Source organism: Halopelagius fulvigenes, assembly GCF_055398025.1.
Genome location: NZ_AP043846.1, coordinates 2,586,718 through 2,638,997, shown reverse-complemented (window position 1 = coordinate 2,638,997; position 52,280 = coordinate 2,586,718). Strand labels below are relative to the sequence as shown.

Annotated in this window: 59 protein-coding genes; 31 read left to right on the top strand and 28 right to left on the bottom strand. The window is 66.8% G+C overall.

What is annotated here, in order from left to right; translation table 11 throughout:
* Window positions 1-104 precede the first annotated feature (104 nt).
* The 10 genes from ACZ522_RS18500 to ACZ522_RS18455 all read right to left on the bottom strand — a co-directional run bounded on the left by ACZ522_RS18500 (window position 105) and on the right by ACZ522_RS18455 (window position 5,679).
* Window positions 105-455 carry a hypothetical protein gene (locus tag ACZ522_RS18500; protein WP_379696176.1) on the bottom strand — a complete coding sequence of 117 codons (351 nt, stop codon included), beginning with the start codon at window positions 453-455 and terminating at the stop codon, window positions 105-107.
* Window positions 456-458: 3 nt separating this feature from the next.
* Complete coding sequence (locus ACZ522_RS18495; RefSeq protein ID WP_379696178.1) at window positions 459-710, bottom strand: hypothetical protein; 252 nt, start codon at window positions 708-710, stop codon at window positions 459-461.
* The gene (locus ACZ522_RS18490) at window positions 710-835 is read right to left on the bottom strand and encodes a hypothetical protein (protein ID WP_379696180.1); all 126 of its coding nucleotides are present in this window, start codon (window positions 833-835) and stop codon (window positions 710-712) included. The genes ACZ522_RS18495 and ACZ522_RS18490 overlap by 1 nt, the downstream gene beginning before the upstream one ends.
* Window positions 828-1,022, bottom strand: coding sequence for a hypothetical protein (locus tag ACZ522_RS18485; protein WP_379696182.1), 195 nt, complete (start codon window positions 1,020-1,022; stop codon window positions 828-830). Before ACZ522_RS18485 ends, ACZ522_RS18490 begins: the two co-directional genes overlap by 8 nt.
* Before the next feature lie 90 nt (window positions 1,023-1,112).
* Window positions 1,113-1,595, bottom strand: a complete 483-nt coding sequence (locus ACZ522_RS18480; RefSeq protein WP_379696184.1) for a hypothetical protein — start codon at window positions 1,593-1,595, stop codon at window positions 1,113-1,115.
* Between the two features lie 234 nt (window positions 1,596-1,829).
* Entirely contained in the window at window positions 1,830-2,069 is a 240-nt protein-coding gene (locus ACZ522_RS18475) for a MarR family transcriptional regulator (RefSeq protein WP_379696186.1), read from the bottom strand.
* Window positions 2,070-2,253: 184 nt separating this feature from the next.
* The gene (locus ACZ522_RS18470; protein ID WP_379696188.1) at window positions 2,254-2,445 is read right to left on the bottom strand and encodes a hypothetical protein; all 192 of its coding nucleotides are present in this window, start codon (window positions 2,443-2,445) and stop codon (window positions 2,254-2,256) included.
* Complete coding sequence (locus tag ACZ522_RS18465) at window positions 2,438-2,701, bottom strand: hypothetical protein (RefSeq protein WP_379696189.1); 264 nt, start codon at window positions 2,699-2,701, stop codon at window positions 2,438-2,440. The genes ACZ522_RS18470 and ACZ522_RS18465 overlap by 8 nt, the downstream gene beginning before the upstream one ends.
* 108 nt (window positions 2,702-2,809) lie before the next feature.
* Complete coding sequence (locus ACZ522_RS18460; protein ID WP_379696191.1) at window positions 2,810-4,933, bottom strand: minichromosome maintenance protein MCM; 2,124 nt, start codon at window positions 4,931-4,933, stop codon at window positions 2,810-2,812.
* Between the two features lie 242 nt (window positions 4,934-5,175).
* On the bottom strand, window positions 5,176-5,679 hold the full coding sequence (locus ACZ522_RS18455; protein ID WP_379696193.1) for a coiled-coil domain-containing protein: 504 nt from the start codon (window positions 5,677-5,679) through the stop codon (window positions 5,176-5,178).
* Between the two features lie 160 nt (window positions 5,680-5,839).
* On the opposite strand from ACZ522_RS18455, the gene ACZ522_RS18450 reads away from it, so the two are divergent.
* A complete protein-coding gene (locus tag ACZ522_RS18450) occupies window positions 5,840-6,022 on the top strand; it encodes a hypothetical protein (protein WP_379696195.1) in 183 nt (60 codons plus the stop codon).
* A gap of 9 nt (window positions 6,023-6,031) precedes the next feature.
* Here ACZ522_RS18450 and ACZ522_RS18445 read toward each other — a convergent pair whose 3' ends face one another.
* Entirely contained in the window at window positions 6,032-6,976 is a 945-nt protein-coding gene (locus ACZ522_RS18445) for a DUF5131 family protein (protein WP_379696197.1), read from the bottom strand.
* A 181-nt stretch (window positions 6,977-7,157) separates the two neighbouring features.
* Between ACZ522_RS18445 and ACZ522_RS18440 the strand changes: the two genes are divergently transcribed.
* Window positions 7,158-8,531, top strand: coding sequence for a geranylgeranyl reductase family protein (locus ACZ522_RS18440; RefSeq protein WP_379696199.1), 1,374 nt, complete (start codon window positions 7,158-7,160; stop codon window positions 8,529-8,531).
* Window positions 8,532-8,564: 33 nt separating this feature from the next.
* Here the strand turns inward: ACZ522_RS18440 and ACZ522_RS18435 are convergent, their stop codons facing one another.
* Entirely contained in the window at window positions 8,565-10,274 is a 1,710-nt protein-coding gene (locus ACZ522_RS18435; protein ID WP_379696201.1) for a hypothetical protein, read from the bottom strand.
* 219 nt (window positions 10,275-10,493) lie between these two features.
* Complete coding sequence (locus ACZ522_RS18430; RefSeq protein WP_379696203.1) at window positions 10,494-11,765, bottom strand: amidohydrolase; 1,272 nt, start codon at window positions 11,763-11,765, stop codon at window positions 10,494-10,496.
* Between the two features lie 159 nt (window positions 11,766-11,924).
* Between ACZ522_RS18430 and ACZ522_RS18425 the strand changes: the two genes are divergently transcribed.
* Window positions 11,925-13,442: a Na+/H+ antiporter NhaC family protein gene (locus ACZ522_RS18425; RefSeq protein ID WP_379696205.1), complete on the top strand. Its 1,518-nt coding sequence runs from the start codon at window positions 11,925-11,927 to the stop codon at window positions 13,440-13,442.
* Window positions 13,439-13,702: a DUF7513 family protein gene (locus ACZ522_RS18420; RefSeq protein ID WP_379696207.1), complete on the top strand. Its 264-nt coding sequence runs from the start codon at window positions 13,439-13,441 to the stop codon at window positions 13,700-13,702. The genes ACZ522_RS18425 and ACZ522_RS18420 overlap by 4 nt, the downstream gene beginning before the upstream one ends.
* 88 nt (window positions 13,703-13,790) lie before the next feature.
* On the opposite strand, the gene ACZ522_RS18415 is transcribed toward ACZ522_RS18420, so the two are convergent.
* Entirely contained in the window at window positions 13,791-14,123 is a 333-nt protein-coding gene (locus ACZ522_RS18415) for a 30S ribosomal protein S10 (RefSeq protein ID WP_379696209.1), read from the bottom strand.
* 176 nt (window positions 14,124-14,299) lie between these two features.
* Between ACZ522_RS18415 and ACZ522_RS18410 the strand changes: the two genes are divergently transcribed.
* Window positions 14,300-14,758 carry a bis(5'-nucleosyl)-tetraphosphatase gene (locus ACZ522_RS18410; RefSeq protein ID WP_379696210.1) on the top strand — a complete coding sequence of 153 codons (459 nt, stop codon included), beginning with the start codon at window positions 14,300-14,302 and terminating at the stop codon, window positions 14,756-14,758.
* Window positions 14,759-14,903: 145 nt separating this feature from the next.
* Window positions 14,904-15,947: a DUF5787 family protein gene (locus tag ACZ522_RS18405; protein WP_379696212.1), complete on the top strand. Its 1,044-nt coding sequence runs from the start codon at window positions 14,904-14,906 to the stop codon at window positions 15,945-15,947.
* Here the strand turns inward: ACZ522_RS18405 and ACZ522_RS18400 are convergent.
* Complete coding sequence (locus tag ACZ522_RS18400; protein WP_379696214.1) at window positions 15,944-16,450, bottom strand: DUF5797 family protein; 507 nt, start codon at window positions 16,448-16,450, stop codon at window positions 15,944-15,946. The genes ACZ522_RS18405 and ACZ522_RS18400 overlap by 4 nt on opposite strands.
* Window positions 16,451-16,619: 169 nt before the next feature.
* Here ACZ522_RS18400 and ACZ522_RS18395 point away from each other — a divergent pair, with 169 nt between their 5' ends.
* Entirely contained in the window at window positions 16,620-17,393 is a 774-nt protein-coding gene (locus ACZ522_RS18395; RefSeq protein ID WP_379696217.1) for an enoyl-CoA hydratase/isomerase family protein, read from the top strand.
* On the opposite strand, the gene ACZ522_RS18390 is transcribed toward ACZ522_RS18395, so the two are convergent.
* On the bottom strand, window positions 17,394-18,878 hold the full coding sequence (locus ACZ522_RS18390; RefSeq protein ID WP_379696220.1) for a methyl-accepting chemotaxis protein: 1,485 nt from the start codon (window positions 18,876-18,878) through the stop codon (window positions 17,394-17,396).
* Window positions 18,879-19,067: 189 nt separating this feature from the next.
* On the opposite strand from ACZ522_RS18390, the gene ACZ522_RS18385 reads away from it, so the two are divergent.
* The 3 genes from ACZ522_RS18385 (at window position 19,068) to ACZ522_RS18375 (ending at window position 20,404) form a co-directional block, all read left to right on the top strand.
* On the top strand, window positions 19,068-19,325 hold the full coding sequence (locus tag ACZ522_RS18385) for a DUF5789 family protein (RefSeq protein ID WP_379696223.1): 258 nt from the start codon (window positions 19,068-19,070) through the stop codon (window positions 19,323-19,325).
* Window positions 19,326-19,402: 77 nt separating this feature from the next.
* A complete protein-coding gene (locus ACZ522_RS18380) occupies window positions 19,403-19,726 on the top strand; it encodes a transcription factor S (protein WP_379696226.1) in 324 nt (107 codons plus the stop codon).
* A 57-nt stretch (window positions 19,727-19,783) separates the two neighbouring features.
* Complete coding sequence (locus tag ACZ522_RS18375; protein WP_379696229.1) at window positions 19,784-20,404, top strand: DUF6517 family protein; 621 nt, start codon at window positions 19,784-19,786, stop codon at window positions 20,402-20,404.
* A 2-nt stretch (window positions 20,405-20,406) separates the two neighbouring features.
* Here ACZ522_RS18375 and ACZ522_RS18370 read toward each other — a convergent pair whose 3' ends face one another.
* The 3 genes from ACZ522_RS18370 to ACZ522_RS18360 all read right to left on the bottom strand — a co-directional run bounded on the left by ACZ522_RS18370 (window position 20,407) and on the right by ACZ522_RS18360 (window position 22,332).
* Window positions 20,407-21,129 carry a tRNA (adenine-N1)-methyltransferase gene (locus tag ACZ522_RS18370; RefSeq protein ID WP_379696232.1) on the bottom strand — a complete coding sequence of 241 codons (723 nt, stop codon included), beginning with the start codon at window positions 21,127-21,129 and terminating at the stop codon, window positions 20,407-20,409.
* Complete coding sequence (locus ACZ522_RS18365) at window positions 21,130-21,543, bottom strand: nascent polypeptide-associated complex protein (RefSeq protein WP_379696234.1); 414 nt, start codon at window positions 21,541-21,543, stop codon at window positions 21,130-21,132.
* A 108-nt stretch (window positions 21,544-21,651) separates the two neighbouring features.
* Window positions 21,652-22,332, bottom strand: a complete 681-nt coding sequence (locus ACZ522_RS18360) for a class I SAM-dependent methyltransferase (protein WP_379696237.1) — start codon at window positions 22,330-22,332, stop codon at window positions 21,652-21,654.
* A gap of 190 nt (window positions 22,333-22,522) precedes the next feature.
* On the opposite strand from ACZ522_RS18360, the gene ACZ522_RS18355 reads away from it, so the two are divergent.
* The 11 genes from ACZ522_RS18355 (at window position 22,523) to ACZ522_RS18305 (ending at window position 33,304) form a co-directional block, all read left to right on the top strand.
* Window positions 22,523-24,202, top strand: coding sequence for an acyl-CoA mutase large subunit family protein (locus tag ACZ522_RS18355; protein WP_379696239.1), 1,680 nt, complete (start codon window positions 22,523-22,525; stop codon window positions 24,200-24,202).
* Between the two features lie 213 nt (window positions 24,203-24,415).
* Entirely contained in the window at window positions 24,416-24,727 is a 312-nt protein-coding gene (locus ACZ522_RS18350; RefSeq protein ID WP_379696242.1) for a hypothetical protein, read from the top strand.
* A 93-nt stretch (window positions 24,728-24,820) separates the two neighbouring features.
* Entirely contained in the window at window positions 24,821-25,204 is a 384-nt protein-coding gene (gene mce, locus ACZ522_RS18345; protein ID WP_379696245.1) for a methylmalonyl-CoA epimerase, read from the top strand.
* 168 nt (window positions 25,205-25,372) lie between these two features.
* The gene (menE, locus tag ACZ522_RS18340) at window positions 25,373-27,142 is read left to right on the top strand and encodes an o-succinylbenzoate--CoA ligase (RefSeq protein ID WP_379696248.1); all 1,770 of its coding nucleotides are present in this window, start codon (window positions 25,373-25,375) and stop codon (window positions 27,140-27,142) included.
* A 69-nt stretch (window positions 27,143-27,211) separates the two neighbouring features.
* Window positions 27,212-28,873: a long-chain fatty acid--CoA ligase gene (locus ACZ522_RS18335; RefSeq protein WP_379696250.1), complete on the top strand. Its 1,662-nt coding sequence runs from the start codon at window positions 27,212-27,214 to the stop codon at window positions 28,871-28,873.
* 122 nt (window positions 28,874-28,995) lie between these two features.
* Window positions 28,996-30,144 carry an acyl-CoA dehydrogenase family protein gene (locus ACZ522_RS18330; protein WP_379696252.1) on the top strand — a complete coding sequence of 383 codons (1,149 nt, stop codon included), beginning with the start codon at window positions 28,996-28,998 and terminating at the stop codon, window positions 30,142-30,144.
* A 129-nt stretch (window positions 30,145-30,273) separates the two neighbouring features.
* On the top strand, window positions 30,274-31,089 hold the full coding sequence (locus ACZ522_RS18325; protein WP_379696255.1) for an SDR family NAD(P)-dependent oxidoreductase: 816 nt from the start codon (window positions 30,274-30,276) through the stop codon (window positions 31,087-31,089).
* A 43-nt stretch (window positions 31,090-31,132) separates the two neighbouring features.
* Window positions 31,133-31,939 carry an N-acyl homoserine lactonase family protein gene (locus ACZ522_RS18320; RefSeq protein ID WP_379696257.1) on the top strand — a complete coding sequence of 269 codons (807 nt, stop codon included), beginning with the start codon at window positions 31,133-31,135 and terminating at the stop codon, window positions 31,937-31,939.
* A 120-nt stretch (window positions 31,940-32,059) separates the two neighbouring features.
* The gene (locus ACZ522_RS18315; protein WP_379696260.1) at window positions 32,060-32,464 is read left to right on the top strand and encodes a helix-turn-helix domain-containing protein; all 405 of its coding nucleotides are present in this window, start codon (window positions 32,060-32,062) and stop codon (window positions 32,462-32,464) included.
* A gap of 97 nt (window positions 32,465-32,561) precedes the next feature.
* Complete coding sequence (locus tag ACZ522_RS18310; RefSeq protein WP_379696263.1) at window positions 32,562-32,762, top strand: DUF7835 family putative zinc beta-ribbon protein; 201 nt, start codon at window positions 32,562-32,564, stop codon at window positions 32,760-32,762.
* 134 nt (window positions 32,763-32,896) lie between these two features.
* Window positions 32,897-33,304 carry a response regulator transcription factor gene (locus tag ACZ522_RS18305; protein WP_379696266.1) on the top strand — a complete coding sequence of 136 codons (408 nt, stop codon included), beginning with the start codon at window positions 32,897-32,899 and terminating at the stop codon, window positions 33,302-33,304.
* A 6-nt stretch (window positions 33,305-33,310) separates the two neighbouring features.
* Here the strand turns inward: ACZ522_RS18305 and ACZ522_RS18300 are convergent, their stop codons facing one another.
* Window positions 33,311-35,098 carry a bacterio-opsin activator domain-containing protein gene (locus tag ACZ522_RS18300; protein ID WP_379696269.1) on the bottom strand — a complete coding sequence of 596 codons (1,788 nt, stop codon included), beginning with the start codon at window positions 35,096-35,098 and terminating at the stop codon, window positions 33,311-33,313.
* 163 nt (window positions 35,099-35,261) lie between these two features.
* Window positions 35,262-37,607, bottom strand: coding sequence for a sensor histidine kinase (locus ACZ522_RS18295; protein ID WP_379696272.1), 2,346 nt, complete (start codon window positions 37,605-37,607; stop codon window positions 35,262-35,264).
* Window positions 37,608-37,831: 224 nt separating this feature from the next.
* On the opposite strand from ACZ522_RS18295, the gene ACZ522_RS18290 reads away from it, so the two are divergent.
* The 3 genes from ACZ522_RS18290 (at window position 37,832) to ACZ522_RS18280 (ending at window position 40,299) form a co-directional block, all read left to right on the top strand.
* The gene (locus ACZ522_RS18290) at window positions 37,832-37,990 is read left to right on the top strand and encodes a DUF7563 family protein (protein ID WP_175454408.1); all 159 of its coding nucleotides are present in this window, start codon (window positions 37,832-37,834) and stop codon (window positions 37,988-37,990) included.
* A 162-nt stretch (window positions 37,991-38,152) separates the two neighbouring features.
* Window positions 38,153-38,422 carry a UPF0058 family protein gene (locus ACZ522_RS18285; protein ID WP_379696276.1) on the top strand — a complete coding sequence of 90 codons (270 nt, stop codon included), beginning with the start codon at window positions 38,153-38,155 and terminating at the stop codon, window positions 38,420-38,422.
* Between the two features lie 107 nt (window positions 38,423-38,529).
* Window positions 38,530-40,299 (top strand): MutS-related protein, encoded by a 1,770-nt coding sequence (locus ACZ522_RS18280; protein WP_379696279.1) that lies wholly within the window; start codon window positions 38,530-38,532, stop codon window positions 40,297-40,299.
* Between the two features lie 36 nt (window positions 40,300-40,335).
* On the opposite strand, the gene ACZ522_RS18275 is transcribed toward ACZ522_RS18280, so the two are convergent.
* A complete protein-coding gene (locus tag ACZ522_RS18275) occupies window positions 40,336-40,572 on the bottom strand; it encodes a DUF7511 domain-containing protein (protein WP_379696282.1) in 237 nt (78 codons plus the stop codon).
* Between the two features lie 228 nt (window positions 40,573-40,800).
* On the opposite strand from ACZ522_RS18275, the gene ACZ522_RS18270 reads away from it, so the two are divergent.
* A complete protein-coding gene (locus tag ACZ522_RS18270; protein ID WP_379696283.1) occupies window positions 40,801-41,016 on the top strand; it encodes a DUF7576 family protein in 216 nt (71 codons plus the stop codon).
* A 7-nt stretch (window positions 41,017-41,023) separates the two neighbouring features.
* Here the strand turns inward: ACZ522_RS18270 and ACZ522_RS18265 are convergent, their stop codons facing one another.
* The 3 genes from ACZ522_RS18265 to ACZ522_RS18255 all read right to left on the bottom strand — a co-directional run bounded on the left by ACZ522_RS18265 (window position 41,024) and on the right by ACZ522_RS18255 (window position 45,228).
* A complete protein-coding gene (locus ACZ522_RS18265; RefSeq protein ID WP_379696286.1) occupies window positions 41,024-43,417 on the bottom strand; it encodes an ATP-dependent DNA helicase in 2,394 nt (797 codons plus the stop codon).
* A gap of 56 nt (window positions 43,418-43,473) precedes the next feature.
* Window positions 43,474-43,923 (bottom strand): ArsR/SmtB family transcription factor, encoded by a 450-nt coding sequence (locus ACZ522_RS18260; RefSeq protein ID WP_379696290.1) that lies wholly within the window; start codon window positions 43,921-43,923, stop codon window positions 43,474-43,476.
* Between the two features lie 129 nt (window positions 43,924-44,052).
* Complete coding sequence (locus tag ACZ522_RS18255; RefSeq protein ID WP_379696293.1) at window positions 44,053-45,228, bottom strand: MFS transporter; 1,176 nt, start codon at window positions 45,226-45,228, stop codon at window positions 44,053-44,055.
* Between the two features lie 108 nt (window positions 45,229-45,336).
* Between ACZ522_RS18255 and ACZ522_RS18250 the strand changes: the two genes are divergently transcribed.
* The gene (locus ACZ522_RS18250) at window positions 45,337-45,537 is read left to right on the top strand and encodes a hypothetical protein (protein ID WP_379696296.1); all 201 of its coding nucleotides are present in this window, start codon (window positions 45,337-45,339) and stop codon (window positions 45,535-45,537) included.
* A gap of 38 nt (window positions 45,538-45,575) precedes the next feature.
* Here the strand turns inward: ACZ522_RS18250 and ACZ522_RS18245 are convergent, their stop codons facing one another.
* Entirely contained in the window at window positions 45,576-45,821 is a 246-nt protein-coding gene (locus tag ACZ522_RS18245) for a hypothetical protein (protein WP_379696298.1), read from the bottom strand.
* 158 nt (window positions 45,822-45,979) lie between these two features.
* Here ACZ522_RS18245 and ACZ522_RS18240 point away from each other — a divergent pair, with 158 nt between their 5' ends.
* Both ACZ522_RS18240 and moaC read left to right on the top strand, forming a co-directional pair.
* Window positions 45,980-47,413, top strand: a complete 1,434-nt coding sequence (locus ACZ522_RS18240; RefSeq protein ID WP_379696301.1) for an NAD(P)H-hydrate dehydratase — start codon at window positions 45,980-45,982, stop codon at window positions 47,411-47,413.
* A 23-nt stretch (window positions 47,414-47,436) separates the two neighbouring features.
* Window positions 47,437-47,943, top strand: a complete 507-nt coding sequence (gene moaC, locus ACZ522_RS18235; RefSeq protein ID WP_379699846.1) for a cyclic pyranopterin monophosphate synthase MoaC — start codon at window positions 47,437-47,439, stop codon at window positions 47,941-47,943.
* 24 nt (window positions 47,944-47,967) lie between these two features.
* Here the strand turns inward: moaC and hflX are convergent, their stop codons facing one another.
* Window positions 47,968-49,296: a GTPase HflX gene (gene hflX, locus ACZ522_RS18230; RefSeq protein WP_379696303.1), complete on the bottom strand. Its 1,329-nt coding sequence runs from the start codon at window positions 49,294-49,296 to the stop codon at window positions 47,968-47,970.
* A gap of 304 nt (window positions 49,297-49,600) precedes the next feature.
* Between hflX and ACZ522_RS18225 the strand changes: the two genes are divergently transcribed.
* Window positions 49,601-49,933 carry an FUN14 domain-containing protein gene (locus ACZ522_RS18225; protein WP_379696306.1) on the top strand — a complete coding sequence of 111 codons (333 nt, stop codon included), beginning with the start codon at window positions 49,601-49,603 and terminating at the stop codon, window positions 49,931-49,933.
* Window positions 49,934-50,035: 102 nt separating this feature from the next.
* Here the strand turns inward: ACZ522_RS18225 and ACZ522_RS18220 are convergent, their stop codons facing one another.
* Window positions 50,036-50,761 (bottom strand): ribosome assembly factor SBDS, encoded by a 726-nt coding sequence (locus tag ACZ522_RS18220; protein WP_379696309.1) that lies wholly within the window; start codon window positions 50,759-50,761, stop codon window positions 50,036-50,038.
* Between the two features lie 118 nt (window positions 50,762-50,879).
* Here ACZ522_RS18220 and ACZ522_RS18215 point away from each other — a divergent pair, with 118 nt between their 5' ends.
* Both ACZ522_RS18215 and ACZ522_RS18210 read left to right on the top strand, forming a co-directional pair.
* Entirely contained in the window at window positions 50,880-51,215 is a 336-nt protein-coding gene (locus ACZ522_RS18215; protein ID WP_379696312.1) for a NifU family protein, read from the top strand.
* Window positions 51,216-51,371: 156 nt separating this feature from the next.
* Window positions 51,372-52,196, top strand: coding sequence for a hypothetical protein (locus ACZ522_RS18210; RefSeq protein WP_379696315.1), 825 nt, complete (start codon window positions 51,372-51,374; stop codon window positions 52,194-52,196).
* Window positions 52,197-52,280: the final 84 nt, after the last annotated feature.

Genomic DNA, 52,280 nt, shown 5'->3' with positions numbered 1-52,280 from the left:
TGACCACACTTGAACCTGTCCAGTAATAATACTGACACTTTGTCGGATGAAATGGTTCGGCCGAAATGCAGTTTTGATTAATAAAATGACACAATCAACTGCTATCACCGTGGGTCAGTCGCGATGAAGTGCCGAATCTCCTCGATCTGCTGGGCCGACCACCGCCCGGACTCCCGCGCGGCGTCGGTGTTGATCGAGACGGGATAGCCTGTCACCACCTCGCGTTCCTCGGTGTCGATGACGAGCCGGTACGTGACGCCGCCGAACGTCTCGCGAAGCCACCAGAGGTCCCGGCCCTGCTTCGTCACGACGCCGTTCTCGATGCAGCCGTTGATGATCTCGCCGTCGAGGTGCCGCTTCCGGTCCGAGTAGCGATCACCGAACCGCTCGCCGAAGTGAATCCCCGGACGGTACGCCGACGGCTCACGGGGCGTCGGGAGGTCATCTGCAGACATGGGTTACTCCTCGTCTGCGGCAGAGGCTCCCGAACGGACGAGCCGATCCAGTTCGTCCATCGTCTCCTCACAGTCTGGGCAGACGTCGTCGATAGACGCTCTCGGTACGCGCTCCCTGCACATCGGGCAGGTCGTCAAGTGTTCGCCGGCGGCGCGACAGATGCCGCAGTAGTCGGGGTCGGCACCGTGGCCGGCGAACCCTCCACAACACTGGCAGCGTGCCTCCCGAGCCGACTGTATGGGTTGGTCGTCCATCATGCGTCCTCGTCTTCGGGGCAGTTGCACTCGTTCGGACAGCACTCGTCCTCGCCGTCGGGCTCGGGTTCGTAGAACGCGCCGCAGTCCGGGCAGCGATGCGGCGTCGCAGGGCCGTTACTCATGGTGATCGAGATTTAACCGGTGAGCGAGTGCGGCCGCGAACTCTTGCACCCCGTCGACGCGCCCCGCCGCGTACTGCGGGTCGTCGACATCGCGAACGTCCTCGGTGAGGGTCCGTTCGACGGCTTGGATATTCTCGTAGAGCGCGTTCCGCTCGGCTTTCGAAAGGTCGTCTGGTGAGTCAGTCATCGAAAATCACCCATGCGAGATACCAGAGGGCGAGGCCGCCACACCCGATGGACGTGAGGGCGAAGAGATACCACGCCAGCCAGTCCATCGTCAGACGACCGCCGGTTCGAGATCGTCGTCGAACGCGTTCTCGTAGAACTCGGTGATCTTCTCACGAATCGCGTCGTCGACGGCGCCGTGGTCCTGCTCGGCGCTGGCGCAGATGGCTTCGGAGCCGAACTTCCCGCCGGGGAACTTCGCGATGGATCCGCAGAGCGGACAGCGTGGCGTGAAGTAGTCGAGCATCCAGCGGGCGGGGTAGCCCTTCGAGGCGAGGCGTTCCGCGAGCGCTAACCAGAGGAACGTATCGCGTGTGTGGTTGCGTTGGGCTTTGAGTTGCTTGATAGCCGCCGCCGCAGCGCAGTCCATCTTCGGGTTCGGTTCGGCGAACTCCTGCCGGTGGACGCGTTTGAAGTAGCCGAGTAGCCCCGCGTCGGACGAACTGAGTTCTCCGTTCGTGAGGGCGCCTTCCCGATTACTCCAGTCAGCGTCGATGGCCTCGTGCGGTTTCGGCGTCCGCAGCGGGACGAACACATGTTCGGGCGCTTCCGAGGGAGTTGTGAACGCACGGTTATCGAGTGGTACGCCTGTATCGGGGTCAAATGCACACGGTCCTTTCATGGGTGGAATGCAGAAGAATCGCGGAGCGGCGGCTGTTATCCGACATCCCTCATCCCCGCGATCACTGCGGGTCGGGGGCCGGAGCGAGTCTATCCAGTATATACGGCTTATGGCGGATAAATCCGGAGATAGCACAGAAATTCTGTGTTACTTTGGTGTCACAAAGAGACAGTGGCGTAAATCGTCGTGTCGATGGGTCCGTTCGAGATGCCCCCGGTCGACTAACTCGCGGGTCGCGACGCGGACCGTCTCACCCGTGTACCCGAGCATCTCGACTAACTCCGACGTCGTGAGCGGGCCGTTGGCAGCGATCGTGTGATAGATGTGTTTCGTTGCTGGCGATGCGTCACGGAGGTCGTCGGGGAGTTCAGGGAGGGATTCGCTCATTCGTGCATCCTCAGTTCGTTCTGGTAGGTCTGTTCACGAGGGCGATCCCACCGGCGTGTGAACGTCTTCGCACAGCGCTTGCACCGCCAAGAGCACTTGGCGCGGTTATTCGAGTTGACGAAGTGATGCGACCCACAGTCCGGACACGGCGGTTCGTGCTCGGTGTCGGTTTGTGCCGACCCCATCACGCCTCACCTCCGAAGGCGTCGAGGCCGGTTTGATCCGTCGCGGCGTGGGGCCCGCGACCGGGGAGGTTGCTCGGGCGGAACTCGGCGAGGTAGTCCCAGCAGGGATAGCAGAGTCCCCAGAGCGAAACGCCGTAGAGTGGACGAGACGATGCTGGTGAACCGCAGCGCTGGCATTCGGCCTCAGCCATCGGCGGCCTCCCATCGTTCCGAGGGCGTCAGCGAGCGGATTGTCGGGGTCGTTGCATCAACCCGGTACTCGTCGGCGCACGTCTCGCAGACGAACAGTTCGTCGATCGAGTCGAGATAGGCGTTCCCACCGAGGTTCCCGACGGCGACGTTCGCCGGCTTCGTACAGCCCTCGTAGGCCTCACATTCGATGCGGGCCTTCGAGAGACAATCGCCGTCGAGTGTTCGCTGGTGGACGGCGTCGGTGGGCTCACTCATCGTCGGTCTCCATGTTCGCCAGCAGGTGGTCGGCTTCCGGCAGCGGTATCTTGAGTCGGCGGGCGAGGTGCCGGACCTGTTCGTCGTGCAGCGGGCGGGTCTGCTCGGTCATTGGCCGAACACCCGGACCGTCCCCTCGCCACCGGGGCGGTACGCCTCCCCCTTCTGACAGAGGACTTCGACTTCGTCTTTTGTCACGCGAGGCTTCAGGCCGAGTTGCTCCTCGGCCTCGCTGCAGAGTTCCCCGACCATGAGCGGCCCCTCGTCGCCCTGCAGTTCGATGATGAGTTGCCGAAGCGATTCCTTCCGTTCTTTCTGAGTCTTCGAGGTGCCCGTCTCGGTGATGTCCGCGTCGAACTCGTTGTCGTCGTTCGTCGCGAACTGCCGCATCGACGCACCGACGAGCCGTTGGGCGCGCTTGACGTCCTGTTCCTCGATGACGGGCGAGAGGCGGGCCCGCGCCGACGCCTCGGCGATACGGTGGACGTCCTGCAGTTTCCGGAACGTCACCGGGACGGCCGCGTCGGGATCGTAACCGTTCGACGAGCGGAGCGTGACGAACTTCTCGCGGGCGTGCTCGCGCACGTCGTCGTCGCGGAACACGGGCGTGTAGTTCGCTCGCGCGTACGCAATATACTTCCGCAGGAACTCGGTGTCGAGGGCGGGTTCGACCGCGGCGCGCTCATCGTCGCCGACGCTGTTCGTGTTGATCGAGAGGCGCTTGCCGATGTCTTTCGACGCCAGCATCGTATCCGAGATGCGCGTGTCACGCTCCTCGTCGGGTTCGTCCGTCAGTTTCCAGATGAGGCCAAAGCGTGAGAGGAGCGCGCCGTCGATGTCGATCTGTTCGTGGGTTTCCTTATAGGGGTCCCACCGGCCGTCCTTCGGGTTCGCCGCGCCCAACAGTGCCGTCTCGGAGGGCAGCGTCGTGTTGATGCCCGCTTTGTTGACGGGGATACGCTGCTGGGAGAGCGCCTTGTGCATCGACTTCACCGCGTCGGGCGAAATCTTGTCGAGTTCGTCGACGCAGGCGAGGCCTTTGTGCGCGTGGACGAGCGCCCCGGCCTCGAGCGTCCACTGTCCGTCGCCGAAGTCGTCGCGAACAGCGGCGGCGGTCAACCCAGAGGCGGAGGCGCCGTGGCCCGAGACGGAGACCGATCGCGGCGCGATCGTCTCGGCGGCGTCCATCAGCAGGGATTTGCCCGTCGAGGGGTCGCCGATGAGGAGCTGGTGGTAGTCGCCCCGTTCGACCGTCCCGTCGGGCATCTCCACGCGCACGCCCGAGACGAGCTGCAGGAAGATGGCGAGTTTGATGTCGTCTTCCTCCTCGACCGTCGGCGCGATGGAGTCGACGGCCAGCTCGAAGATGTCGCCGTCGGTCTCCTCGCTGGCGATATCGCGGATGCGTTCCTCCTCGGCGTCGGTGATTTCGATGTCCTCGAACTCCGCTTCTTTCGTCGTGATCGCGCGGCCGTCCAAGTAGGGGCGGAACTTCCCCGTCTTCGAGTTATTCGCCGTCTGCTGTTCGAGGTGGAGGATGCCCGCGACCGCCACCTTGTCCCCGGGCTCGATCTGTTTGACGAGGTCGTCTTCGAGGAACACGTCGATATGGCTGGTGTCGCCGCCTTTTGCCACCTCGGGCGGTTCCTCGATGCGGAGTTTCTGGGCGTCGATGAACGTCGAGTCGTCGAAATCGACGTCGAAGGGGCCCTGTCGTTCACAGCCCTGGCACTCGTGGGGTTCCTGAAACCCGCTGTCGGTCTGGGGGATGTACGTCGGCGTCCCGCAGCGCTGGCAGACGAACGCCGCTTCGACGATACTCGAGTACGTCTCGGTCGCCTTCGCGACCTGCCCCTCGATGGCGACGTACTCGCCGGCGTGGTCGGTCGGGGAGAACCCACCGGGGTAGTAGGTGTGCTCCACCGGAAGGCCGGTGAGTCGAACCGTGGCTGCCGGAGTGTCAGTCCCTCCGCTGAGGTCGATGTCCGCCGGCAGGTCGTACAGCCGCAGCGCCTCGTCGGCGTACTCCCGTACCGTCTCGGGGTTGCCCACCCAGTCGTCCGCGAGGGCATGGTCGAACGTGAACAGGTCGTCGTAGGTGATGTACAGCGACCGCTGCTCCGACGGGTAGCGTTGCGCGAGCGTGCCGATGGCGTCGCGGTAGTACTTCTCGAAGAACGCGAGGAACCGGTCGATGAGTCCCTCGGTTCCGGCGACGGCGGCGGTGCTCACGCCGCGTCACCTCCCGGCCCGGTGTGTAATCTACACAACACCGAAACAGGTGTGTGTACGGCGGTTGATGCGAGCTGTGCGAGCGTTGTGCGAGCGTAGTGTTGACTAATCGACATTTGCTTTCGTTTCGTGTTCCGCGTAACTTTCACCTAATCCAAGCGAGGTTGCTGAGTGCGTGGGTCACGGCGGGGGCTTGCCTGCCTCGCGTGTTGTGTAAAGTATACACCTCGACTCCGGTGTGTTCACGCCGTGGTCACCTCCAGCTCGTGGCCGGCGACCATCTCGGGGAGATCGCCGTTCCGGAGGTCGAGGACGAGACGCGTGTTGTCCGAACTCGAGCGCGGCTCTTTCTGCTTCCAGAGGACGTTCGGGTTGCCGACCAACTCGACGACGTCGTCCATGAACCCGTACGTGTTCGTCCGGTCGATCGAGCCGCCGAGGGCGTTGACGATGCCCGTGGCGTCGAGTTCACTCCGCGCCGGTTGGGAGTCGGGACGACCGCCGGCACGGCGACCGAGCGTGTTGATGACCTCGACGGCGCGCTTTTCGGTCGTCGTCGCGCCGTTCTTGCGCACGGTCTGGACGAGGTCCGCGCCGCGGCGAAGCGCGTCGTTCTCGGCTTCGAGGTCCTCGACGCGGTCCTCTAACTCGTCGATGCGCTGAAGGGCGGTCTGGTGCTGTTTGAGCAGGCCCTGGAAGTCGCTCTTCAGTTGGTTCACCTCCGAGCGAAGCTCCTCGTCGGTCATCGGACGATACCTCCGGTGGATTGATGGTGGCTAAATTTCATGCTCATACTGTATTCCCAGTTGGGAAACAGCTTAATGCTTTCCCAGTTGGGAATAGACGGAGAGGGAATTTTCCCACATGGGCAAGATTCATGCAGCCTGCAGCCGAACGAATCATCCAATGGAGAAGCGGCTCCTCGACGAGATGGACATCTGCGAGCCGTATACGGCGAGTGAACTCGCCGAGACGCTTGATGCGGAACGTCGGACGGTCCACAACTACCTCGAAGCCCTCGCTGAGGAGGACAAGATTCATCGTAAGAAGCACACGTCGCGCCACGTCTCGTGGTGGCGAACCGAGTAACGCTGGTTCTCACGCCGAGTCACCTCCGAGGCGTTCGATAACCGGATAGTCACGCGCGTGCGTTTTGCAGACCGTCCGGTGGCCGTGGTCGGGGTGATCGACGACAAAACTCGCCGGGCGAGCGCAGCCGAGACAGCCGCAGCCGGGCGGGAGGTCGTCGAGGACGCTCACGCCGACGCACCCCCCTGCGTACGCCGCCCGCGCACGTTCGACGACCGGCGACAGCGCCGGGAGCTCCCGGAACTGCACCTGGACGTCGATGCCGCCGCGGTCGACCGTCAGATACGGGTTCGTCTCGGGCTGTCGCGCACTACTCTGCTTGAAGAAGAACGCGACGTCGTCACGACGGCACTGCCGCAGGATGTCGCGCGCCCACGCGTGATCCATGTCGCGGCGGTCGGCGTCGGGGCCGGACTCGCCGCCGGCGATGACCCAGTCGTAGCCCGACAGGTCGATTTCCCCGAGCGGGCCGATCAGCGGCTCACACGAGAGGAACAGCGTCTCGGCGTCGCACTCCCGGAGCAGGTCGATCCGGTCGGTGACGCGACCGTCCTCGACGCTCGTCCCCATCCAGACGTTCGGCGGCCACTCCAGCGTCATGTGCGTGGCGCGGCCGGGACGCTTCGTGAGGGTCTGGGAGATGTGGTGCGGGCAGTTCCGCATCACCGCGAACACGTCGAGGATGAACTCGTCGGGAACGGCCGCGTGGAACAGGTCGCTCATCGAGTTCACGAAGATGCGCGACGGCTCGGTGAGCGCGTACGGTTCCTTGAGCTTGTCGGGGCGCGTCGAGACGTTCTCGCCGGCGTGCTCGTTCGTCCAGGCGTGGTCGGTGTGGCCGTACTGCCGGCTGATCCGCTCGGCGTAGCAGTTGTCGCAGCCAGCGCTCACCTTCGAGCAGCCGTGGACGGAATTCCACGTGGTGTCGGTCCACGCGATGTCCGTCTCGTTCATGCCGCCATCCCCGTAATTCCGCTCTGCTGACGCGTCACACCCGAAATGTTGAGGGTGTCAACGGTCGAATCGGTTGGCGAGGCGGCTTCTACGACCGATTCGGGGGTGGAATGGCTGGTCTTTGCCCGACTCAGACCAACAAATAAAGAGTTTTCCTGCCACGGCGGAGAAATGCGAGTCAATGAGTACGACCCACGAGTACGACGTCGTCGTCGTCGGCGCGGGCACCGCTGGATGCTACGCCGCCGCGACCGTCGCGAGTGAGGGTCTCGACGCAGTCGTCGTCGAGCGAAAGACCGCCGAGGAGGCGGGGCACATCGCCTGCGGTGACGCCCTGAAGGGCGCAGACGAGTTCCCCGACGCCATCCCGAAGGCGCAGATAGAACCGGCGTTCACGAACACGGATGTCGACCACGGGCGCTTCGAGATACCCAAGGAGGACTCGGTGCTCGACATTCCGGTCCCCGGCGAACTCGCCGTCATCGACCGCTGGGAGTACGGTCGCCGCATCATCGAGGGCGCCGAGAACGCCGGCGCGGAGTTCCACTACGACACCGTCGTCCAGGACGTGACGCAGGACGACGACGGCACCGTCACCGGCGTCAGCGGCAAGCGCAAGGGCGAGGAAGTCGAGTACGACGCCGACATCGTCATCGACGGCGCGGGCGCGTTATCGCTCCTGCAGGACAAGGCGGACTTCTCCGATGCGACGTTCGACACGAACGTCTCGTACTCGCAGTTCTGTTCGGCCTACCGCGAAGTCGTCGAAGTCGAGGAACCGGTTGAGTGGTCCGACGCACTCGTGTTCAAGCCCGCACAGGTCGCCGCCGGGTACATTTGGTACTTCCCGCGGACGGAGACGGAGATAAACGCGGGTCTCGGCTTCCAGATGAACGAGGAACCGATGAAACTCGTCGACGACCTGAAAGACGACCTGCGGAACCGCGAGGAGTTCGAGGGCGCGGAGGTCACCGACAAACTCGGCGCGGCCCTGCCGACGCGTCGCCCCTACGACTCGGCCGTCGCGCCGGGGTTCATCGCCGCCGGCGACTCCGCGGCCCACGTCAACCCGACCACCGGGGGCGGCATCGCTGGCGCGGCGTACGCCGGCGAGTACGCGGGCGAACAGGCCGTCGAAGCCGTCGCGAGCGGTGACGTCTCCGAGGAGACCCTCTGGCGGTACAACGAGCGCGTCATGTCGCACTTCGGCGCGCGGTACGCCGGCCTCGACGTGTACAACATCCTCTCGACGGCCATCAACGTGGACGAACTGATGAGCCTCCTGGCCGCGCTTCCGGGCGAGAAACTCGCCGAAGCGCTGTACTCCGGGACGACGTCGTTCGGCCCGAAACTCGCTCTCAAGACCGCAAAGGAGAGCTACGGCTACTGGGAACTCATCTACGACTTCTACAAGACGAAGAACCTCGCGGACGAACTCATGGACCACTACAAGCGCTATCCCGGCCGCCCCGGCGCACTCGAAGGGTGGCAGGCCGAGCGTGACCGCTTGATGGACGAAATCTACGAGGTCACGGGCGCGGAACCGAAGTACTGAAAAAAGAAGACGCAGACGGTTCGGAACGTTTTCTTACGTCTCGACGGTCACGTTACCGGACGCTTCGGTCGTCGTGTTCTCTCCGACCGGCGTCGCGGTGTCGTTCGTCGTTGTGTTGTTCGTCGCGGTGGCGTTCGTCGTCGTCTCGTTGACGATCACCGTATCGTTGGCGGTGTCGTTCGTCGTCTCGTTGATGACCACCGTATCGTTAGCGGTGTCGTTCGCCGTCGTCTCGTTCAGTTCGGTATTCGTCTCGTCGGTGTCCGTATCGTTGACGATCACCGTGTCGTTCATTCCTATCGTCTCGTTTTCGTCGGTATCGTTGACGATCACCGTGTCGTTCTCGGTCGTCTCGTTTTCGGCAGTGTCGTTGACGATCACCGTGTCGTTCTCGGCCGTCTCGTTTTCGGCGGTGTCGTTCGTCGTCTGGCCGACGAGGGCGTAGGTGCCGTTCCCGTCGACCATCGCGGTCGCGTTGTTGGTAGAGACGTTGACGTGCGTACCGGTCACGGGGCTCCACGAGTCACCGCTGACCTCGTAGATGCTGAGGGAGAACTCGTCGGTCCCCGCGTCTTCCAGCTCGGACTCCTGGTAGATGAACGACAGTTGGAACGTGGCGTTCTCGGACATCGCTTCGGTCTGGAGGGGCTGACCGAGGACGGCGACGCCCTCGGGGGCGTCGGGGTAGTCCGTCGCCGGGCGGATGTTCACGTCTCGGAACGTCGCGGAGAACGTCGTCTCGTTGACGGTGACGTTCTCGACGGAGTTGTTCTGGGTGACGTTCGCGCTAGCGTTTTGGCTCGCGTTGCTCGCGTTGTTCAGCGCTTCGGTGTTCTGACTGGAGACCGTCCAACCGGTCGTGTTGTTGACGACGGCCTCACGGACGGTGTTGTTAGTCGAGTTCACGAAGGCGAACGCGCCGGAGAACGTGTCGTTCGACTCGTTCGTCTCGGTGTCGTTGATCTCCGTCTCGTTAATCTCGGTGTCGTTGATCTCCGTCTCGTTAATCTCGGTGTCGTTGATCTCCGTCTCGTTCAGTTGGCTGGTGGAGACGTTATCCGCGGTGACGTTCTCGACGACGCTGTCGGACGCGCCCGCGAAGACGACGGCGGCGCGTTCGGTGTCTCTCGCTTCGAGGTTGTTCACCGAGGCGTTCTCGGTGCCGGCGAGGTGGACGCCGACGTCGAAGTCCGAGACGGTCGGGTACTGAACCGTGGCGTTATCGCCGGCGACGGCGATGCCGACGGTGAGCGATTCGTTGTTCGTCTGATTGGCGGTCGTCCCGTTAGGGGCGCTGATTTCGATGTCCTGTCCGTCGAGAGTCACGTTGTCCGCGGCGATGACGATGCAGGCGGACGCGTTAGCGTCGACGCCGGGGTCCGACACTTCCTGCAGTTCGTCGGCGGAGAAGTTCTCGGAGATGGTGTACGTCCCCGATTCGTTGATGACCGTACACGAGTCGATGGTCCGGTTGTCCTCCTCCTCTTCGACGGGAGTCTCCGTCTCATTCTCGGTCGGAGTTTCCGTCTCATTCTCGGTCGGAGTCACCGTCTCAGTCGGGGTGTCTGTCTCCGTCTCGGTCGGAGTCTCCGTCTCAGTCTCAGTCGGAGTTTCTGTCTCCGTCTCCGTGGTGTTGTTCGTCTCCTCGATCGGAGTGTCTGTGGCCGTGTCTGTCGCCGTCTCGTTCTCAGTTGTCTCCTGTGCGACCACGGGGGCGGCGAAGACGCCGACCGGCGTGGCCACCAAGACCAGAAGAGCAACCGCAACGGTAATCGTTCGTCTACGTGTCATGCAATACCCACATCTCCGTCTGCGTTGATAAAAATTGTAAGCGGGCTTACATAGTTTCCACGGGAAATGAATATATTATTATCTATCCTAAACCTCCGGTTTTGGCAGTAAGAGGGACTGAAGAATAGGAAAACGAACAATGTGTAAACGTAAGTAAATAACTATCCTCGGTCAGGGTCGGCGCTTCGAGAGTTCCCGGATGGACTGAGAGAGGACGTCGATGCCGAGGCCGATGCTGTCTTCGTCCACGTCGAACGTGCTCGTGTGGTGGCCGCCGGGGTGGTCGGTTCCGACGCCGATGTAGGCCGCTTTGCCGCCGTTCTTCTGTACCTCCTGCATCAGGTAGGTGGCGTCCTCGCTACCGCCGAGGGAGTCGCGTTCGACCAAGGAAGTCACGCCGGCGTTCTCGCCCGCGACGTCGCTCACGATTCCGACGAGTTCGTCGTCGCTCCGCGCCGAGGGGGCTTTCCCCTCCGTCGTAATCTCCACCTCGCAACCGTGCATCTCCGCCGCCGACCGGAGGACGCGACGGGACTTCTCCTCCATGTACTCCATCAGTTCGGTCGTCTCGCCCCGGACTTCGCCCTCGATGAACGCCTCCTCGGGGATGATGTTCGTCGCGGTGCCGCCGCCGACCATCCCGGCGTTGACGCGCGTCGCGCCGTCGGCGTGCCGCGAGATGCCGTAGAGGTTCTGGACGGCCGTCGCCATCGCCTGCACCGCGTTGTCGCCCTCCTCCGGGCGCGCCCCGGCGTGCGACGGCGCGCCGGTGAACTCCGCGCGGAAGTGCGAGACGGCGAGGAAGCCGTCGATGCCCGCGACGATTTCGCCGGAGGGGTGGTCGAGTCCGATGTGGGCGCCGTAGAGGTAGTCCACGTCGTCGAGGAGTCCCGACTTCGACATCGCCCGCCCGCCGGCGACCAGTTCCTCGCCGGGTTGGAAGAACACCTTCAGCGTCCCCGCGAAGTCGCTTTCGAGGACCGAATCGAGGACGCCCAGTCCGATGGCCGCGTGGGCGTCGTGCCCGCAGGCGTGCATGTACCCCTCGTTCTCTGACCGGAACCCCGTCGCCGTCGGTTCGTGGCCGTCGTCCGAGGACTCGGTGATGGGGAGGCCGTCGATGTCGACGCGGAGGGCGACGGTCGGTCCTTCGCCGCGTTCGGCCACCGCCACCGCGCCGGTGTACCCGCCGCGGAGGGCTTCGAGAACGTCCTCGCGGGCACCCGCGGCGAGGGCGCGTTCGTACCACTCGTCGAGTTCCGCCTCGTCGGGGACGGCCATCCGTTCCTCCTCGGCGAGTACCTCGCGCCCGACGTACAGGGCGTCTAAGTCCCGCGTCTCCAGTTCGTCCACGAGGCGCGCGGTGGTGTAGAACTCCCGCCACGCGGGTTCGGGGTGCCGGTGCAAGTCGCGTCGAAGGCTGACGAGGTCGGACGTCGTCATCGTCTGTCGGTGGCGGTGGACGGTGATAAACCTCGCCGAGTACGTCGGGTTTGCCGCCACGCGGTTCGAGTCCGTCCCTGCGCCTCGCCGTCGGCGCGTTGACGGGTCTGCGCGCCGTGTCGGGTCGCTTATGTGGACCCGTCTTCCACCAGTGAGTGAATGACCGACTCAGACGAAACTCGTGAACTGCGATTCCGAGGCGGACGCCTCGCGAGCGCGGTTCCGATAGCGTTCTTCGTCGCGTGGGCCATCGTACAGAGCGGGATACTGGGCATCGGCGACCCGACGGGACTCGTCGTCGGGATGCTCCTCGGACTCATCCTCGGGATGTTCCTCGTCGTCGGGAACTGGAAGGAGTACGCCGACGTGGTGTTCGACGGCATGACCGAACGGGTGGCCGCGACGGCCATCGTCGCGTGGTTGTGGGCCGGGATGTTCGCCGAGACGATTCAGGTCGGCGGCTTCGTCGACGGACTCGTCTGGGCCGCGGACGCGATAAGCGTCGGCGCGGCGTTGTTCCCGGCGCTGACGTTCCTGCTGGCGGCCCTGCTGGCGACGGGTATCGGAACCGGGTACGGGACGGCGATCGCGTTCACCGCCCTCGTCTTCCCGGCGGGCGTCGTCCTCGGCGCGAACCCCGTCCTCATGTTCGGGGCCATCCTCTCGGGCGCGGTGTTCGGCGACAACCTCGCGCCCGTCAGCGACACCACCATCGTCAGCGCCGTGACGCAGAACGCCGACATCGGCGGCGTCGTCGCCTCGCGGTTGAAATACGCCCTCGTTGCCGCCGCCTTCGCCTTCGTCGCCTACCTCGTCGCGGGTGCCGCGATGGCGGGGCAACCCATCGACGTGAGCAACGTGGGAGGCCCCGCCACCGCGCGGGGACTCGCCCACCTCCTCTCCATCGCCATCGTCATTGTGACGGCGGTGCGCGGCCGACACATCATCGAGGCCATCTCGTGGGGTCTCGTCACCTCCGTCGCGTTGAACCTCCTCCTCGACCTCGCCGCGCCCGCGGACATGGTCGCCTTCGAGGCGTCGCGGGCCTCCGAACTCGTGCAGACGGCAGACGCGATTCCCGTCGTCGGTGCGTTCGTCGTCCCGGTCGAACCCGGGAGCGCCGCCGTCTCGGGGAGTCTCTACGCCGGCGCGGCGGGCTTCTTCCCCCTCATCGTCCTCGTCCTCCTCATCGTCGCGGGCGCGCAGGTGATGCAGGTCGGCGGCGCGTTCGACGCGATACAGGAGTTCCTCCTCGAACGCGTGGCCACCAGCGTCCGCCGCGCGGAGACGACGATGGTCCTCGGCACCGCCCTCGTCAACGGGATGATCACCATCAACACCGCCGCCGAAATCGCCATCGCGCCGTACATCGCGACGCTCGGCCGCCGGTTCAACATCAACGGCTACCGCCGGGCGAACATCCTCGACGCGAACACCTCGGCGCTCGGGTACATCTTCCCGTGGGGCGGCGGCTTGCTCGCGGGCTACTCCGCGATGCAACGCCTCCCCGAGCAGTACGAGTGGTTCACCCAGTCGATGGTGGTCAACCCCGCCAGCGTCTGGCCGTACGTGTTCCACGGTTGGTTCCTCGTCGCGGTGTTCCTCTTTGCGGCGTGGACCGGGTACGGACGCGAGTACGTCTCCGACCGGCAGTCCGGGGAGGTGAGCCGCGTATGAGCTTCCTCGACTTCCTGTTCGCCGAGGAGACGTTCCGCGCCTCGAAGCCCGCCTTCGAAGCCGGCGAGACGGTGACGGCGTTCGTCACCCGCATCACCGGCGACGGCGCGATCGTCCGAATCGGCGACACCGTCATCGAACTGCCGGGGGCGGACCCGACGCTCCTCGAACGGCGCGTCCGGTTCGAAATCGAGGAGTTCGACGCCGCGTCGAGTCGCGGCCGCGGACGACTCGTCGAAGTGCTCGACGACCGAGGATAGCGAGAACGGAGACGCGAAAGGAAAATTGGAGAGCGTCGGCGGCGGCGGAGAGAAGAACGCGGGAGCGAGAGAGTCGGTCGCTCTCCGTCTACTTCCGTCGGTGGCCGAGCGGTTTCTTCTGTTCGACCTCTATCTCGACGTGGATGCTCTCGGGGAACGCCATGTGGCCGACTTCGCGCGCGATGTGGTCGTTGCCGTGAATCTCGAGTTTCCGCGAGTAGACGGTGTACTCCCACGGCGAGAACTCGTCGCCCGGCGCGAGATTCCTGTACTGCGGGACGCGGACGTTCTCCGGCGGTTGGGCGTGCGGGCCTTTGCATTCGGCGCCCTTCTTCTCGACGAGTTCTTTGAGACTCGACACTTCGTCTTCGAGTTCGTATCGATTCCCGCTCTGGAAGGTGAGTTTGGTTACGAAGGTCATGGCTGGGTGGTGGCCGTTACACCCATCGAGAGTACGGAGCGGTAAAAACGCACCTACACGCGGAATCCGTGCGCGAGCGTGACAGACAGAGACGACGAGGTGTCGGTATCTTTCAACAAGAAGAGAAGAACGACTCTCCGATACCCTCTTAAATCCCCGTATATATACATTCACCAATGACAGTGGAAGCGGTGAGCGCTGGAGCCATCCTCTTCCGCGACACCCGCGGCCGAAGGGAGTACCTGCTCCTGAAGAGCCGACCGGGGGACTGGGAGTTCCCCAAGGGCGGGGTCGAAGGAAACGAGGAGCTCCAGCAGACAGCGATACGCGAAATCAAAGAGGAGGCGGGAATCGAAGACTTCCGCCTCATCGACGGGTTCCGCGAGGACTACGACTACGTGTTCGAGGCGAACGGCAAGACGATTCACAAGACGGTGCACCTGTTCATCGCGCGCTCCTTCGAGGCGAGCGCCGAACTCTCCCGGGAGCACCGGGACCTGCAGTGGCGCGACTACGAGCAGGCGATAAACACCATCACGCAGGACGGTCCGCGCGACATCCTGGAGAAGGCGCACTCGTTCCTCGACGACCTCCTCGCGGAGAGCGACGAGGAGAACCGCCGGTACATCGCCTGAACCGTCGTCCCTCCGACGCAGAGCCGTAGCCCCTCCTCGCGGTCCGACTCCGCGCGAGTCGGTCCGTCCCCGTAGCGACGGCGTTTTCGCTCCCGTTCGACGCCGACCCGAAACCGTTTCCTCCCCCGACCGAAGACCACCGGACGTGTACCCCGCAGACGCCGAGTTCGGGTTCGAGTTGCTCGTCTGTCGGTGGGCCGAGGAGTCGTGGCCCCCGGACGGAGAGCGAGACTCGGCTGTTCTCGTCGCGCGCCAACTCGGGACGAAGCGCCGCCGGTGGGACACCGTCGTCGTCGAGTGCGACTCGGCGGGACTCGCCGCGCGCGCGGCGTTCGGCGACCGAACGCTCGATTCCGACCTCCTGCACGTCGTCCGCAACGCGCCCGAGGAGTGGGCGTGGTACCGCGACGCCCTCCCGCACCCGGGCTACCCGTGGCGGTACGTCCGCGCGGCCGTCCACCGCGCGGCGGGCCGCGGCGTCGTCGAGAAGCGTCGCCGCGGCAACCGCATCGAGATTCGGCGCATCGCGCCCTACCCCGACTGGGTGCGCCGCATCGTCGCCGTCGAGAACAAACCGGACCTGGACGCCTCCGCCGCCCGCGCCCTCTCGGACCAACTCGAACGCGACGTGGAGACGGGACTGGCCGACGAGGTGTGGGTGGCGACGACGGCGACGGGGCGGCGCGTCGAACCCGCGCTTCTCGAAGACGTGCCCGTCGAGGTGGGAATCCTCACGATGTCGTTCGACCCCGACGAGAGAGCGTGGGCGACGGCGGACGTGGAGTGGCACCCCAGCGACGTGACGCCCGCGGACGACGACGCCGACCGGGAGACGACCCGCCTCAAACTCGCCGAACGCGCCTACGGCAAGGGCTGGCGGTCGTTCCACGAGACGATGCGGCCGGACTGCCGCCACTTCGAACTCCGGCGGTTCGGCGGGGTCACCGGACGCAGTCCGGTGGGCTGTCGAGGTTCGCTCGGCAGTGTCCTCGTCCCCCACTGCGCGGCCAAGGGGCGGTCGCAGACCGCCGCGGAGTGCGCCGGGTCCTGTCCCGACTTCGAACCCGAACCGCCCGCGTGGCGGACGAGGGGGTGGCCCATCGAGGGCGGACCGGGGAAGGCGATACGGCGACTGCTCGGCGACAGGCGGGAACGCGTCCGCGAGAGAGAAACCGAGCGGACGGGTTAGTCGGTCACTTCCACGTCCACCTCGTCGCGTTCGACGGCGAGGCGGAACGTCGGGACGGTTCGGTAGACGACTTCGACGACGCCCTTCCGGCGGAGACTCTGGAGGGCGCGGCGGACGTCCTCGACGTCGGGGTCGTCGTCGAACCGGTCCCGTATCTTGTTGAGGACGCTCACGACGCTCTCGGAGCGTTCCTCCGGGCCGGCGACGACCTCGAACACCTTCGATTCGAGGGCGGGGACGCGGATGACCGAGGGCACCCCCTCCTCCTCGTCGGCGTCGGTCTCGACGCCCGGTTCGACGTCCACGAGGTCCGCCGCCTCGGCGGTGGCGCGGATGAGACTGTTGTCGTCGCGGTAGTAGTACTCCTTGAGGTTGTCCTCCAGATAGCGATGCACGTCGCTCCCGGAGTCGAGCCCCCACCGTTCCTGTAACTCCTTGTTCTTCGTCGGCTGGAGACGAACGACGTCGGCGAGTCGTTCCTTCTCTTCGTCCGAGAGTGCCATTGCGTCCAAATTTGCACCGGGGGATATAGACCTGTTTTCTCCGCGCGGCGGCGGACTGTCTCCCCCGCGTGAACGAGCGTTGAAGCGGAGAGGACCGAACGGCGGGGCGAGGGGGGACCGAACGCGGGGCCGGGGGAACGCTTACACGCGCGCCGCGCGTCGCGCCCCCATGGCTTGGGATACCGTCCGACTGGAGTGGGACGACGAGGTGGCGACGCTCGTGATCGACCGCCCCGACCGGCTGAACGCGCTGAACCCCGAGACGTTGGACGCGGTCGAGGAGGCGGTCACGGAGGCCCGAGAAGAGAGCGCTCGCGTCCTCGTCATCACCGGTGCGGGCGACGAGGCGTTCGTCGCCGGCGCGGACATCGAACGGATGCGGGGGTTCGACACCGCCGAGGCGCAGGCGTACGCCGAACAGGGCCACCGCATCGCCTCGGCGGTCGAGTCGTTCCCCGCGCCGACCGTCGCCGCGGTCAACGGGTACGCCTTCGGCGGCGGGTGCGAACTCGCGTTGGCGTGCGACCTGCGCGTCGCCTCCGAACGGGCCGTCCTCGGGCAGACCGAGATCGACCTCGGAATCATCCCCGGGTGGGGCGGCACCCAGAGACTCCCCGCACTCGTCGGCGACGAGACGGCCCGCCGGATGATATTCTTCGGCGAACGCATCGACGCCACCGACGCCTACGAACGCGGACTCGTCGGCGAGGTGGTCGCCCACGACCAACTGCGCGACCGAGTCGCGGAGACGGCCGCCGAACTCGCCGAGAAACCGCGGCACGCCCTCCACGCGGCGAAGGAGGCGATAAACGCCGGCCACGAGGCCCCGCGGTCGGCCGCCTTGGAACACGAGGCGCGGGCGTGGAGCGGACTGTTCGGCACGCACGATCAGAGAGAAGGGATGGAGGCGTTCGTCGAGAAACGCGACCCGGAGTTCGAGTAGTTACGTCGCGTCGATGACGTCGGTTCCGTCGGCGGCGTCGATGGACGATATCGCCGCTTCGAGTTCGCTCGCGGACGCCTCGATGTCCTCGACGACTGCCATCTGGTCGTCGTTGGCCGTCGCCGCTTCCGTCACCTCGGCGCGGACGGACTTCGAACGTTCGGCGGCGGTGTCGACCATGCTCGCGACTTCCTCCGTCCGGACGGCTTGGTCGTCCGTCGCCGCGGCGATGTCGTTCATCCCGGTCGAGGTGGCGCGAACCTCCTCGGCGATGGCGTTCTGGTTCTCGACCATCTCGCGGACGGCGTCGGCGTTCGAGCGAACCTCCTCGGTGACCGACTCGATGCTCTCGACCGTCTCGCCGGCGTCGCCGCGCGTCTCCTGAATTATCTCCTCGATGCGCTCGGATTCGTTCTGCACCTCGTTCGCCAACGATTTGACCTCGTTCGCGACGACGGCGAATCCTTCGCCGGCCTCGCCCGCCCGCGCCGCCTCGATGTTGGCGTTGAGGGCGAGGATGTTCGTCTGGTCGGCGATGTCGTTGATGACTTCGACGATGTCGTCGATTTCGGCGACCTGTTCGGCGAGTTCGCGTGTTTGTTCGGCCGCTTGGTCGCCGCTCTCCGCGACGCCCTCCATCGCCCGAACGGCGTCTTCGCCCGCTTCGGTGCTCGCCTCCGCGAGGCGTTCTGCCTCCTCGGAGCGTTCGTTGACCTCCTCGGCGGAGGCGGCGATCTCTTCGACGGTGGCCGAGAGCGACCCGACTTCCCCGGAGACTTCGTCCATGTTCTCCGCCTGTTCGCCGGCCAGCGACGCCGCCTCGCCGAGTGCGTCGTCCACGCGTTCGCTCGCGTCCGTCGCCCCGTCGATGGCGTTCCGGAGCGTCTGTTCGACGCTCGTCTGCGCTCCGACTATCGCCTCGCGTTGCTCCACGAACTCCGTCATTGAGGACGTCGTCTCGAACGCGCCGACGACGTTCCCCTCGCCGTCGAAAAGCGGCACCGCGTTCGAGCGAACCCACTCCGTGCCGTTCGGCGTGTGGACTTCGCGGAACTCGTCTTCTCGGGCCGCCTCGCGCGTCCGAAGCGTCTCCTCGGCGAACGTCTCCTCGTTGCCGGACTCTCGGAACGCCTCCTCGGTCGTCAGTCCGAGCATCTCCGCTCTGTGTATCCCGTACGACGAGGCGGCGGTCTCGTTGAAATACGCCACCCTGTCGTCGGCGCTGACGACGAACGCAGGTTCCGGGAACGACTCGACGACTTGTTCGAAGAGGCCGCGCCAGTAGTCGCGTTCCGTCCGCAGTCGTTCGGTCTCGCTCGACGCGTCCACGTCGGGGTCTAATCCTCCGGCGCGGTCCGGCGTCTCCGGCGACGCGCCCGCATCCGTCGCGGGGCCGTCGTCCGAGATGACGCCCCCGTCGGTCCGTTTCTCCCTCGTCTCCTCGCCCCCGTTTCGTAATCGACGTGTGAACCAACCGAAATCCATGTTCTACGTTCCGAGAATGAGCCGTATAAATCCCACATCCCCGTTATCAGAACTGAGACTTCTGTCCCGTTCTCGTTCCGCGACGCGGCCGTCGCCGACCGGGAGAAAGAGGAGCAATGCCGGATACGTTGACTGTACAATTCGCTAACGTAGCACAAGGATAAGGCGTCGGGAGACGAAAGGAGATGTATGACCGAAGACGTCAAACTGAGTCGAGTCGAGCCGAGATTAGAACAGCTCTCGTACCCGATATCGCGGTCCGACGCGGCCGAACAGTGCTCGGACGTCGAGTTACAACTGGCCGACGGGGAGGTGAACCTCGGCGACGTCATCGCCGACACGCAGAGCGACTCGTTCGGCGGGCCGGGCGAACTGTACGAGGAACTGCAGAACTCGCTCCCGATGGAAGCCCTCGGCGAGCCGAGACAGTCGGACGGAGACGCCTGACATCGCCCGCGTCCGGGACTCTCCGCCGGGGTCGTTTCCGGACGTTTAAGTGCCAGAAGCGACTGTCTCTTGTAACAATGGAGTTCTGCGACGAATGCGGTTCGATGATGAAGACGGACGGCGACAAGTGGGTCTGCGGGAGCTGCGGCTACGAGAAACTCCGCGACGAGGCCAAGGAGTCGCACATGACCTCCACCGCCTCCCGCGAGGACGGCGGAGTCGTCGACATGTCCGACGTGGACGACGCCGAGATCGGCCCCACGACCACGGTCATCTGCCCGAAGTGCGGACACGACAAGGCGCGCTACGAGATGAAGCAGATTCGCTCGGCCGACGAGTCCGAGACGCGCTTTTTCACCTGCGTCGAGTGCAGTCACAAGTGGCGCGAAGACGACCACTGATACCGTAGCGACGCGTTTCTCCGGCGAGTTAAGTCCGCGCCGCCCGTAGCGGCGTCCATGCGCCCGTCGGACGTGCCGCCGCCGGCGGTTCCGTCGCCCGAGGGATGGCGCGTCGTCTCCGAGGAGGCGACGACGCCGTTCGACGCCGTCGTCGTCGCCGTCCGCGCCCGCACGGTGCTTCTCGCGGACGAACGCCTCCGCGAACGGGTGACCGCGAGGGCGGGCGCGGCGGGGTCGGACGCCGCCACAGGTTCCGACGCGGAGGCGGACGACGCGACGTGGCGGTTCTTCTTCGCCAGTCGCCTCCGCATCGAACCCGCCGCGCCGCCCTCCCGCGCGGTGACCCGACTCGTGACGAAGCGAGCGAACGCCGGGTTCGCGGACGTCCTCCGCGAACGGGGGTTCGACTCCGTCCGCGCCGTCGAGTCCCGCCCGTTTCGGATTCGGGACGAAGAGGCCGACCTGACGCGCTACCGGGCGCGCGTCCCTCTCTCCGAGTTCGCTCTCCTCGCCGAGGCGTACGTCGCGGTGTGGCCCGACGGCGGCGGCGGGTTCCTCGTCGCCGGGGGCGCGTACCCGCGGGACGTCGAATCCGGTCCCGCCGAGGAGTTGTCGGCGCTACTGGAGCCCGACAGGTTCAGAGAAGAGCTGTTCGAGATGGTGCGCGCGACGGAGTGACGCTACTCGTTCCGCGCGAACGTGAGATAGCCCGTGTGGCCGACGCCCGCGGTGGAGGGGCGCGATCCGCGTTCGCCGAAGTCCATCTCTCGCTGGATGGTCTCGAACGTCTCCACCGCCGAGAGGCCGACGTCGCGGGCGGCCAAAGAGGTCTCGCGACTCTGCTCGACGAACGGCGAGTAGACGGCGACGTAGCCGCCGCTTACGAGCAGTTCGGGGGCGCGCCGGACGACGTCCGCCGCGTCGCCCGTATCGAGGGTGAGGAGGTCGAACCCGCCGTCGAGTTCGTCGAGTTCCTCCGTCAGGTCGCCCGTCCGAACCTCGACGGTCCCGGCGACGCCGGCCATCTCCATGTTCTCGCGGGCCACGTCGGCGAAGTCCGCGTCGCGTTCGTACGTCGTCACCGCCGCGCCCATCCGGCCGAGGTACGCGGAGAGGACGCCCGTGCCGGTGCCGGCGTCGAGGACGCGGTCGCCCGCGGCGATGCCCGTGTGGCCGACGATGAGTCCGATGTCGCGCGGCATCATCGGCGCGCCGGTGCGTTCGAGGTGGTTGAACAGGTCCGGGCCGCGCAGGCCGCGGACGAGGAACTCCTCGCCGAGATGCGTCTCGAGCGTATCGCCCGGTTCGACGCCCTCGGGGACGTCGAGAACGCCGAGGTCGGTGTGGAGTTCCTCGCCCGGGCCGCGGAGGTACTCGCGGTCCCCGTGGACGAGCAGGTACACTTATTCGAGCCGCGAGATAGCGGCCGCGAGGTCGCCGTTCTCGGCTTCGAGCGCGTCCCGCGCCTCGTCCTTGCCGACGCCCGCGCGCTGGGCGACGATTTTGATATCGGAGTCGGGGATTTCGGCGTCGCCCTCGGAGGCGGACTCGTCGGCCTCGGATTCGCCGCCCGCCCCGGAGGCGTCGCTCGCCCCGGCGTCGCCCGACCCGAGTTCGGTCGACTCGGGTTGGCCGACTATCTGGTACGTCTCTTGGCCTTGGGCGTCCATCCGCGTGACCTGCGCGTCGGAGAAGACGAGCTCCTCGTCGGCCGTCCTGATGACGACCTCCTCGGCGTCGAGCTCCGTCACGTCGATGCCCATCTGTTTCATCATCTGCTTCATCTTCCGCGGGTTCATACCGCCTCCGCCAAACATACCCGAAGCGTCGGGGTCCGGTAGCAAAAGCGTGGCGAACGCTCCTCGGCGGGTCGGTTCGGTCTGCTGATGGACGGCGTCCGACGCCGCCGGACGCCCGCCCCGCGATCAGGCGTCGGCGTCGGTCCGACCGGTGCGGACGCTGACCGCCAGTCCGTTCCCTATCGGGAGCAGGACCGTCTCGTACTCCGGGTCGGCCCGCACGGCGTCGAGGTAGGACGCGACGCCCTTCGTGTGTTCGTCGGGGGCGTCGAGCGATTCACCCTCGACGTACCGGGCGAGTGCCGCCGCGTCCGCGGGGCCGCGCGTCACGTTGTCGGCGACGACGACGCCGCCGCGGGCGACTTTCGACCGGACGGCCCGGAACGCCTCGGCGTACCGCGACTTCTCGTGGTCCACGAGGACGACGTCGAACGGACCGTCGTACTCCTCGACGGCCGCCACCGCGTCGCCCTCGTGGAACTCCGTGCGGTCGGACAGACCCGCGCGTTCGAAGAACTCCCGGGCCATGTCGAGTTCGTCGGCGTCGTACTCGGTGAGGATGAACTGCGCGTCCGGCGCGGCGCCCTTCGAGAACCAATAGGCGGAGTACCCGAACCCGGACCCGAACTCGAACACGTGCGCGGCGTCGGTGAGGCGCGCGAGGAGTCTGAGCGCCCCGCCCGCCTCTAGCCCGACGATGGGGAAGCCGTGTTCGTCGGCGTAGGCGGCCATCTCCGCGTGTATCTCGTCGTGTTCCGGAGACAACCCCCGAACGAGCCTTCGGATCGCCTCGGCGTCGTCGCTCATGGCCGGCCCGTTCGACGGGCGGGGACGTAAGCGTACGGTCGGTGCGAGACAGCTTCGATACGAGCACTGTATCGGAAGGCGAACCGTCTCTCGGCTCACCGGAAACCCGGTGTGCGGCGGTCCTCGGTCGGGCTCTCGGTCGGCACCCCCCGTCGGACATCGTTAAGGCCACTGACCCACATATTCGACCATGTTCGACCCGGACGAGTTAGAGCGGATCCGCGACGCGAAAGCGGAGTGGGAGGAGGAGACGCTCTCGCCGACGCTGAGCCGATTCGGGGAACGCGAGGAGGAGTTCATCACCGACACGCAGGGGCAGTCGGTGAAGCGACTGTACACGCCCGAGGACGTGGCGGACCACGACTACTTCGCGGACGAGGGGTTCCCCGGCGAGGAACCGTACACCCGCGGCGTCTACCCGACGATGCACCGGGGCCGCCTCTGGACGATGCGGCAGTACGCCGGGTTCGGCACCGCCGAGGAGACGAACGAGCGGTACCACTACCTCATCGACAACGGGCAGACGGGCCTCTCGGTGGCGTTCGACCTGCCGACGCAGATGGGGTACGACTCCGACGCCGAGATGGCCGCGGGCGAGGTGGGGAAATCGGGCGTCGCCATCGACTCCCTGCGGGACATGGAGACGCTGTTCGACGGCATCCCCTTGGACGAGGTGTCCACGTCGATGACCATCAACGCGCCCGCGTCGGTTCTCTTGGCGATGTACGTCGCCGTCGGCGACCAACAGGGCGTCCCCCGCGAGGAACTCCGCGGCACCGTCCAGAACGACATCATGAAGGAGTACGTCGCGCGGAACCTCTACATCTACCCGCCCGAGGAGTCGATGCGCATCATCACGGACGTCTTCGAGTTCTGCGCGGCGGAGACGCCGAAGTTCAACACCATCTCCATCTCCGGGTACCACATCCGCGAAGCCGGTTCCACCGCCGCACAGGAGATTGCGTTCACGCTCGGAAACGGCATCGAGTACGTGCAGGCGGCCCTCGACGCCGGGCAGGACGTAGACGAGTTCGCGCCGCAACTGTCCTTCTTCTTCAACGCGCACAACAACGTCTTCGAGGAGGTGGCGAAGTTCCGCGCCGCCCGGCGCATGTGGGCGAAGATAATGGAGGAGAGGTTCGGCGCGGAGAACCCCGAATCGAAGCAACTGAAGTTCCACAGCCAGACGGGCGGTTCGACGCTGACGGCCCAGCAGGTGGAGAACAACGTCGTCCGCGTCGCCTATCAGGCGATGGCCGCCGTCCTCGGCGGGACCCAGAGCCTCCACACCAACGGGAAGGACGAGGCGCTATCGCTCCCGACCGAACAGAGCGTCCGAACCGCACTTCGGACCCAGCAGATCCTCGCCCACGAGTCGGGCGTCGCGGACACCATCGACCCCCTCGCGGGGAGTTACTACGTCGAGTCGCTCACCGACGAGGTGGAGGCGGAGGCGTTCGATATCTTAGCGGAGATAGACGAACGCGGCGGCATGCTGGAGGCGGTGAAGTCCCAGTGGGTCCAACGGCAGATACAGGACGTCGCCTACGAACGGCAACGCGAGATAGAGGAGGGCGAGCGAATCATCGTCGGCGTCAACGAGTTCCGCACGGACGAGGACCCGGACCCCGACGTGCAGGAGGTGGACGAGGAGGACGAGGCCCGACAACTCGACAGACTCGACGAGGTGCGGGCCGAACGCGACGACGAGGCGGTGGAGGCGACCCTGGAAGCCCTGCGGACGGCGGCGAACGGCGACGACAACCTCGTCCCCTACATCGTGGACGCGGTGAAGGCGTACGCCACCGTCGGCGAGATATCGAACGTCCTCCGCGACGAGTTCGGCGAGTACCACCCGAGCCACGCGTGACACCGACTCCCGCACCACCGAAACGATGATTTTCTGACACCTCGTCGGTAGGGTACGATGACCCTCCTTCCGTTCTGACCGCGCGCACTCGCATCGAATCGGGTCCGTCTCCCCGCTTTCGCGACGGTGCGGACTCGACGTGCGCCGGTTCTCGTCCCGCGACGCGTAGCGTCGCCGCCGTCCAGTAGTCGAACGACCCCTCACCAGAGACAGATGTCACGACCCGACTCAGACTCGCCGTATCGCCCGCGAACGCTCGTCCCCACCCGAACCCTCCGCCCGTCGTCTCCGTCGCCCGCCGCGCGGGCGGGATTCGCCGCCGCCGTCGCTGCCGTCGTCGGCGTCGTCGGCGTCGTCGCCGCCGCCTCGTTCCCCCTCGCGGCCGTCGCCGTCGTCACGTACGCCGTCGTTCGCGCCGCCGTCGGTGCCGTCCGGCGGCGTTCTCGTCGCTCCGCGGACGGCACGACGGTTAGCGTGCCGGGCGTCTCCGTCGAGGTGACCGTCGCGCGGACGGACGGCGAGTAGTCCGCCGTCGCTCGCGACGGACGAGGGGACTCCTCCCCGACGTTCGCTCGTCGCCTAGAATTATGCGTGCCGCCGCCGTTGTGACGGTCACCAATGGAACTGGACCACGTCGGCGTCGCCGCCGCCGACGCCTCGGGTTTGGCAGCGATGTTCGGAGAGTTGTTCGACGCCCCGGTCGTCCACGAGGAGGAGTTCGACGGGATGTCGGTGTTGTTTCTGGAACTCGGCGGGAGTTACTTCGAGTTGCTCGAACCGCACGAGGACGGGGCGATAGGGCAGTACCTAAACACGCACGGGCCGGGAATCCACCACGTGGCCGTCCGGACGGACGACGTCTCGGACGCGCTCGACACGGCCCGGGAGGCGGGCGTCGAACTCATAGACGAGGAACCGCGGCAGGGGGCGTGGGGGCACGAGGTGGCGTTCCTCCACCCCAACTCGACCGGCGGCGTCCTCGTCGAGTTCGTCTCGCACTGACCGCCGCGGACGGCACCGCCGCGTCCGGGTGTGCGACTCGCCCTCGTCTCGGTGCGGACTCCGACCGACACCCCCGACCGGAACCCCGGCGGAGATGTCGCAGTCGGTCGATTACGCGACGACCGACAGACGGTACTATATTTACCTCTCGGCGAGAGTAGCGGACGAATGCGCGACTGGCTCTCTCACCGGGTTCGGGCGTCGCCGAACGCGACGGCCCTGATACTCGCTTCGACGGGGGAATCGTGGACCTTCGCGGAGCTCGATTCGATGGTCGAGGAGACGGCGGGCCGCCTCGCCGCCCTCGGCGTCGAGTCGGGCGACCACCTCGGCGTCGTCACGGAGACGCGAGTCGCCTCTGTCCGCTTGCTCCACGCCGCGATGCGCCTCGGGGTGACGCTGGTCCCCATGGGTGACAGCCTGACCGCGGGCGAACTCCGGTCGCAGGCGGAGACGGCGGACGTGACCGCCGTCGTCTGCGGGTCGGCCACGGAGGGGCGGGCCGTCGAGGCGGCGGGGGACGCGCCGGTCGTCAGCGTGGACCCGCCCGCGACGGACGAAGCGACCGCCCTCGAAGACGCCTCTCCCGAGAGCGTCGAACCCGCGTCGCGGGAACTCGACGACCCGCAACTGCTGCTTTTCACCTCGGGGACGACGGGCGACCCGAAGGCAGTCACCCTGACGATTCGGAACCTGCTTTCGAGCGCAGTCGCCTCCGCGTTCCGCCTCGGGTTCGACCCGGCCGACAGGTGGTTGGTCGCGCTTTCGCTGCACCACATGGGCGGCATCGCGCCCGTCCTCCGGATGCCCCTCTACGGGATGACCGTCGTCCTCAGGCCGGAGTTCCGAGCCGGGCCGACCGCCGACGACATCGAACGCCACGAGGTGACCGCCGTCTCTCTGGTGCCGACGATGCTCCGCCGGATGCTGGAGAAGCGCGGAACGCTCTCGGAGTCGCTCAGGGTCGTCCTCCTCGGCGGCGCGCCCGCGTCGTCGGAACTGATAGCGCGGTGTCGGAACTACTCCGTCCCCGTCTACCCGACGTACGGGATGACCGAAACCGCCTCCCAGATAGCCACGGCGCGCCCGAAGGAGGCGTTCCGGAACGTCGGCACCGTGGGTCGCCCCCTCTACTGGACGGACCTCACCGTCGTCGGCGAGTCCGGCACCCCCGTCGAACGCGGCGAGACGGGCGAACTCGTCGTCTCGGGGCCGACGGTCACGCCGGGGTACTACGGCGACTCGGAGGCGACGGCGGAGGCCTTCTGCGAGTACGGTCTGAAGACGGGCGACGCAGGCTACCTCGACGCCGAGGGCCGACTGTACGTGCTCAACCGTGTGGACGACCGAATCATCACCGGCGGCGAGAACGTCGAACCCGGCGAGGTGGTGGACGTCCTCCGCTCGCACCCCGAGGTTCGCGACGCCGCCGTCGTCGGCGTCCCCGACCCGGAGTGGGGCGAACGCGTCGGCGCACTCGTCGTCCCCGGGTCCGAGGAGGTGACGCGCGACGGGGTGGAGGAGTACGCCCGAGAGCGACTCGCGGGGTTCAAACTCCCCCGAATCGTCGCGTTCGCCGACGAACTGCCCCGAACCGTCTCAGGGACGGTGAAACGCGACGCCGTCCGCGAACGACTCGAAGCGGTCGCGGAGGGGGAGGACGAGGAAGCAGAAGACGAGGCGGTGGACGGTGAAGCAGAAGACGAGGCGGTGGACGGTGAAGCGGACGACGAGAAAGCGGAGGGCGGTGACGAGGGGGTTGGCGGCGACGAATCAGATGCGGACGCGAACGACGAGTCCGACGAACCCGCGGAGGCGGGCGAGGACGAAGACGAACTCGCGGAGGCGGATGCGGACACCGACGCGGAAGCCGACGCCGAATCGAGCGACGGCGACGACTCCGCGGACGGAGACGCAACGGGCGAGTCGCCCGAGTGAGTCCGCGACGACGGTCTTCTCCCCAACCCACACAAACGATAATTAACGATGCTGCCGTTGGTGTGAGGTATGCCCGGAGCAACCGACCAGACGTTGCGGCCGTTCCTGTGGCGCGCGAGCAAACTGTTCCCCGACCGAGAAGTCGTCTCGCGGACGCACGACGGCGTAGAGCGGTACACGTACTCGGAGTACGAGGACCGCGTCGGTCAGTTGGCGAACGCCCTCGACGCCGCGGGCGTCGAACGCGGCGACCGAGTGGGGACGTTCTGTTGGAACCACCACCGGCACTTCGAGACGTACTTCGGCGTCCCCTCGATGGGTGCGCAACTGCACACCATCAACCCCCTGTTGCCCGACCACCACATCCAGTACATCGTCGAGAACGCGGCGGATACGGTGCTGTTCGTGGACCCGTCCTTGGTCGAGAAGCTAGCGGGGGCGTACGACGAGGAGGTGTTCGCCTCCGTCGAACGGTACGTCGTGGTCGGCGAGGAGGTGCCGGAGACGTCGCTGTCGCCGGTGACGGATTACGAGTCGTTCGTCGCCGAGGCGGACGCCGCGTACGACTGGCCCGACCTGTCCGAGGAGCAACCGGCGGGGATGTGCTACACCTCCGGGACGACGGGGAAACCGAAGGGCGTCGAGTACACCCAACAGATGCTCTGGTCGCACACGATGGCGACCCTCCCGGAGTCCGGACTCGACATCCGGTCGTCCGACGTGGTGATGCCCGTCGTGCCGATGTTCCACGTCAACGCGTGGGGTCTGCCCTTCTCGACCACCGCCGCGGGCGCGAAGCACGTCTACCCCGGGCCGTCGCCGTCGCCCGAGGACCTCGCCTCCCTCATCGAGGAGGAGGGCGTCACCCTCACCGCGGGCGTCCCGACGGTGTGGTTGGGGCTGTTGGACTATCTTGACGAGAACGACGCGGACATCTCCTCGCTCGACCGAATCGTCATCGGCGGGGCGGCGGCCCCCCGGTCGGTCATCCGGCGGTTCGACGAGGAGTACGACGTGGACGTGGTCCACGCGTGGGGGATGACCGAGATGGCCCCCATCGGCACCGTCGCGCACCTCAAACCGGGGATGGAGTCGTGGGACCGAGAAGAGCGGTACGAAAAGCGCGCGAAGCAGGGCCTCCTCGCGTCCGGACTGGAGATGCGCGTCGTCGGCGACGACGGCGAGGAAGTCGAGTGGAACGGCGAGGACTTCGGCGAACTGTGGGTCCGCGGCCCGTGGGTGACGACAGAGTACTACGAACGCCCGGAGGCGAATGAGGAGGACTTCGAGGGGAACTGGCTGAAGACGGGCGACGTGGTGACCGTAGACGAGGAGGGGTACGTGCAGATAGTGGACCGCGCGAAGGACGTCATCAAGTCCGGCGGCGAGTGGATCTCAAGCGTCGAGTTGGAGAACTCCCTCATGGCGCACGACGACGTGGCGGAGGCCACCGTCGTCGGCGTCCCGCACGAACGCTGGCAGGAACGCCCCGTCGCGTTCGTCGTCCCGAAGGACGGCGCGGACCGCGAGGCGTTGCAGTCCGAACTCACCGAGATGGTCAGAGCGGAGTTCCCGAAGTGGTGGGTGCCCGACGAGGTGATGTTCATAGAGGAGGTGCCGAAGACGGCCACCGGCAAGTTCGACAAGAAGGTACTGCGCGAGGAGTACGACGACGAATCGATCGTCGCCGGGAAGTCGCCGGACGACGCCGCGCCCGCCTCGAACGACTGACGGCCGCCGCCGCGACTCGCCCGAGGTGGCCGCCGCGTCGCTTCCGCCGAACAAACGGTAAACTCGTTTTACGGTTTTCGCAGTTCCATGGATTATTTTACGTTAGGAATCCACTCTCGGGCATGGACCTTCTCGACGACACCATCGTACCGGAACACGCCCGAGACGTGAAGCAGGAGGCGCGCGAGTTCGCCGACGAACACATCGCGCCGAACGCCGAGGAGTACTTCGAGAACGCGGAGTACCCGTGGGACGTCCTGGAGGCGGGGATGGACGCCGGCTTGGTCGCCCAGGACATCGGCGAGGAGTACGGCGGACGCGGGTTCGACCTCCAGCAGATGCTCGCCATCAACGAGGAGTTCTACCGCGCCGACGCCGGTATCGCCCTCACCCTGATGCTCGCGTCGTTCGGCTGCGAGATAGTCGAGCAGTACGGCTCCGAGGACCAGAAGGAGGAGTATCTCCGCCCCGTGGCCGAAAACGACCAGATTTCGGGGTTGGCCGTCTCCGAACCGCAGACGGGGTCGGACATGGCCGGGATGACGACGGAGGCCGAGAAGACCGACGACGGCTACGTTCTCGACGGCGAGAAGTACTGGGTCGGAAACGCCGTTGAGGCCGACTGGCTCACTGTCTACGCGAAGACGGGCGAGAGCGAGGACCGCTACTCCAACTACTCGATGTTCATCGTCCCGACGGACGCCGAGGGTTACGAGGCCGAACACATCCCCGAGAAGATGGGCATGCGCGCCTCCAAGCAGGGTCACATCGTCTTCGACGGCTGCGAGGTGCCCGAGGAGAACCTGATCGGCACGGAGGGCGGCGGCTTCTACATGCTCGCGGACTTCTTCAACCACGGGCGCGTCGTCGTCGGCGGCCACGGACTCGGACTCGCCGCGGCGGCCATCGAGGAGACGTACGAGTTCGTCCACGACAGGGAGGCGTTCGGGCGCAACATCGCCGACTTCCAAGCGACCCAGCACACCCTCGCGGAGATGCGCATGGAGTTCGAGGCCGCGCGCGCACTCAACTGGCGCGCCGCCGAGAAAGTCCAGAACGGCGAGGACGCCGGGTTCTGGGCGGCGGTCTGTAAGACCAAATCCACCGAGACGGCGACGGAGTGCTCCGAACGCGGGATGCAACTCCACGGCGGCCGTTCCATCCTCTCGGAACGCCGCATCGCCCGCGTCTTCCGCGACGCCCGCATCCCGGTCATCTACGAGGGCGCGAACGAGATCCAGCGCAACCTCATCTACCGGCAGTGGACCTGAAATCGGTCTGACGCCGCATCTCCGCCCTCTTTCTCGTTCGAATCGGTCGTCCGCGCACTCAGCGTTCGAGACGTATCTCCGACGCTGAGAAATGAACTATGCTATCGTCCCCCATACCTCGAGTGGACCATGACAGCAGACGACTCACTCGACGGCAAGGTGTCCGTCGTGACGGGCGCGGGCGGACAGATAGGCGAGGGCATCGCCGTCGAACTCGCCAAGGCGGGGAGCGACGTGGTCATCGCGGACGTGGACGTCCTCGACACGGAGCACAACCAGCAGGGTTCGAAGGAAGTCGGCGGCGCGACGAGGGCGCGGGAGGTGGCCGAACGCGTGGTCGAACAGGGGTCGCGCGCGCACGTCGTCGAGTGCGACGTGACCGACGCCGAACAGGTCGAGTCGATGGTCGAAGAGACGATTTCGGAGTTCGGCCGACTCGACGTGCTCTGTAACAACGCGGGTATCATCACCGTTGCACCCACCGAGGAGATGGAGGAAGACGAGTGGGACGCGGTGATGGAGGTGAACACGAAGGGGCCGTTCCTCGTCTCTCGGGCGGCGATTCCGCACCTCAGGGAGACGAACGGGACCATCATCAACACCGCCTCCATCGCCGGGGAAATCGGCGCGGCGGGCCTCTCGCACTACTGTTCTTCGAAGCACGCGGTCCTCGGCCTGACCAAGTCGCTCGCCCTCGAACTCGCCGAGGACGACGTGACGGTCAACGCCATCTGTCCCGGCATCGTGGACACGCCGATGTGGAATCAGGTGCTGACGCCGACCCTCCAAGAGGAGTACGAGGACACCATCAAACGCGCCATCCCCCTCGGACGCGACCAGACGCCGGAGGACATGGGCAGACTGGCCGTCTACTACGCGACCAACCGCAACGTCACCGGGCAGGCCCTCGCCGTGGACGGCGGTATCCTCCAGAACGTCCTGTAACTCCCCAGACAACAGTTATCACCGGGGCAACCGAACCGCCGCCATGGTCGACGCGAGCATCAGACTCCTCGACAGGGGGCGGGTCGTCGCCGACGCGGGGTTCGTCCTCGACGGACACACGATGGGCACCGCGGCGAACCCGAACCCCGACCACGAGATGCGGGAGTTCGTCGTCTGGAGCGCGGTGATAGACCACCCCGAGGGGACGTTCCTCTGGGATACGGGGTCGCACCCGGACGCCGGGGAGGGCTACTGGCCCGACCCGTTGTACGCGACGTTCCAACACGTCGATGCCGACGAGCACCCCTTGGAGGACGATTTGGAGGCGGCGGGCTACTCGCTCTCCGACGTCGACGCCGTGGTGATGAGCCACCTGCACCTCGACCACGCGGGCGGCCTCGCGGCGTTCGAGGGGACGGACGTGCCGGTGTACGTCCACGAGGAGGAGTTGAAGTACGCCTACTACTCCGCGAAGACGGACGAGGGCTCTCTCGCCTACCTCGCCGACGACTTCGACCGCGACCTGAACTGGCGCGTCGTCCACCGACACCGCCGCACTCTCGCGGCGGACTTCGAGTTGCTCCACCTGCCGGGGCACACCCCCGGCGTGATGGGCGCGCGAATCGACCTGCCGGAGGAGACGGTCCTCGTCGCGGGCGACGAGTGTTACGTGGACGAGAACTACGCCGGGGAGATTCCCCTCGGCCCCGGCCTGCTTTGGTCCGAACGCGACTGGTTCGAGAGCCTCCGAACGCTCAAAGAGATAGCACGCCGCACCGACGCGGACGTGCTGTTCGGCCACGACAAGCACCGCTTCGAATCGTTCGGTGACGGCTGGAACCTGTCCTGAGCCGGCGAGAGAACGATCAACTCGGGCGATGCGCCCGAATTTTCTCTCTCCGAATCCCGGCGTAGTGTTGCACGAAACACGCAAATCATTTTGAGCCAGCGCCGCCAACGCCCGTCAAGGATGCCCGATTCGATGGCGGAGTACCTGCAGGCCGACATGGAGTGCGAAGGACTGCTCGAGTGCGTTCACGGACTCAAACCCCTCGACAGGGACGTCTTCGAGGTTCTCGTCGAGAGCGACGCCCCCATGACCGTCGACGACGTGGCGGAGGCGGTGGACCGCGAGCGTTCGACGGCGTACCGCGCCGTCCAGCGGCTCCTCCAGTCGGGGTACATCCAGAAGGAGCAGGTGAACTACGAACAGGGGGGGTACTACCACGTCTACCGACCGGCCGACGCCGACGAGGTGGCGGACGACATGCAACGGACGCTGAACGACTGGTACGCGAAGATAGGGCAACTCATCCACGAGTTCCGCGAGAAGTACGACGAGGCGGAGAACGCCGAGACGCCCCCTGCGGAGTGAGTTTTCGCGTCTTTCAGGCGTCTCTACTGGTTCCCTAACGGCTTAGGCTGTCCATCTATCCACCGAAGGCTTGTATACTGTAGGTGAGGTATCAATCATGTCCAAAAGCAAATCGGGCCTCACCGAACTGACCGAGTACTGCGACCGGTGTGACGCCCACACTCCCCACGAAGTCTCGATAACTCTCAAGACCGAGAGTTCCAAGCAGGTCAATCGAGAGTTCTCACGGGAACCTTACCGGGCGACGAAGTGCGTCCACTGCGGCGAAGAGACCCTACAGCGGATGAACGACGCCTGATCGCTCGAACCGGCGTTTCCGGGCCGTCAGGTCGAACCGATTCCCCCGATTCGATCCCCCACGCGATTGAGACCCCCCCGCACGCGACCCCCCGACTCGATGACCGTCGTCCCCCCGACGGACTCTCCGCACGGATGAACGATTCCCCCGAACGCGCACCGACCGACGAACGAACTGTTCTCGTCGCGGACGACGAGGCTGCCTTCACCGACAGTCTCGCCGTCTGGTTGTCCGACGAGTACGCGGTCCGAACCGCGTACTCGGGTCGCGAAGCCGTCGAAGCGTACGACTCGACGGTAGACGCCGTCGTCCTTGACCGTCGGATGCCCGGCCTCTCGGGAGAGGAGGTGTTCGAACGACTCCGCGACCGACCGGGAGACGCGCGAGTCGCGTTACTCACGGCGACGGACCCCCACCGTCTCCGCGAGGGCGACGACGCGCCCCCGTTCGACGAGTACCTCACCAAACCGGTGCGGAAAGACGAAGTTCTGGCGGCGGTCGAACGACTCGCCGAGGAATCGCCGCCGCCCTCCGCGGAGTGAGTGCGGTCAGTCGCTCTCCGTCTGACTCCGCGCGGCGTCGTCGCCCGCGTCGAGACCCGTCTGGTCGAAGAACGTCTCTATCAGTTTTCGCTCCCCCGAGCGCAGGTGCTCGTGGAACGTCGGCGCGGAGATGTTGAGCGACGTGGCCACCTCCTCGGCGGTGCTCCCCCGCGGCCACTCGAAGTAGCCGGAGACGAACGCCGTCTCCAACACGTCGCGCTGGCGGTCGGTGAGTTTGTTCTCCAGTTCGTGGCGGAACGCGTCCGTCGATTGGACCGACCGCTCCACCTCCCGCTTGGCGACGACGCTTATCTCGGGGAACGACTGCTGAACGGAGTCGATGAGCGCTCTGAGGTCGGCGTCGGGCGCGACGGTGGCGACGACGGTTCCCTGGCCGTCGGTGACCGAGAGCGTGTTCACGTCCGCTCCGAACCCGACGAACGTCACGAGCACCGCCGAATCGGTTATCTCCCACTCGAACAGCGTCTCGGAACCGTTCTGGGTGACGATGCGCGCGCGTTCGACCGCCGGGTGCTTCGTCGCCTCCTCCAACAGCGACTCGCTCTCGACGCCCTCGGCGGTGACGTAGCAGGCGACGCTGTCGTTCGACTCCGGGGCGAACCCCTTCAGGGTGAGCGTCCCCCCGAGTTGCCGCGTCAGTTCGACGAACAGGTCGCCGTCGTCCGCGTGTTCGAACTCCAGTTCGACCGCCGTGTCGCCGTAGAGGAGTCGCTTTGACTCGGCGGCGTTGATGCCGTTGCCGATGCTCCGCCCGAGCTGTTCGAACACCTCGACGTGTTCCTCGAAGAACTCCGAGGGACCGTCGGCGTAGACGAAGAGTGCGCCGTACGTCGTCTCCCGGTAGAGGACGGGGACGACGATGACGGAGACGGGGTCCTCGAGGGTGCTCTCGGACGGGAACGCCGCTTCGCGGTGTTCGTCGGTGATTCGCTCGACGACCCTGACCGTCTTCGACTCGACGACGTCCCGGACGAGGGGGCGCACCGTCTCGACGCGGTCGCTCAGTCGCGCGGCGTCCACGCCCGCGGCGGCGCGGGGACTCACGCCGTCCATCGCCCGGTTGTAGCGGGCGATCCACGCGCCCCGATAGGACCCCTCGTCCGCCACGGAGAGACAGACCGCCTCCTCTATCTCCTCGCGCGTCGTCGCGTCCACTATCGCTCGGTCCACCTCGCGCAACAGGTCGTTGACGTGGTGGAGGTGGTCGAGTTGACGCTGACGCAGCTCTATCTCGTCGGCGCGTTCGCTCCGGAGCGATTCGACGTTCGCGCGGAGCGATTCGAGCGTCTCCGGGTCCCTGAGCTCGTCGGTGTCCCGGCTTTCGAGCACCGTCTCGGTGGACTCCAACGCGAAGAACCGCTGTACCTCGTCTTCGAAGTTTGACCGGACGAGGAGTTCCTCGACCGTCTCTCGGACGTCCGTCTTGGTGACGGGCTTGACGAGGTAGTCGTCGAACCGCATGTCGACGATGTCGGTGTCGGGTTCGACGGCCGTCATCATCGCGATACGGCAGTCTAACTCGCGCTCTTCGAGGGATTGGAGGACGTCGTCGCCGGAGACGGTCGGCATGCGCCTGTCGAGGAGGACGACGTCCACGGTTTCGTCTACCGCGTCGAGGGCCTCCCGGCCGCCGTACGCGACGCGAACGTCGTAGTCGTCGCGCAGCCAGTACTCGCAGGTGTCCGCCAAGTCCTCGTCGTCGTCGACGACGAGAACGACCGGCGTCGCCGATTGGTCTTCGCTCTCCGGACTCGGCGAACGCTTGGTGGACATCGGATACCGTAGCCACTCCCCCTACGAGTAAATATCTGGCCATAAATCGAACAGAGTTTATCGACCGACTGTCTGTCTCTCGTGAGTGAACGTAACCGTCCGTCGCAGACTCGGTGGTCGAGCGAGATGCCGCGCAGAGCCCCTCGACGGCGGTTCGTGGCGGTCAGGCGATCTGGAGCGACACCGTGAACACCGCGCCTTCGGGGTCGTTGTCGCCGACGGTGATGGTGCCGCCGTAGCAGTCTACGAGTTCCTTCACGAGGAAGAGACCGAACCCGCTGCCGGGCGTCGAGAGTTGTTCGACGCTCTTGTCGACGATTCGCTCCTTGGCCTCGTCCGAAACTCCCGGGCCGTTGTCGGCGACGCGAACCTCGACGCACTCCTCGCCGGGGTCGACCGACACCGTCACCCGCGGTTCGTCCTTGTCGTTGTGCTGGACGGCGTTCGTCAGGAGGTGTTCGAACACCGTCGAGAGGAGTTCGTCGGCCATCACCTCCACCTCGGGGAGGGGACCGTCGGTGGCGACGGTGGCGCGGTCGTACTCGTCGTCTATCGCCTCCAGTTCGCGTGCGAGCGTCGAACCGAGTTCGACGGGTTCGAGGTTGTGCGACTCCTGCCCGACCGCCCGCGTGAACGACCGCATCGTCTCCACGAGGCCGGCCATCTCCGCGACCCGGTCGCGGAGCGTTTCGAGGTGGGTCTTACCGTCTTCGGGGACGAAGTCGCCGAGGATGTCGGCCCGAGCGCTCACGACGTTCAGCCCGTTGAGGAGGTTGTGCCGGAGGACGCGGTTCATGAACTCCATGCGCTCGCGTTCGCGCCGCAGTTCGTGTTCCCGCCGCTTTCGCTCCGTGATGTCGCGCCCTTCGAGGACGAGAAGCACCACCTCGCCCGTCTCGTCGGTCACGGGCGTGATGGAGACGTCCACGGTCACCTCGGTGTCGCGGTCCGGCGCGTCCGCGTTCGTCTCGAACCGGACGAACTCGCCGGCGGCGGCCCACCGGATGGCGTCGCGCAGTCCGGCCACCTCGTCGTCGCCCCCCCACCACGGAACCTCCCAGAACGGGTTGCCGATGAGGTCGTCGCGTTCCGTCGCGGCGAACTGCACCGCCGCGTCGTTCACCTTGACGACGGTCCCGTCCGGTTCCAGCAGACCCATGAACTGGAACGTCTTGTTGAACACCGCCTCCAAGCGGCGTTCGCGGCGCTTCCGTTCGGTCATGTCGCGGACGACCTTGATGTACCCGCGGAGGTTGCCCTCCTCGTCGGTCAGCGCCGTGATGGCGACGGACGCCCAGAACCGCGACCCGTCCTTCCGGACGCGCCACCCCTCGTGTTTGGCCTGCCCCTCCTCGGCGGCGCGTTCGAGGAGTTCCGTCGGAAGTCCGTCCGCCCTGTCCTCCTCGGGGTAGAACGTCGAGAAGTGCCTGCCGAGTATCTCGCGTTCCTCGTAGCCCTTTATCTCCTCGGCGCCGCGGTTCCAACTGGCGACGTGGCCCTCGGCGTCCAGACGGAAGATGGCGTACTCCTCGACGTCTTCCACCAGCGCGGAGAACTCCTCGCGCCGGCGGCGCAACTCGCGTTCGCGCTCTCTCTGTTCCACCGTGTGGACGGCGTGCGCCACGGTGTCGGCCAGCCTGTCCAGCGGTCCGGCCTCGTCGTGCGGTTCGGCGAACGCGTTCTCCCGCCCGGCGTACAGGCCGAGGATGCCGTACGTCCGGCCGTCGTACCGGAGCGGTAAGCAGGCGCAGGAGCGATACCCGCGTTCGAGGGCGGCCTCGCGCCACGGTTCGAACTCCGGGGCCGTCTCGATGGCGTGCGTCACCTGCACCTCGCCGGTGGCCGCCGCGCGCCCCGCCGGTCCCCGTCCCGTCTCGGAGTCGTCGGCGGTGATGGTCACCTCGTCGAGGTAGCCGTCCTCGTGTCCGGCCCACGCCGAGGGGACGAGTTCCTCCCCCGGCCCCTCGAAGCGACCGGCCCACGCGAACCGCAGCGACGTCGTCTCCACGAGGCGGCTACACACCATCTGCTCGATGTGGGTCCGAGACACCGCCTCCTCCGTCGCGTTGCTGACGTCCGCGACGACGTGGGTGAACGTCTCCAACAGGTCGAGTCGGTCGCGCTGAACCTCTATCCGTCGCTCCCGTTCCTGTTGCGCCGTCACGTCGCGGAAGTAGACGGTGAGTCCCGTCTCGGTGGGGAACGCGTTCACCTCGAACCACGTCTCCAAGGGGTCGTAGTACTCGGTGAACGTCACGTCCTCCATCTCTCGAAGCGCGCGTTCGTACTTCCGCTGGAACTCCGTCCCCGTCGCTTCGGGGAACTCGTCCCAGAGGACCGACCCGAGGAGGTCGGACTCGTCGCGTTCGAGCAACTGCTGGGCCTTCTCGTTCAGGTAGGTGAACCGGAACTCCGAGTCGAGGGCGAAGACGGCGTCCGAGACGCGGTCGAGGTGTTCACGGACGTCGGTACCGAGTCGGCTCTCCTGTCCGTTTCGGGTGTCTTCCATGGTTCGTCGGGTCGGCGGCGTTCGCGCGCACCGTCGTTCGATCGAAAGACGAGGGCAGAGGCATTTACCGCTTTCCCCGCGCCCGGCGAGAACCCTAACACCATAGGCACCCTACTTACGCGATATTCCGCCGTCGATAGGCACGAGCATGTTCGTCAGACCGACCCCCGACGACGCATTGGTCGCACGAGCGACGAGTACGACGTCTCGGGAGGTGACCCACGATGCCTGAGTGTCAGAACTGCGGGTCGTTCGTGACGCAGAACTACGTCAGAGTGTTCGCGCCGCAGGACAACGACGACCCGCGCGTCTGTCCCCACTGCGAGGACATGATGCGCGACGGGTCGGACGTCCGCGAGGCGCGGTCCAAGCGGGTCACGTAACGGACGCCGACCGGCGCGGGTTCCCCCGCCGCGCCGACCCTCTCTTCTCCTTTCGTTCCGCACAACGTCCGCCATATTGTAACCCTCTCTGCGCTCCCAATTTCGCGTCTGATTGCACGAAGCGGGCCGCTTACCTTGCTTGAGCACGTACGTGTACATCCGATGAAGAAGAACGAACTGGTCCACTATCACGCCCTGCTCAGGGAGATATCGACGGACTTCGCGGACCGCGGCATCGTCACGCGCGACGACTTCGACGAGTACGAGCGACTCGACGTGTCGCCGGTGGCCCTGCGGGCGTCGCGCGACGACCACGAGGAGGCGGTTCTGCTACTGGCGGAGGTTCTCTCCCTCGCCGCGGAGCGTTCCACCGACGAGGCGACTCCCGGCTCCGAGTCGTCCGCCGACGAGCGTCCCGTTCCCTCCTGGTAACGCCTCTTCTCCGCTGACTCGACCGAGTAGTGGCGACGCCGCCGGTCGAGGGACCAGTTCCGCCGCGGACGGGCAACCTACAAGACCCGGCCCGAGTAGTTCTCGGTATGCGACTTGAGGACTACTGGGGGGTCGGTCCGAAGACGAGCGAACGCCTCGCGGAGACGCTGGGCGTCGAACGTGCCGTCGAAGCGATAGAGCAGGCCGACATCCGCGCGCTCTCGGAGGCGGGCGTCCCGCGCGGGCGGGCCGTCCGCATCCTGCGGCGGGCCAACGGCGCGGCGGGGATGGACGCGCTGGGAACGCGCGACGCGCGAAACGTCTACGACGACCTGTTGACGCTGGCGAGTCAGTACGCCATCACCGAACACGCGGCGGACCGCATCCGCGTCACGACGCCGTTGGAGGACGCCGACGCGCGCGAGGACCGACTCGACGGGGTCCTCGCCGCCCGCGACGCGTGGGCGTCGCTCGACGACGACGCCCGCGACGCCGTCCTCGACGCCTTCGCGGAGTACGACGAGGCGGGGGGAACCGACCGCGCCGCCGTCGAAACCGCGCTCACGCTCCGCGAGGCGGGGCTCCGCGGGCGGACGTTCGACACCCTCGACGGCGTGGACGACGAGGCGCTTCGGGACGCCGCGGGCGCACTCGGCTACGTGAACGAGGACGGCACCGTCGCCGAGGGGGCAGACGAGGAACTCGACAGACTGCGCGAGACGCTGGAATCCGTCGAGTCCTTGGAGAGCGGCGCATTGGACGTGCTCGAATCCGTCCGCTCCCGCGGCGTCCAGAGCCTCGACGAGTTCCGGTCGGCGTTCGTCGAGTACGTCGCGCGGGAGACGGACCTCCGCCGCGGGCGAATCGAGTCCGCCGCCGCCGGGGACGCCTACGACGAGGCGGACTTCGCCAGCACATCGCTGCGAACGCTCGTGGAGGAACTGCAGGCCGAGGTGGCGGAACGGGAGGCCGACGTCGCCGCCGACCTGCAGGAGGACGTGGAGTCGGCCCGCGAGGACGTGGACGCGGCGGTCGAAGCCGTCTCTGACATCGCCTTCGAGCTCTCCTTGGGCCGGTTCGCCGTCGAACACGACCTGAACCGCCCGCGACTCGTCGAGGACGGCCTCGCCGTCTCCGGGGCGCGCAACCTCGCCCTCTCCGGCGACGTGCAGTCGGTCACGTACGGCGTCGGGACGCACGGACTCGGCCCCGAGGGGGCGGACGCCGACGAGGACGACGCCCCCCGCCCGCCGTCGGGCGACCGGGTGACCGTCCTCACCGGGGCGAACAGCGGCGGGAAGACGACGCTCTTAGAGACGCTCTGTCAGGTCACGCTGCTCGCGATGATGGGGATGCCCGTCCCGGCGGACCGCGCCGAAGTCGGCTCGTTCGACAGCGTGGTGTTCCACCGCCGCCACGCCAGTTTCAACGCGGGCGTGCTCGAATCGACGCTGAAGTCCATCGTCCCGCCCCTCTCCTCGGAGGACCGCACGCTCATGCTGGTGGACGAGTTCGAGGCCATCACCGAACCGGGGCGGGCCGCCGACCTGCTCAACGGGTTGGTGGACCTCACCGTCCAACAGGACGCGCTCGGCGTCTACGTCACCCACCTCGCCGACGACTTAGACCCGCTCCCGCCGGAGGCCCGCATCGACGGCATCTTCGCCGAGGGGTTGACCGAGGAGTTGGCGCTCCGCGTGGACTACCAACCGCGGTTCGGCACCGTCGGCAAGTCCACGCCGGAGTTCATCGTCTCCCGCCTCGTCGCCAACGCGCGCGACCGGTCGGAGCGGATGGGGTTCGAGGCGCTGGCGGCCGCCGTCGGCGAGGAGGCCGTCCAGCGGACGCTCTCGGACGCGGAGTGGACGGAGTCCTGACGGACCGAGGAAGAACGAACGCCGCGAACCGACGCCTCAGCGGTACTCTTCGAGGCCGACGAACGCGTCCTGATTCGCGGTCAACCACGACTGCATCCGGTCTCGACAACTCTCCCGCCGGGGGTACAGCGTGCATCGGTCCGGGCGGCCGTCGTACCGGACGACGACGCTGTGGAGGGCGAAATCTCGCCCGTCGATTGCTCGGTCGCCGACGGCTTCGTCGGTCGACCGCGGTTCGGGCGTCCACGTTGAATCTGCGGATGAGTCGGACATCACGGGGGTCCTCGTTCGTACGTCCGCCGCGGAGAGTACATAACCTCTGCTAAGTCAACTCTATAGACACCATCACGGTTATCGAGACGACCGGACCGGTCCGGAACGCCCCCAACCGCCGCCCCGAGGCCGTTCGGGCCCAGACCGTTCGCGGTTCTCCGCCGGACGAGAGGCAAGTACCGCCGCCTGAGACGGAGTGAAGCGTCCCCGAGCGAACTCCCGAGAGCGATGGTGGACCCTACCTCGGACATCGGCGAAGACGCAGACGAGAGTACCGCGCAGGAGTGCGCCAACTGCGGCGAGAAGATACTGCAGTCGCCGACGCACCGGGTCGTCACGCGGGTCGAAGACGGCGAGGCGCGACACCGGCACTTCTGTTCCGACGAGTGTCGGGCGGCCTACGGCGAGTCGAGGTCGGAGTCGGACGAACCGACCGACGAGTAGGGGCGACTCACTCGACGGACGACCAGAACCGTTCGACGCCGAACCCGAGCATGTCGGGGCTGACCGGTTGGAACTCCTCGCGTTCCCCCGGCGGGAAGTACTCGCGGACGCCGTTCCACGACTCCCGGGCGTACCGCGCGTCCACGAACGCGCGGATGCCGACCTCGTCCGCCCCGCGGATGACGCGCCCGATGGCCTGCCGCGCCTTCCTGACCGCCGGGACGGTCAGGGCGGCTTCGAAGCCGTCGCCGAACTTCCGGTCGTACGCCGTCTTCAGCGCGCGCGTCCGCGGACTCGACGTGTTGATGATGGGGACGCCGCAGACGACGGCCGCCGAGAGGCGGTCGCCGCGGTAATCGACGCCCTCGGTGAGCGTTCCGCGGAGACTCGTCACCAGCACCTTCTCGTCGCCGCCGAAGAAGTCCGCCTTCAACCGCTCCGTCGCGCCGTCGTCGCTCGCTTCGTCCAGGAGGACGGGCTTGTCGAGGCGCGACTCCAACGCCCCGGCCATCCACTCCGCCTCGGCATAACTCGGCATCCCGACGAGGACGTTTCCGGGCGACTGGGCCACGTCTTCGACGGCGTCCACGTACGCCCGCCGCGTCTCGTTGTCCTCGCCCGGCGGGCCGCGGTTCTCGTAGGTGAACTTCGGCGCGTCCACGGCGAACGACGCGCGGTTCTCCGCCGGGAACGAGAGCCCGTACGTCCGTTCGACGACCGGCCGACCCGACGATTCGAGGGCGTTCAGTCCGGTCACCTCCCTGAACACGTCCAAGGGAGCCAGCGTCGCGGACATCAACACGCCGCCGCCGAACTCGCCGAGTCGTTCGGCGATGGCGTCGCCGGGGACGCAGTTGTGAAGCGCCAGGTGGGCGTTGTACGCGCGTCGCCACGAGTCCGGCCGCGCCGTCTCGTCCCACGTCCGGTCGAGCGTTATCTCCCGGAAGTACGTCTCGTGGTCCTGCCGCGCCCAGTTGGCGAGGGTTCGCCCGACCGGAAGCGACGCGCGCCGCCTGTCCTCCTCCTCGACTTCGTTCAGGATTCGGGCGACCACCGCGCCGACCGACTCCGCGCGGATCCACGTCCCCTCGTCGTAGCCCGCCTCCTCGGCCCACTCGGTTATCTCGTCCACCTCGGGCGTCTCGGGGTCTCTGAGCGGAATCTCGTCGTCGTCCAGTCGGGTGAGGTCCGCGCGCCAGTCGGGCGTCGTCCGGTCGAGGTGGGCTGTCACCCGCCGGTCGAGCTCCTCGCGCAGGTCCCGCAGGAAGTCGCGCGCCTCCTCCAACTCGCGGAGGGTCACGTCCGCGTCTTCGAGTTCGCCGCGGACGAGGTCGGCGTCCTCGACGCCCTTCCCGTCGTCGTCGAACGTCAGCGGTTGTACGACGCGCGTCAGTTCGTTCTCGGCGTCGCGAAGGGTAGCGTCGCCCACGCCGTCGCTGACGAGTTCGCGCACGCGCGGTTCGAGCATGTGCGCCTCGTCGCAGACGACGAACGTCGAATCGTCCACCAACGCGCCCGTGAACGACCCGACGGTCGTGGGGTCGAACGCGTGGTAGTAGTTGCCGACGACGACTTCGACGTGCGGGAGGACCGCCCCCATCGCGGAGTGGGGGCAGGTGCCGTACCCGGCGGCGAGGCGGACGAGTTCCTCCGTGTCCACCAAGCCGAGTTCGGTCACGTCGAACGGCACCGCCTCTATCGGGTCGCCGTCCTCCGGCAGGTCGTCCAAGAACGTCGCGTAGAACGGGCAGAACTCGGTTCCGTCGTACTCGCCCGTCTCGGGGAGGTACGGCGTCGGTTCGCCCGCCGTCTCCAGATACGTCGGTCCGCCGTCGCTCCCGGAGTCCAGTAGCCCCGTCTGGGCCGCCCCCGCCTCGCGGACGAGGGCGGAGGTGGAGGTGACTCCCCCATCGCCGGACGACGTCCGGCGGCCCGCCGGGGTTCCCCCGGCGACGTCGCCGACGAGGTTCCGCGTCCGTTCGCGCAGGCCCTCACAGCGGTCGTAGACGGTCTGGTCGTCGATGCCGGCGACGTTCTCCCTGCTGTAGGGGCAGACGTCCGCCTTCCCGACCATCGTGAGGCCGGAGACGGGTCGCCAGTCGTCGGGCAGGTTCTCGTTTATCGTCCGTAGGTCGGCCTCGAACTGGCGCAGTTGCTGTTTGACGCTCGTCAGGACGAGGACGCGTTCGTACTTCGAGTCGGGGTCCCGCACCCGGTCGATGCCCGCCGTCAACGCGAGCATCGTCTTCCCCGTTCCGCACGCGCCCTCGACGACGAGAAAACCGTCGTCGTCCGCCGCCTCGGCGGCGGCCTCGATGCCGTCGGCTTGCTCTTCGTACGCTTCCTGATGGCCGAAGACCGCCTGCCAACTCACGTTCGCCCCTCGCGCCCCCGTGGTCATATCGGTGTCGGTGACTGGCCCCGTCTCCCCACTTCAACGTTCGGCGGGGCGACCGGTCACTCCTCGCGCGGAGCGTCGGCGGGGGAGTCGGAATCGGATCCGGCGGACGGGAGGAACCCGAGGGCTTCGACGAACCGGTCGATTCGGTCGAGGAGCGTCGATCTGTCGTCCGTCCCGCCGACGCAGACGACGAACGCGTCGTCCGTCGGCGCGTACACCTTCATCTCGCGGCCCTTCACCGAGTAGCACGTGTCCGCGACGTGGACGAGGTCCGCGTCCCGGAGGTTGCCGAGGTGGTGGCGGACGTTCTGGACGGAGGTGTCCACAGCGTCGGCGAGTTCGGACGCCGTCGCCGGGTCCCGCTGGAGAGCGGAGAGCGTCGAACGGGCCGTCTCGGAGGAGAGAGAACAGATGAGCCGCTCCGCCTCGTCGTCGTCGAGCCAGAGCACGCGGAGGTCCTCGTCCGCTTTCGAGACGTCGATATCCGACGGAAGGAGAGTCGACATGTCGTCCGATTCATATCTCTTCATTGTAAGCATTTCGGAGGTGAACGGTGACGGAGGCGGCGCAGTACGTCGGTTACGCCTCTCGTGACCGTCCCGATCACTCGCCACTTGTCCGGTCACGGACCCTTTCTACGCCGGCGCGTCGCCCGCGCCGGGGAGTCGTCCGGAGAGATACAGCACCGTCAGGAGGGCGACGACGACGACGAGGAAGCCGGCGAACGCGCGGAACACCTCGTCGAACCCGTACCCCGCCCCCGTGAGGAAGCCGACGGCTCCGCTCCCGTTGGCCTCCAGAAGGAGCGACGCGCCGCTGAACACCGCGTAGGCGCTCCCGCGGACATCCTCGGGGAGCGTGCCGAGGAGCCACGCGTCCAGCGCCGGAAAGAGGCTGTGGATTGTGTAGCCGAGGATGGCGGTGACGAGGAGCACCGGCACGAACCCGCGCACGGCGGTCAGCGCGAACAGCGAAGCGACGTAGGCGGCCAGTATCGCGATGAGGTACGGGATGCGCGGGAGGCGGTCCGCGAGGCTCCCCGAGATCCAGAACGCCGGGACGCCCGCGGCGAAGACGACGGTGAGCATCGTGCTCGCGGCGTTCTGCGTGAACGACTTCGCCTGGACGAGGTAGGAGACGTAGAAGTTGAAGAGACCCTGCCAGACGAACCCGGCGGTGGCGACGATGAGCATCCCGGTGAGGATGAGTCGCCAGTGGCGAAGCGCGCCCGCGAAGTTACGGTCCGCGCCGGCTCCGGGCGTGCCGTCCATCTGCCGAACCGTCGCGTAGACGAGGAGCGTCACCACCGCGGCCCCCGCGGCGAGGACCCAGAACGTCGCCCGCCACGACGCGGTGGCGAGAAAGAGGACGGCCATCGGCGCGGCGGCGACGGCGGCGAGTTGCGAGGCGGTGCCGTGGATGCCGAGCGTCCGCCCGACGGCGTCCGGGTAGAGTTCGCCCACGAGGGGGACGGCGGCGACGAAGTACGCCCCGGAGGCGATGCCGATGGCGAACGCGCCGACTTGGAGCATCAGGATCGACGTCGCGGACGCCGCGAACGCCGCGGCGGCGGCGAGGAGAGCGCCGGTGGCGAGGACGACGCGGTGGCGCGGGACGCGCGTCAGCAGGTAGCCCACCGGGATGCGCGGCAACGCCGTGCCGACCCAGACGAGCGTCGTCACGACGCCGACCGTCGCGGGGCCGACGCCGAACTCCGACTGGAACGTCTCGACGAGCGGCGCGAACGCGGTTCGGCCGAGGTTGACGAGAAAGACCAGCCCGCAGAGCGTCCCGAACAGTCGTCGCGTCACGGCCCGCGATTCGTCCGACCCCGTGAGTAATGTTGCGAAAGCGGAAGCGGCGGGAGCGAGCGTCGAACCGACGAACGACCGAATACGCCCCGCACCGTACGCTCACGCATGAGAGACGTACGCCTCGGCAAGCACGGCGCGGTACTGCTCGCCGTCCTGTTCGTCGTCCTCCTCGCAGAGGACGCGCTCATCTGGCTCCGCGGCGGAGCCGTCCCCGGCATCGAGTTCTTCGCGGGGACGCTGGCGGTGCTGGCGGTCGTCGCCGTCGCGGTTTACGAGGCGAACCGCCACCCGCCGGTCGGTCGGTGAGCGGTCGAAAGAAGAGTCCGCGGCGGCGGTCGAGCCGATTACGACTGGAACGGCTCCTCGTCGCGGTGGTTGTCGACGTTCTCCTGGTCTTCGGCCTCCCGTTCGCGCATCTCGTCTTCCTCGTCCGGTTCCTCCTCCTCCTCCCTCTCGGCGTCCACCTCGTCGGACTCCTCCGGGGACGACGCTCCGGCGTCGCCGCCGCCTTCGACCGACACGCCGTGGCCCTCCTCGTCTTCGACGTCCGGGTCGCGGTCGGTGACGTCCGCCTCGGTTTCGTCGGACATGGTCGAATCGACGGGCGACGCGCGGTTAGGTGTGGCGGCCATCCGACGCTCGACGCGGACGTCAGGGAGCTCGGACTGCGGGACCGCGCCGCGACGCCGCCGGACCCGCGCTCCGCGCGACACCCCCTTTTACCACGCCGCCGACCGAACGGTCGAGCATGATATCGAGCGAGCGAATGGCCGCGGTGGACGAGAACGCCGACGCCCTCGGCGTCCCGCGGAAACAGCTCATGGAGTCGAGCGGAAACGCCGTCGCGCGGGCGGTGCGCCGCGTCGCGGACCCCGACTCCTCGGTGGCTATCGTCGCGGGGCGCGGCAACAACGGCGGCGACGCGTTCGTCGCGGCCCGGTTTCTGGACGAGTACGACCCGACCGTCCACCTCCTCGGCCGCCCCGAAACGATTTCGACGGACATCGCCCGCAAGAACTGGGAGGCACTCGTCGCCGCGGAGTACGACGCGCGGACGGTGACCGACTCGAAATCGCTCGAACTCGGCGACCCGGACGTGGTCGTAGACGCCATGCTCGGCACGGGCGTCACCGGCGAACTCCGGGAACCGGAGGCGACGGCCGCCGAGGCCATCGACGCCCTCGACGCGACCGTCGTCTCGGTGGACGTGCCCTCGGGCCTCGACGCCGACACCGGCGAACGGGCCGACTCGGCCGTCTCCGCGGACCACGTCGTCACCTTCCACGACGAGAAGCCCGGCCTGACGGAACTCGACGCGGAGGTGACCGTCGCAGACATCGGCATCCCGGCGGCCGCGGAACTGTTCGTCGGGCCGGGCGACCTGCGCTCCGTCCGTCGGGGCGTCCGCGGCGGCGACTCGCGCGTGTTCGTCATCGGCGGCGGCCCGTACACGGGCGCGCCCGCCCTCGCCGGGCAGGCCGCCCTCCGCGCGGGGGCCTCCCTCTCGTTCGTCGCCGCGCCGGAGAAGGTAGCCGGGCAGATACAGGGCTACGCGGAGGACCTCATCGTGCAGGACTACGCGGGCGACCACCTCACCCCCGACCAAGTGGACGGCCTCGTGCAGACGGCCCACGACTACGACGACGTGGTGGTCATCGGTCCGGGCCTCGGCGACGACGACGAGACGTTGGAGGCCGCGCGGCGGTTCCTCGACGCGTTCGAGGGCGAGGCGGTGGTGGACGCCGACGCCCTCCCCGTCGTGTCGGAGGTGGACACCGACGCCACCCTCGTCTGCACGCCGAACCGAAAGGAACTGGCCAAGATGGGCGGCCCCGACGTCGAGGGGCCGTTGCGCGACGCCCGCGACGACATCGCCTCGTTCGCGGCCGACATCGGCCACGTCGTCGTGGCGAAGGCGGCGGAGGACGTGGTCACGGACGGCGAGCGAACGCGAATCGTCCGCGCGGGCACGCCCGCGATGGCCGTGGGCGGCACTGGCGACACCCTCGCGGGGGTGATAGCGGGCCTCCTCGGCACGCAGGACTCGTTCGACGCGGCGTGCGCCGGCCCGTTCGTCAACGGCCTCGCGGGCGAACGCCTCGACGCGGAACGCGGCGACGGCCTCCTCGCGTCGGACCTCCTGGACGCCATCCCGCGAGCGCTCTGGGGTGACGAGCGGTGAGCGACGAGGAGAGGGTCGACGCGATGCCCGACGAGGACGAGAGCGACGCGGAGGGCGACGACCTGACGCACGTCGACGAGGCGGGGAACGTCCAGATGGTGGACGTGGGGGAGAAACCGGACTCGCAGCGGCGCGCCGTCGCCCGCGGCACCGTCCGCCTCACCGAATCAACCGTCGAAGCCGTCCGCGACGACGAAATCGGGAAGGGCGACGTGCTGGCGACGGCCCGAATCGGCGCGATTCAGGCGGTCAAACACACGTGGGAGACGATTCCCATGTGCCACCAGATACCCATCACGAACGTCGAGACGGAGTTCGACGTGGGGGAGGCGGAGGTGACTCTCTCCGTCGCCGTCGAGACGACGGGCAAGACCGGGTGCGAGATGGAGGCGCTCGAAGGCGTCACCACCGGTCTGAACGTCGTCTGGGACATGGTGAAGGCGGCGGAGAAAGACGACGACGGCCAGTATCCGGACACGAGAATCGACGACGTGCGCGTCGTCTCGAAGGAGAAGCGGACGCCGGAGTAGCGCGCCCGAATCCCCCGGGTTCGACTACGGCGAATCGACGACGCCGTCGGTCTCCGCGCCGCGCCGGAGGTTCGCCGCCTTCGACCGGGCTTTCTCCACGATGGCCGGTTGGGCCTTGAACTCCAGGAACACCTGCTGGCCCTCGTACTCCTCCGCTTCGACGTGGCCGTGGTCGTGGACCCACGAGACGAGGCTCATCGCGTCGTCGTTCATCGGGAGGAGCAGACGCTCCTCTTCCCACGGCGGCAGTTCGTGTTCGATTCGGTCGCAGAGTTCCTCGACGTTCTCGCCGGTGAGACCGGAGACGACCACCGGGTTCGGCGCGAGTGCGCTGAGCGCGTTCGTCTTCTCTTCGAGTTCGCCCTCGTCGAGCTTGTCGCACTTGTTCAGCACCGTCACGATGGGCGCTTCGTTTCGCTCGTACAGCGTGTCGTGGCAGGTGACGAGTTTCTCGCGCATCTCCTCGACCGGTTCGGAGGCGTCCACGACGAGGAGGACGAGGTCCGCGCGGTAGACGGAGTCGAGCGTGGACTTGAACGACTCGACCAACCAGTGCGGGAGGTCCGAGATGAACCCGACCGTGTCGGTCAGGAGGACGTTCCGCGTCCCCGTGTCCGCGCGGCGCGTCGTCGTCCCGAGCGTCGTGAACAGGCGGTCCTCGGACTCGGCGGTCGTCTCCAAGTCGGGGTGCAACTCGTCGTTCTGCCCGACTTCGAGGTCCTCGGCGAGTCGTTGCATCAGCGTGGACTTCCCGGCGTTCGTGTACCCCGCGAGGGCCACGAGGTCGAACCCGGACTCGCGGCGTTGCTCCCTGCGGGTCTCCTCCTTGTCGGCGATGGAGTCGAGTTCGCGCTTGATGCGGGAAATCTGCGCTTTGATGTCCTGTTCGCGCGACTGGTCGTACTCGCCGAGACCCATGAACCCCGGCCGTTCGTCGCGTTTCGCCAGCGACGCCTTCGCCTCCGCGCGCGGCAGTTCGTACCGGAGTTCCGCGAGTTCGACCTGCAACTGTGCCTTGCGCGTGTTCGCTCGCTGGCCGAATATCTCCAGGATGAGCGTGAAGCGGTCGACGACTTCCGTCCCCTCGGGGAGTTTCGCCCCGATGTTGAACGTCTGGTACGGGCCGAGTCGGTTATCGACGATGACCGCCGCGGCGTCCGTCTCGGCCATGAGCGTCGCCAACTCCTCGACTTTGCCCTCGCCGAAGTGGAACGCGGCGTCCTCCTCCCGACTCTGCGTGAGTTCGCCGACCACGTCGTACCCGGCGGCGCGCGCGAGGTCGGTAATCTCGGTCAAGTCGGCCGTCCCGGAGTCCACCCGCTTTGCGACGACGGCTCTCGTTCCGTGACTCATCTGACCACCCGGCCGGCCGTCCGGGACCCGACCGTGGTCGGTAATCTTGCATGCACGGTTCGGTTCGAACGTTGGGTATCGACGCACTTGAACCCTCCTCGGGCACCGTCGAGCGAACGGAGAGACGAGATGTTACCTCGGCACCTCCGTTGAGGACGCACCGTGGCATACGCTAACCATGGGCTCGAATTGGGCATCGATCGCCTTGTATGTTCCCGCCCGTCGGTCGCTCGTCTGACAGATTGGGATTCCGAACGGTCACGTTCCCACAAACGACTTATACTGAGACGCGCGAGAGTGCCCTATGTCCGACCCGTTGCAACTGTCGCTCGACCCGACCGCTCTCGGCATCGACTTCGGAAGCGGTGCCGTCATCGGCGGCGTCATCGGCTTCGCGGCGAAGAAGATAGCGAAGTTGGTCGCCGTCATCGTCGGCGTCGAACTCGCCGTGTTCAAGTTCCTCGAATCGCGGGGGATCCTCACCGTGGACTGGGAACGCCTCTCGGCGGGACTGGTCTCGAAGACGCAGGACGCCGCGGCGGGGACGCCCCCGGATTGGCTCTCCAGTCTCCTCTCTACGCTGTCCATCTCGGCGGGGTTCACCGGCGGCTTCCTCGTCGGCTTCAAGAAGGGATAGTCCGCGCTGCGCCCCGGTTACCCGATGCGCTCTCGGTTCGAACCGGCACGTCGGCGCGACGACGAACACGGAAGCGGGCCGCCCGCGTCCGACGTGTTTCGACTACCGCGTCTTCAGGTCGTCTTTGTCCTTGACGATTCGCGTCTCCGCCTCGCCGGAGGTCATGTCGTTGACCATGTCGAAGAAGTCGTTCTGCATCCCGGCGGGGAACGTGACGACGCCGACCCACGACCCGTCGTTCTGCCACTCCTCGCGGTCCAAGGAGCCGTACTCGCGGACCTTCGCCTGCGTCTTTCCGGCGTACTCCGGGGGAATCTGGACGGCGATGGTCACCTCGTCGAACCGGATGGGGATGACCGGCCGCAGGGCGTCGAGGGCGTCGTCCACCTGCGATTCGACCTTCTCCATCGGATCGACCTTGAATCCGGCCTCCTCTAAGGCGCGTTCGATGCGTTCCGGCGGGTGGGGCGCGTTGTCCATCTGCGGGTTGACCGCGTTCCGCGTGATGCGGTTGATGAGTTGCTTCCGCTTTTGCTCCTGCATCTCGCGGCGTTGCTCGGCGGTGATCTGTATCTCGCCGCGCTTGACGACCTCCGGGATGATCTCCATGGGGTCGGTCGTCCCGAACACCTCCTCCAAGTCGTTCTCGGCGGGCCTGTCGCCGCGGGACGCGTCCTCGAACACGTCCTCGGCGGCGATGACGTCCTCTAACTCCCCCTCGAACTCGCCGCGTTTGATGTCGAGGGCCGCGTCGGGGTCGATGAGTACCTCGAACCGTTCGCCGTGAGATTCGAGTCGGGCGGTGACCGCCTCGTCGAGTGATATCATACGGATAGATACTCCTCCCGAATTAAAAAGCCCTCCCCGATTCGACCGCAGGGCGGCGGCGACGTCCGCGACGGCCGGGGAGGGAAACGCTATATCGCCCGACGCCCTCCCCACCGCTATGAGTACCGAATCGCCGTCCGACGCCCCCGAAAATGACCTCGAAGAGCGCATCGAACGGTTCATGCGGCGGAACTTCCCCCAGATTCAGATGCACGGCGGGGACGCCGGCATCGAGGCCATCGACGAGGACGCCGGCGAGGTGTGGATTTCGCTCACCGGCGCGTGTTCGGGGTGCGGCATCTCGCCGATGACCATCCAAGCGCTGAAGTCGCGGATGGTCGCCGAGTTCGAGGAGGTGTCGGAAGTCCACGCCTCCACCGGCGACCCGTTCGACTACGAGGCCGACGCCGAGAGCGACCCCTTCGAGCGAAGTCGCTCCGACGCGCCGTTCTGACCCGAGGAACCGTCGGACTCGCCGACCCTCTCGCGCTTCGATAGAAACGTACCGCGTCTGCCACTTTGAGGCGTCGGTTCGATAACTCGCCGAGTTGCGCGTCCGTCCGCCGCGTGTGGAACTAGTTATTTATGTATTCCGCGTATCACTTCAGGCATGATAGATGATAACGCTGGACACGGAACGGCGGCCGGGAACGCAGGAGGGGTGACGCGGCGTACCGTCCTCCGAACCGTCGCCGTCGGCGGCGGGGCGGTGGCGAGTGGAGGCGTCGTCGGGGCGACCCGGCGAACGGCGCAGTCGCCGATGCACACGCTGATGATCGCGGCGAACGGTCCGGCCGAGTACTCCGTCACCGTCGACGGCGAACTCGAACCTGACACGGAGGGCGGCGCGTTCGCGGCCGACGACGACGACGAGATTCGACCGGTGGAACGGGAGGACGTCGCCGAGATACGCGACGAGGTGACCGGACCGCGCGAAGAGTCGGCGGGCGGTACTGCCTACTACGGCGACCGCTTCCGGGCGCAGATTCCGGTGGCGTTGGACATCCGTCCGCAGGGCGACTACGACGTCAACGTGTACGTGAACGAGCGTCGCGTCGGCGGCGCGGAGGTCACCACCGCCGAACCCGCGTCCGGGTGGGACGGACCGTTCTCGCTCATGGTGACGGCGAACGGGCCGACTACCTACTCGTGTCGATTTCACGAGGCCGACCCCGCACTCGATACCGACGCCGGCACGTTCTCGGCCGACGCCGACGACGCGGTGACGAGGAACTCCGACGGGACGCTGACGGCCGCCGACGAAACCGGCGCGCGGCCCGAGGACGCCGGCGGGTTGCACGTCCTCGGCGACCGGTACCTGTTCTCGGGGCGCGTGGAGGCGTTCGAGGTGAACTCTGCCCCCGATACGGACGTGTTCGTCTACGTGGACGAACGCGACACCACCCCCGCGCGCGTGCGGACCAACGCGTTCTGAGAGGGATCTGTCGCTCGTCGTGCGTCCTCTCGGACGGCCGCTCCGGGCCTCCCTCGACACCGTAGGCGGCGTCTACCGTCGCGT

Excerpts from the sequence above, each read along its gene's own strand:
- ACZ522_RS18500 (WP_379696176.1), bottom strand. The coding sequence starts at position 455 with ATGTCTGCAGATGACCTCCCGACGCCCCGTGAGCCGTCGGCGTACCGT.
- ACZ522_RS18495 (WP_379696178.1), bottom strand. The coding sequence starts at position 710 with ATGGACGACCAACCCATACAGTCGGCTCGGGAGGCACGCTGCCAGTGT.
- ACZ522_RS18490 (WP_379696180.1), bottom strand. The coding sequence starts at position 835 with ATGAGTAACGGCCCTGCGACGCCGCATCGCTGCCCGGACTGCGGCGCG.
- ACZ522_RS18485 (WP_379696182.1), bottom strand. The coding sequence starts at position 1,022 with ATGACTGACTCACCAGACGACCTTTCGAAAGCCGAGCGGAACGCGCTC.
- ACZ522_RS18475 (WP_379696186.1), bottom strand. The coding sequence starts at position 2,069 with ATGAGCGAATCCCTCCCTGAACTCCCCGACGACCTCCGTGACGCATCG.
- ACZ522_RS18470 (WP_379696188.1), bottom strand. The coding sequence starts at position 2,445 with ATGGCTGAGGCCGAATGCCAGCGCTGCGGTTCACCAGCATCGTCTCGT.
- ACZ522_RS18465 (WP_379696189.1), bottom strand. The coding sequence starts at position 2,701 with ATGAGTGAGCCCACCGACGCCGTCCACCAGCGAACACTCGACGGCGAT.
- ACZ522_RS18455 (WP_379696193.1), bottom strand. The coding sequence starts at position 5,679 with ATGACCGACGAGGAGCTTCGCTCGGAGGTGAACCAACTGAAGAGCGAC.
- ACZ522_RS18450 (WP_379696195.1), top strand. The coding sequence starts at position 5,840 with ATGGAGAAGCGGCTCCTCGACGAGATGGACATCTGCGAGCCGTATACG.
- ACZ522_RS18445 (WP_379696197.1), bottom strand. The coding sequence starts at position 6,976 with ATGAACGAGACGGACATCGCGTGGACCGACACCACGTGGAATTCCGTC.
- ACZ522_RS18440 (WP_379696199.1), top strand. The coding sequence starts at position 7,158 with ATGAGTACGACCCACGAGTACGACGTCGTCGTCGTCGGCGCGGGCACC.
- ACZ522_RS18430 (WP_379696203.1), bottom strand. The coding sequence starts at position 11,765 with ATGACGACGTCCGACCTCGTCAGCCTTCGACGCGACTTGCACCGGCAC.
- ACZ522_RS18425 (WP_379696205.1), top strand. The coding sequence starts at position 11,925 with ATGACCGACTCAGACGAAACTCGTGAACTGCGATTCCGAGGCGGACGC.
- ACZ522_RS18420 (WP_379696207.1), top strand. The coding sequence starts at position 13,439 with ATGAGCTTCCTCGACTTCCTGTTCGCCGAGGAGACGTTCCGCGCCTCG.
- ACZ522_RS18415 (WP_379696209.1), bottom strand. The coding sequence starts at position 14,123 with ATGACCTTCGTAACCAAACTCACCTTCCAGAGCGGGAATCGATACGAA.
- ACZ522_RS18410 (WP_379696210.1), top strand. The coding sequence starts at position 14,300 with ATGACAGTGGAAGCGGTGAGCGCTGGAGCCATCCTCTTCCGCGACACC.
- ACZ522_RS18400 (WP_379696214.1), bottom strand. The coding sequence starts at position 16,450 with ATGGCACTCTCGGACGAAGAGAAGGAACGACTCGCCGACGTCGTTCGT.
- ACZ522_RS18395 (WP_379696217.1), top strand. The coding sequence starts at position 16,620 with ATGGCTTGGGATACCGTCCGACTGGAGTGGGACGACGAGGTGGCGACG.
- ACZ522_RS18390 (WP_379696220.1), bottom strand. The coding sequence starts at position 18,878 with ATGGATTTCGGTTGGTTCACACGTCGATTACGAAACGGGGGCGAGGAG.
- ACZ522_RS18385 (WP_379696223.1), top strand. The coding sequence starts at position 19,068 with ATGACCGAAGACGTCAAACTGAGTCGAGTCGAGCCGAGATTAGAACAG.
- ACZ522_RS18380 (WP_379696226.1), top strand. The coding sequence starts at position 19,403 with ATGGAGTTCTGCGACGAATGCGGTTCGATGATGAAGACGGACGGCGAC.
- ACZ522_RS18375 (WP_379696229.1), top strand. The coding sequence starts at position 19,784 with ATGCGCCCGTCGGACGTGCCGCCGCCGGCGGTTCCGTCGCCCGAGGGA.
- ACZ522_RS18365 (WP_379696234.1), bottom strand. The coding sequence starts at position 21,543 with ATGTTTGGCGGAGGCGGTATGAACCCGCGGAAGATGAAGCAGATGATG.
- ACZ522_RS18360 (WP_379696237.1), bottom strand. The coding sequence starts at position 22,332 with ATGAGCGACGACGCCGAGGCGATCCGAAGGCTCGTTCGGGGGTTGTCT.
- ACZ522_RS18355 (WP_379696239.1), top strand. The coding sequence starts at position 22,523 with ATGTTCGACCCGGACGAGTTAGAGCGGATCCGCGACGCGAAAGCGGAG.
- ACZ522_RS18350 (WP_379696242.1), top strand. The coding sequence starts at position 24,416 with ATGTCACGACCCGACTCAGACTCGCCGTATCGCCCGCGAACGCTCGTC.
- mce (WP_379696245.1), top strand. The coding sequence starts at position 24,821 with ATGGAACTGGACCACGTCGGCGTCGCCGCCGCCGACGCCTCGGGTTTG.
- menE (WP_379696248.1), top strand. The coding sequence starts at position 25,373 with ATGCGCGACTGGCTCTCTCACCGGGTTCGGGCGTCGCCGAACGCGACG.
- ACZ522_RS18335 (WP_379696250.1), top strand. The coding sequence starts at position 27,212 with ATGCCCGGAGCAACCGACCAGACGTTGCGGCCGTTCCTGTGGCGCGCG.
- ACZ522_RS18330 (WP_379696252.1), top strand. The coding sequence starts at position 28,996 with ATGGACCTTCTCGACGACACCATCGTACCGGAACACGCCCGAGACGTG.
- ACZ522_RS18325 (WP_379696255.1), top strand. The coding sequence starts at position 30,274 with ATGACAGCAGACGACTCACTCGACGGCAAGGTGTCCGTCGTGACGGGC.
- ACZ522_RS18320 (WP_379696257.1), top strand. The coding sequence starts at position 31,133 with ATGGTCGACGCGAGCATCAGACTCCTCGACAGGGGGCGGGTCGTCGCC.
- ACZ522_RS18315 (WP_379696260.1), top strand. The coding sequence starts at position 32,060 with ATGCCCGATTCGATGGCGGAGTACCTGCAGGCCGACATGGAGTGCGAA.
- ACZ522_RS18310 (WP_379696263.1), top strand. The coding sequence starts at position 32,562 with ATGTCCAAAAGCAAATCGGGCCTCACCGAACTGACCGAGTACTGCGAC.
- ACZ522_RS18305 (WP_379696266.1), top strand. The coding sequence starts at position 32,897 with ATGAACGATTCCCCCGAACGCGCACCGACCGACGAACGAACTGTTCTC.
- ACZ522_RS18300 (WP_379696269.1), bottom strand. The coding sequence starts at position 35,098 with ATGTCCACCAAGCGTTCGCCGAGTCCGGAGAGCGAAGACCAATCGGCG.
- ACZ522_RS18295 (WP_379696272.1), bottom strand. The coding sequence starts at position 37,607 with ATGGAAGACACCCGAAACGGACAGGAGAGCCGACTCGGTACCGACGTC.
- ACZ522_RS18290 (WP_175454408.1), top strand. The coding sequence starts at position 37,832 with ATGCCTGAGTGTCAGAACTGCGGGTCGTTCGTGACGCAGAACTACGTC.
- ACZ522_RS18285 (WP_379696276.1), top strand. The coding sequence starts at position 38,153 with ATGAAGAAGAACGAACTGGTCCACTATCACGCCCTGCTCAGGGAGATA.
- ACZ522_RS18280 (WP_379696279.1), top strand. The coding sequence starts at position 38,530 with ATGCGACTTGAGGACTACTGGGGGGTCGGTCCGAAGACGAGCGAACGC.
- ACZ522_RS18275 (WP_379696282.1), bottom strand. The coding sequence starts at position 40,572 with ATGTCCGACTCATCCGCAGATTCAACGTGGACGCCCGAACCGCGGTCG.
- ACZ522_RS18270 (WP_379696283.1), top strand. The coding sequence starts at position 40,801 with ATGGTGGACCCTACCTCGGACATCGGCGAAGACGCAGACGAGAGTACC.
- ACZ522_RS18265 (WP_379696286.1), bottom strand. The coding sequence starts at position 43,417 with ATGACCACGGGGGCGCGAGGGGCGAACGTGAGTTGGCAGGCGGTCTTC.
- ACZ522_RS18260 (WP_379696290.1), bottom strand. The coding sequence starts at position 43,923 with ATGTCGACTCTCCTTCCGTCGGATATCGACGTCTCGAAAGCGGACGAG.
- ACZ522_RS18250 (WP_379696296.1), top strand. The coding sequence starts at position 45,337 with ATGAGAGACGTACGCCTCGGCAAGCACGGCGCGGTACTGCTCGCCGTC.
- ACZ522_RS18245 (WP_379696298.1), bottom strand. The coding sequence starts at position 45,821 with ATGTCCGACGAAACCGAGGCGGACGTCACCGACCGCGACCCGGACGTC.
- ACZ522_RS18240 (WP_379696301.1), top strand. The coding sequence starts at position 45,980 with ATGATATCGAGCGAGCGAATGGCCGCGGTGGACGAGAACGCCGACGCC.
- moaC (WP_379699846.1), top strand. The coding sequence starts at position 47,437 with ATGCCCGACGAGGACGAGAGCGACGCGGAGGGCGACGACCTGACGCAC.
- hflX (WP_379696303.1), bottom strand. The coding sequence starts at position 49,296 with ATGAGTCACGGAACGAGAGCCGTCGTCGCAAAGCGGGTGGACTCCGGG.
- ACZ522_RS18225 (WP_379696306.1), top strand. The coding sequence starts at position 49,601 with ATGTCCGACCCGTTGCAACTGTCGCTCGACCCGACCGCTCTCGGCATC.
- ACZ522_RS18220 (WP_379696309.1), bottom strand. The coding sequence starts at position 50,761 with ATGATATCACTCGACGAGGCGGTCACCGCCCGACTCGAATCTCACGGC.
- ACZ522_RS18215 (WP_379696312.1), top strand. The coding sequence starts at position 50,880 with ATGAGTACCGAATCGCCGTCCGACGCCCCCGAAAATGACCTCGAAGAG.
- ACZ522_RS18210 (WP_379696315.1), top strand. The coding sequence starts at position 51,372 with ATGATAGATGATAACGCTGGACACGGAACGGCGGCCGGGAACGCAGGA.